This window comes from Psychromonas antarctica, assembly GCF_022267535.1.
GTDB classification, from domain to species: Bacteria; Pseudomonadota; Gammaproteobacteria; order Enterobacterales; family Psychromonadaceae; genus Psychromonas; species Psychromonas antarctica.
The window spans coordinates 1-57,671 of the sequence record NZ_JAHNZV010000013.1 but is presented as its reverse complement, the minus strand read 5'-3'; the positions used below and the strand labels follow the sequence as shown (position 1 = coordinate 57,671).

Sequence of the window (57,671 nt, the reverse complement as noted above, 5' to 3'; positions counted from 1 at the left end):
AGGTTAGACCCTTTATGCTTTTGATGATCGATAATTACGATTCTTTTACATATAACTTAGTGCAATATTTTGGCGAATTAAAACAGCAGGTTATCGTAAAAAGAAATGATCAAATTAGTTTACAAGAGATTGCTGATTTAAATCCTGATTATTTGGTGATCTCACCAGGTCCCTGTACGCCCAATGATGCGGGTATTTCGTTGGCGGCAATAGAGCGTTTTGCGGGGCAAATACCTTTGCTGGGAGTCTGTTTAGGTCATCAAAGTATCGCTCAAGTGTTTGGTGCGCAAGTCGTACGTGCAGATAAAGTGATGCATGGCAAAAATTCACTTATTGAGCATGATGGCAAAGGTGTTTTTAGCGGGCTACGTAATCCGTTGGATATTACGCGCTACCACAGTCTGGTGGTCGATCCCGACAGCTTACCTGATTGCTTTAACGTGTCGGCGACGGTCATTAACAGCAATGAGATAATGGCAATTCGCCATAACACTTTGATGCTGGAGGGAGTACAATTTCATCCTGAGAGTATTATGTCTGAGCAAGGTTTGAAATTGTTGAACAATTTTCTTGTGCAAGGTATTGGTTTCAAAAAATAAGTGCGTATATTAGTCACTTTAGTTTCTAGTCTATCTGCTTTTATTTAATAGGGTTAAAGGATTTTCTTATGTCAAACACACAAATCACTCGTGCACTTTTTGATCAAGTTATGGTGCCTAATTATGCGCCGTTAAATATGATCCCTGTGCGCGGTCAAGGATCACTTGTTTGGGATCAGGAAGATAATGAATATTTAGACTTAACCGGTGGGATAGCGGTTAATGCACTCGGCCATGCACACCCTGAATTAGTTGCAGCATTAACGGAGCAAGCAAAAAAATTATGGCATGTTAGTAATATTTATACTAACGAACCGGCCTTAATGTTAGCGCAAAAATTAGTCGACTATACCTTCGCGGAAAAGGTGTTTTTTGCTAATTCAGGCGCAGAGGCAAATGAAGCAGCATTAAAACTTGCACGTCGTTTTGCTTTTGATAATGCGTGTAAAGATAAAAGCGAAATTATAGCCTTTTACAAAGGCTTCCACGGGCGTACTTTTTTTACAGTTACGGCAGGTGGACAAGCGACTTACTCTGATGGCTTCGGACCCAAACCTGGCGACATTACTCACCTTGAATATAATGATTTAGAGGCGTTAACAAACGCGATATCAGAGAGAACGTGTGCGGTTATTTTAGAGCCATTGCAGGGCGAGGGCGGTATATTACCCATCGATAAAGTATTCGCACAAGGAGTGCGGGCTTTATGTGATAAATATAATGCGTTAATGATATTTGATGAAGTACAAACCGGAATGGGGCGTACTGGTGACTTATTTGCCTATATGGGATTAGGGGTGACGCCTGATGTGTTGACCTCTGCGAAGTCTCTCGGTGCCGGGTTCCCTATTGCCGCTATGCTAACACTTAGCAAGTTTGCCAACAGCCTAACACCGGGTACTCATGGCACGACATTTGGTGGCAACCCCCTGGCTTGTGCGGTTGCCAATAAAGCCTTTGAGCTTATTAATACGCCTGAGATGTTGCGGGGGGTCAAAGATAAAGAGGTTTTATTCCGTGATTTACTAGCTAAGATTAATGATGAGTTCGCTGTTTTTAAAGAAATACGTGGTGCTGGGCTGCTATTAGGCGCGGTCTTAAATGAGCAATATCAAGGTCGGGCTAAAGATTTCCTTTTAGCGAGTGTAGAGCAAGGTCTGTTGGTGTTGATCGCGGGTGCTAATGTTATCCGTTTTGCGCCAGCACTCAATATTAGTAACGAACAAATAAAGCAAGCAATGGTCAAATTTAGAGCGGCTGTGCAAGCGATAACACTAATGTCATAAAAATAATATAAAAACAACGAATTGTTACTCTATAGCCTCTATAATCGAGGCGTAAAGTTAGCACAGAATTTTAATCTATATCCAAGCCATCCGAATATCTATTTCTACCGGGCTTGGTATGAAACAGTATGTCGAATTGGGAGCTCAAAATGAGACGCGAACTAGCAATTGAATTTTCTCGAGTAACAGAAGCCGCTGCATTAGCAGGGTATAAATGGCTAGGAAGAGGTGATAAAAATATTGCCGATGGCGCAGCGGTAGAAGCGATGCGTTTGATTTTTAATCAGATTGATATTGATGGCGAGATCGTGATTGGTGAAGGTGAAATTGATGATGCACCAATGTTATATATTGGTGAGCATGTGGGCACGGGTAAAGGGGGCGCTGTCGATATCGCAGTTGATCCTATCGAAGGTACTCGTATGACCGCAATGGGCCAGTCCAATGCATTAGCGGTACTTGCTGTTGGTGAAAAAGGTAGTTTTTTACACGCACCTGATATGTATATGGAAAAGTTAATTGTTGGTCCAAATGCCAAAGATGCCATTAATTTAGAGCTTTCCTTGGAGCAGAATTTAAAAGCAATTGCGCTGGCGTTAGGTAAACCATTAAGGGAATTAACGGTTGCGACACTTGCGAAGCCGCGTCATGATCGCATCATTAAAGAGATGCAGGGCTTAGGCGTACGTGTTTTTGCGATTCCCGATGGTGATGTAGCGATCGCTGTACTTGCTTGTATGCCGGATAGCCAAGTGGATGTTCTTTACTGTATTGGTGGAGCACCAGAGGGCGTCATTTCAGCTGCGGTTGTGCGTGCATTAGATGGCAATATGCAGGCTAGATTAATCCCTCGCCCGATGGTTAAAGGGCCAACGGAAGAGAACATTCGCATTGGCGAAGAAGAGATTGCGCGCTGCAAAGAGGCTGGTATTGAGGTAAACAAAGTTTTAAAACTTGAAGATCTCGTTAAAAATGACAATATTATCTTTTCTGCAACGGGTATTACGAAGGGGGATTTACTCGAAGGTGTTTCGGTAAATGGTCGTTTAGCAACAACTGAGACGTTATTGGTGCGAGGAAAGTCACGTACAGTACGTCGTATTCGTTCTACTCATTATCTGGATCGTAAAGATCCAAAATTAAAAGAAATTATTTTTTAATCATTCATCACCACAAAAAAGGCGCTCTTTGAGCGCCTTTTTTGTCTGTTATTTTCACAACCTCTTTATCGACTTTTGGCTGCTATTTGCGTAACTTGACACTTGATACTTGATGATTAAGCGCCTTTTTTAGGATCAAGTTTGCTCTGTCTCGTGTCGGACGGATATTCTCTTCTAAATTAATGCCGTTAATTTCATCCCAAATTTTATCGGCTATGGCCATGGCTTCTTTTTTATCCATCTTCGAATAGCTATGAAAATAAGCCTTGGGGTCGGTAAATGCCCCTTCTCGAAACTTTAAAAAGCGCTGGATATACCATTGTTTTAATAGCGGGGTATCAGCATCAACGAAAATAGAAAAATCGACAAAATCGGAGACAAAAACACGATACGGGTGATCCGGATAGTTGGTTGCGGTTTGTAGTACATTCAGGCCTTCTAAAATAACGATATCGGGTTTTTCAACAGAAATCGATTGATCCGGCAATATATCGTAAGTCAGATGGGAGTAGATTGGCGCTGAAACATGTTCTTCGCCCGATTTTATGGCGGCAACGAAGTCTACTAAGGCTTTAATATCAAAGCTCTCTGGAAAGCCTTTTTTGTGCATCAGGTTGCGGGCAACCAGATCTTGATTGGATCGTAAAAAACCATCTGTTGTCACCAGAGCTACTTTCGGATGCTCAGACCAACGAGATAACAACGCTTGTAAAATACGCGCGGTAGTACTTTTACCTACCGCGACACTGCCTGCAATACCAATAATATAAGGCACATTGTCATTTTTACTATTTAAAAATTTATCACGCACAGTATGTCTATACTGCTGTGCTTTTACATATAAACTGAGTAAACGAGAGAGTGGTAGATAAATATCAATCACCTCATCAATAGATAGCGATTCGTTGATCCCCTGCAGCTGTTTTAGATTATCTTCAGAAAGAGTAAGCTCGACATCATCACGCAGTTTTGCCCATTGTGTTCGCTCAAAATGCATATAGGCGCTATGCATATTATGCTGATTTTGGGACTGTTTTATTTTCATCTTCATTCGTTTCTTGTTCGATATAAAGCGATTTAGCATGGCCTTGGGGGTTATCTGAATAAATATGATATTGGCCAGCAGGTTTAATTAATAGTTCAAAAAGCCTGATCAGTGCATCTTGGGATTGTTCGATATTTTTTAACCTGACTAAACGCGCGAAAGCCGCATCAAAATCACTATCAACCCAACAAGTGTAATCATACAGATCTAAATAGGCTTCCTGTAATAGGTAAACACCTTCAATAAGTATGATATCAATATCATTAAAATCATACTCAACGGTACGTGGATTCATTACATCATCAAGAGTGACCGATGTTTTAATGCTACCAAACAGTTTTAGCGGTAAAATGAGTTGCTCAAACATTTCATCAAAACGATAAGCGTTTAAGTAATACTCTTCTGGACTGCTCATCACATTAAAGCGCACGCTCTCTGATGCTTCCCAGTCATCTCCATGGATAACGGCAACGGAAACACCTTCAAGTATTAAGGCTGCCGCAACTTTTTCAGTCAATGCGCGTTTTCCACACCCCTCAATGCCACTAATTGCAATAATCAGTGCTTTTGATGACTCTTTTTGATTGTGCAGATCACGTAAAACAGATTTTATTTGCGCTGCATTATTAAATACGGTTTTCAACGATACTGCTCCTTTATTGATATATTGCCATTATGCCATGAAAAGAATGAGGCACAAAAAGGGTCACATCAGTGACCTTGAAACCGATTTTTAAATTCTAATGCTGATTTAATCTTTCTTTTGAGTTAGAAAATCAACCAAATCGATAAATTCTGCCGTGCTACTTATGGAGCCTGTATTGACTTTGTATTTCCCATTAACAATGATTGTTGGCACGCCACTGATACGAAATGTTTCTGTATTGCGTTTCATTTGCGATGCCAGTCCGTTGACGGGGAAGCTCTCTAAAGCACCTTTAGCTTCTTTCTCAGAAATTCCCGCTGTCTTGAATATCGCGAGGATGTCTTTTTCACTGGTAATTGCTTTACGTTGTTTTTGAATTTGGTCAAAGATAATATCCGTTACTTTATCTTCGACTTGCAGTAGTTGTGACGCTGCGAAGGCTTTGGTAATCTCGGGGCCCATCTCTCGACCTAAAAAGTCTACGTGGTTCTTTTTAATCTTCACATTTTTAGGTAAGTGATCTTTTAGGGTGTTCATTAGCGGTTCGAATTGCAAACAGTGTGGGCAGTAGAAAGAGAAAAACTCCATCACCTCGGGTGTTGCTGTTGCCGTTTGCTTAACGATTTCATAATGAGTGCCTTCTTTGTACTCAATCGCATTCGCGGTTAGTGGAAGTAGTATCAAAGCCGCGATCAGTGCAAAAAATTTGTTCATTGTATGTTCCCTTATTAAAATATTCGTTGTTTTGTTTATATATTGTTGTTTTTTATAATGAGCTTAATTAATAACTCGGTTGCAAAGAAAGCGGGGCTTCTTTGATTGCGCTTGTTTGCTGTTGCAGCGATTGTAACAACTCTTTCCAGTATTGGTCAGTTGTGAACCATGGAAAGTTCATTGGAAAAGCCGGATCTGCCCATCGCTTATTGATCCAGCCCACATAATTGATCATACGCATACTGCGCAATGATTCAATTAAGTGCAACTCTTTTAAATCGAAGTCGTATTCTTCTTGATAACCATCTAACAAGATTGATAACTGAAGCTGTTTTTCTACTCGCGAACCGCTTAGTAGCATCCATATATCTTGTATGGCAGGGCCCATTTTGCAATCATCAAAATCTACAAAGTAGGGGATATCTGCCTTAATTAAAATATTACTCGCATGACAATCTCCGTGTAGGCATATGATTTTACTCTTATCTTGGCTTAACTGCTTGTGTACTTGCTGTTCTAGTCGCGTTAATGTCGCAAACAAGGGATCTCGAATAAACTTAGGGATAAGTTTGCTTGTTTGTAATGTTTGGAACGGTGCCGATATCATAGTGGTGACATCGAGGCGCTCTCTTTCTTTAAATTTGCTCTGTGCGCCAACACGATGCATTTTACCCAAGGCACTGCCAATATCAAAGAGCTGATCAATATTATCAAGTTGCAGAGAACGTGCTGATAAACTGTGGAATAATGCAAAATAGTAGCCGTTAAAGCGGAATAAGGTCTGTTGATCGATTTCAATAGGGGCCGCAACATGACTTCCTTGTCGTTGTAATGCCAAGGTAAATTGGTGCTCTTCTTGCAGCTGTGCTGCACTCCAGCGCTGCGGGCGATAAAACTTTACCACGTAGCGAATCTTATTTTCATCTGTAAAGAGTGAAACTCGATTCTCATAAGAGTTGAGTGCAATTAGCCCACTTTCGGGATAAATTCCGATACTCGCGAGTGCGTCCAGTTGAACTTCGGGCGTCAGTGATAAATAGCTAAAATTGGCGTCTGTCATAATTGACCTTAAAAGAGAAGACACTAACGAGTAGTGTTATTGTGAGTGACTACTCACCTTTGTTTAAATTAGAGACCTAAGAAGAAAGGGCTCTGTTGTTTTATCTGCTCAAAATCACCCTCTTTTTTGGTTAATATAATAGTGATCATACGCTTTTTCTCTTTTATATTATAAGGGTCGACAGCAATCGCAATCGGTTGGGTTAATACCTCCCCTGATTTTACCACTATCTGCTCAGGCCCAATTAGCAGGGCATCTTGCAAGCCCATGATTGATAGCTGGTAAGTTTGTGTTTCAATGGTTTTGTTGAGAATTTTTAAGGTATATGTATTTTCAATTAATCCTTCGCTATTTTCACGGTACAAGGCAGTTCTATCTCGTACTATTTCCATCTCAGCGGTGCTTAAATTGACTATATTGACAACGAAGATGGTCATCATAATTAACAGTACCAGTCCATAGCCAATAATTTTAGGACGCAATAAGTTCGTTTCTTTACCTGCCAGCTTTTGCTCTGAGGTGTATGAGATGAGTCCGCGTGGATAGCCCATCTTATCCATCGTCTGGTCACAAGCATCCACACAAGCGCCACAATTAATACATTCGTACTGTAAGCCATCGCGAATATCTATACCAGTAGGGCAAACTTGTACACAAAGATCGCAATCTACACAGTCTCCTAACGCAATTTTTTTAGGATCGACCTTACGGCTTCTTGGTCCGCGCTGTTCTCCACGTTTGGCATCATAAGCAACACTGTAAGTGTGTTTATCAAACATCGCAGATTGAAAGCGTGAATAAGGGCACATATGGATACAAAAAATAGAGCGCATCCAGCCTGCATTTGCATAAGTGGAAAAGGTAAAAATGAAAATACACAGCAGGATAAAAGGACTGCTATTGAGAGTGAAAAAATCACTATATAACTGTTCAACGGGTACAAAATAAGAGCAAAAAACCAGTGCAGTCAATAGGGATACGAGTAACCAACCTGTATGCTTAGCCGTTTTTCGCCATATTTTATTAAAATTCCAAGGCATTTGATCTAAACGTTTGCGTTTATTAGCTGATCCTTCAAAACGCTCTTCAAACCAGATGAAAATAAATGTCCAAACAGTTTGTGGACAAGTGTAACCACACCATATTCGCCCTAGGTAGGTGGTGACAAAGAACAGTGCAAAGGCGGCAATAATAAAAATCCAAGCAAGTAATGTTAAGTCTTGCGGAAATAGTGTCATATTAAAGAGGTGAAACTGTTGTTTGGCGACATCAAACAATACCGCTTGCTTGCCATGCCAGCGGATAAGGGGCAGTGACACAAACAATAAAATCAAAATTGCGCCAGTATAACGCCGTAATTTTTGGAATAAACCATACGCTGCGCGCACATATATTCGCTTGCTAGGGTTAAAACGATCCGCACTGTCTTTATGTGTTGTTTTTAGCTCTTTGATATTAATGCGTTGATTCATCGTCAATTGCCTACAATAATTAACCTAAAGTATCAGAGATACTAACATAAACTAAAGATGTTAAATAAAAGTAATATCGTTAACAATAAGGCTATTTTCTGCTTGTGAGCTAGAGCAAACCTCGAGCTTTTAATAGAGCAGATTGAAAGTCATCTTCACAGTCTTTAGCGATACCTGGGATCATCTCTCCTTTTGCTGTTTGATCCATTTTGAGATGATAAATAATCACTTCATCACCGAGCTGTTGGATCGGCTTTTCAAATCCGCTTTCTTTAGAAAGTAAGGTTAATAGTTCCATTAAGCTTAATTCTTTATTTTTTAACCAATAAGGTTTTAGTAGTTCAAGTAGTTCATTGACGCGATGTGAGTCCATTGCTTATTCCTTTTTAGGTAAACCACTTAACAGTGGTGGGTTAATGTCTTTTTTACAATGCTAAATTATGACGTAATTCATTTAAAACTTGTTTTGCGCTGGGTTTGATTGCTCGCCAAATTGCAAAACTTTCTGCCGCTTGACCGACCAGCATTCCTAGCCCATCAATCACGAGTCTCGATCCCTGCTCTTTTGCCCAGCTGTTAAATGCGGTTGCTTGCGCGCTATACATCATATCGTAAACTGCTGTTTCTGGATGTATCAGATCAGGACTGATGGGGGGTATTTTACCGTCTAAACTGGCAGATGTTGAATTGATAATAAGATCGAAATGCCCAGATAATTGTTCAAATTTGCAGGCTGTTATTTCACCTACGGGTGTAAAAGTTGCGGCTAGTGTTTGCGCTTTAGAGTGTGTTCGGTTAGCTATCACTAACTGTTTCGGCATCTCTGCGAGTAACGGACCGCAGACTCCTCGGGCCGCGCCTCCTGCGCCCAATAGTAAAATACGAGCATTTTTAAGTGTGACATGGTTGTTTTTAAGATCTAAAACTAATCCCGCACCATCGGTATTATCACCAATAATAAGGCCGTCATCGGTCAACTTCAGCGTATTGACTGCACCCGCCAATGTGGCGCGTTCAGTAAGTTGTTGTGCATATTTAAAGGCTTGTTCCTTAAAGGGCACGGTAATATTACAACCTTTGCCTTGCCCTGCAAAAAAAACATCTAAGGTACCCTTAAAGTCATCAAGGGGGGCTTCTATCGCGTTATAAACCATCTGTTGCGCTGTTTGCGTGGCAAAAAGTGTATGAATAAAGGGTGACTTACTGTGTTTAATGGGATTGCCAAAAACAGCATAGTGATCCATAAAAGCTCCAAAATAAAAGGGGGGTGTACTTATTGCGCTAATTTAGCACTTATTAAGGTGCAGTGGAAATATATACACAAGCGACAGAAATCAGCGTAAACGTTTTCCAGATAGCGCGTCATAAATTTGAGACGGGGTAGGTGATCCGGAAACGGGCGCATCAACAATAGTCGTTAATAATGGCTGATTGGCGAACATATCTGCCACTTGGCGGCTATTTACGCAGGGAGCGAAGCCTGATAAATTTGCGCTTGTGGAGATGATTGGCTTAGCGAACGCTAAACATAACTGCTGAACAGTTGGGTGCGCTGTGACCCGCACTGCAACACTCGAAAAATCACCACTGATTAATGCAGAAAGATTCTTATTCGCAGGGACAACCCAAGTGACAGGGCCTGGCCATGTTTTCTGTATGGTGGCGAATTGGTTGTCATTTAAAGAAGAAAGATCCACATAATTGTCTAGCTGGTTTATATTAGCAGCAATCAAAATTAGCCCTTTATGAACGGGTCTTTTTTTTAACTTGAGAAGATTTACAATGGCGCGATCACAATCTGGATCGCAACCAAGACCAAAAACAGATTCTGTAGGGTAGGCAATAACGCCCTGCGTATTTAATGCGCTCAGGGCGTGCGAGAGATCTATGTTATTCATTTTTCAATGGTCGTCTACATCTTCGCTAATTTAATTTGCAATGCCGCATCTTTGGCTAATACCGCTTTGGCATTTTCAGCGCGATTATCAATAACACGCTGTGCCAATTTGTCATCTGCGACAGCCAGTATTTGCGCAGCAAGGTAAGCTGCATTTTTTGCACCAGCACTGCCGATAGCAACCGTTGCAACGGGCACGCCAGCAGGCATCATAACCGTTGAAAGTAGCGCATCATGACCTTGTAATGGGCCGCAATCAATTGGCACGCCAATAATAGGGCGAGTCGTTATTCCGGCAACGGCGCCCGCCAAATGTGCAGCAAGTCCAGCCGCACAGATGAACACTTTGCAGCCGCGCGCTTCAGCATCGGTGACATAAGCATGAGTCGCTGCTGGGGTGCGGTGTGCAGAGGTTACTTTTGCTTCAAAAGTAATATCAAAAGATTTGAGTACATCAATCGTACTTTGCATGACGGGAAGATCTGAATCTGATCCCATTAAAATAGCAACAAAAGGTTTAGACATAATAATAGTTTCCTTGCAGAGTTTATTTACTTTCGAGAGCGGATAATTATATAGGCTTACTGCGGTAACCACACCCTTTTTTAGGACATATTATGCGGAATGCACTGGCCGTTTTCCGCTCAACCATGATTGGCCAGTGGCAATCTGGGCAGAATTCATTAACAGGTTTGTCATTGACTGCATATTTACAGCTGGGGTAATTATCGCAGGCATAGAAAGTCTTCCCGTAGCGTGACTGGCGTTTAATTAATTGTCCTTTTTTACATAACGGGCAGGAGATACCAGATTGCTCTGGTGTTTTTTCTTTTTGTTGTGAAAGTTGTTGCGTATGCAAGCAATCAGGGTATCCACTGCAACCGATAAATAAACCGTAACGGCTCTGTTTTAAAACTAACTCTTTTTCGCATAAAGGGCAGCTGCTGCCAGCAAGTACTTTTTTTATCTCACTTTTTTCGTGTAAAGGACGTAAATAGTTACATTCTGGATAGTTTGTACAGCCCCAAAATGGTCCTTGTTTACCATTGCGAATATGCAGTACAGCGGCACATTCAGGACAGAGCTCATGTTGGTGGTGGTCAGTATTTAAAGCTTGCATACTTTTGCTCATATCAATGGATAAGCCCATCTTCGTAATCCATTAGCATCGACTCAAGCTGTAGGAACGCATCGCTACTACTCGGATCGTTAAACAGCACCATTAATATTAGCCATTTAAGATCATAAAGTTGCAATGTGTTGATATCCAAAGACATCGCACAATCAATGACTATCTCGCGAGTATGCGTATTTAATATGTCGGCTTCCTCTAAGTAGAAAATATAACCCTGACATTCAATTGATAATCGATATTGTTCGCTGCTACTATAGATACGCAGCGAGCTTGGTTTTGCTAATTGTGTTTTACTTTGTAAATTTTGCTGATGCAGGCTAGCGAGATTATCAAGCCAAGCGAGAGCGCCGGAAATCTCGTTTTTTTGAAACCCCTCCTCCAATAATTCATCGGTGATCTCCTGTGCGTCGAGCTCCATGGTTTGTTCAATTTGCATGTAACTTTCAAACAGATATATGATAACTTCAAACATATTTAGCCTTTCACTTTCAACGAGATAGGTGGTTACTTATCAGCCTGTTGAGTTTGCTAGTTTAATGTAACCTTGTGCTGTTACCGTAATAGTACCAGTTATCTCCAGTTCTATTAACTGATTTTGTAAGCTAAGCAGATCTAAACCGCTACGGCTAAGTAGCTGCTCAAGTGTGGTGAGGTGAAAGTCAATGTGTGCCAGTAGAGGATGTGCTGTTTTCTGATTGTTTTTTGGTTTAGTTATAAGCGGCTTAATAAGGGGGATATGGTTATATTCGTTACAAATGTCTTGTGCATTAACGATTAGTTTGGCCCCTTGCTGAATCAACTGGTGGCATCCGCAGGCTTCGGGATTATCAATTGAACCCGGCAGGGCAAAAACGTCTCTATTTTGTTCCATCGCATAACGAGCAGTGATCAGTGAGCCGCTGCGCTTTGACGCTTCAATCACCAGTACGCCTAAACTTAACCCTGAAATAATGCGATTACGGCGCGGGAAGTTACTGGGTAAAGCGGGGGTGGCGGGGCGGAATTCTGAAACCAGCAAACCATTTTCAATAATTTGTTGCGCAAGTTTGCTATGGCGTTTGGGGTAAATGTTATCCAATCCAGTTCCCAAAACAGCGACTGTTTTACCCTGTTTGTCGAGCGCGCCCTGATGTGCTAAACCATCGATACCGATAGCCAATCCACTGGTGATAGTAAAACCGGCTGCACTTAATGATCCGGCAAACTGATAGGCTTTTTCTTGCCCGTAAGGCGTGCATTGGCGGCTTCCCACTAATGCAATTTGTGGTTGCGATAAGAGCGCGCTATCGCCTTGCAAATAAAGCAATAAAGGAGGACTACTTATTTCTTTAAGTTGTTTGGGATAGAGGGGGCTGTCAAAGCAGATTATCTGTTTGTCGGAGCCTATTTTTAACCACTCTAAACTAGTTTCTATTTGTTGCGGATCGGGGTTGCGTAGTGCGCTAATTTGTTGTTCTTTTAAATTGTAAAGTTGTAATTGTTGTCTGGAAAGATGAAAAATTTGCGCTATGGAATGACGAGAAAGTAATTTGAAAATGGTGCTTTTGGATAGTACTGGAATGCTATCTAATTGCAGCCAATAGTTAAGATGCTGTTCATTATGTAAGATGTTATTTTCTTGTGTAAACAGATCGATTTTAATTATCCTTTATAAGATAACGGTTTTAACCACTTGCCGCGAGCAGCAAGTGGTTACTTATATTAGAACTCTAAACCTTGTATTTTATAGTGAGCGCCCATAACGTTAGTACTGCGCATCACCAGAGCGATACTCACTTTTTCGTAGACTTTGAAGACCATCAGTTCACCGACACGTTCAGCGGGAATCACTAAATCAGAATCACTAAGTTGTGCAAACTTATCGGCATCATCGTGATAGACAATATTATTTTTGTTTACTAACACCCCGGGGCCGGATTGTAATATGGAAAACATAGAGCCAATTTGAATTTTTTCTCGTTTCCCTTTATTGATAACAACCACATCCCACTTACCAATAGCTCTTGCGTTATTCAATGCGGCGAGAATTTGTCCTTGGGTGGAGGCTGGAACTGGCTGAGGTAGGAAAAATGCTGGCATGCTTTCATATTCAGGAATAGGTAAAATTAGATCTCCCTGACGGGCTTCTCTTGCGCTTTTTAAAAAGTCATGTGGAGTGATTTTACTTGTCGCAGTGACATTGGGGTTTTTAGAGACTTGTGAATTGCCAATAAAAGTAAGCTCGGTGCCTAGAAACTCAGCGGTTACAGGATCTCTATAGCGTTCTCCTAAACGGTAAACGCCGTATAATTTATTTTTGTCATATTTCCCCTGCCCATAAAAAACATCCCCCTCAAAGAAGCGCGGAGTCGCGATGGCATCACCTAATAAACGCGGAGCGTCAGCTAGCAATGCGGGATCAATAATATGGTCTTTGGATAAAAAAGCGGAGATTGCCGCAAGCGAAATGGCGGGTATTGCTTCACTTTTTTCGACTAAGCGTGGCGTTGGAGATAATTTCTTCAACTGCTTACGTGCTAATTTAGGCTCACCATCAACCCAGATAAGGGTTAAAACATCGCCAGGGTAGATAAGATGAGGGTTTGCAACTTGGCTATTTGCTTGCCATAAACGAGGCCATAACCAAGGCGTATTTAAAAAATGAGCTGAAATATCCCATAACGTATCACCTTTTACGACAGTATACGTTTCAGGATGATTTTCTTTTAGGGTGATCTGATCGGCAAAAGCACCGATCGAGAGGGCAACACCTAATAAGAAAGCGCTAATTAGTTTGAATTTCATAACAATCCCTGTCTTGTGAGTAATAAAACTGTTTTTTGTGTAAGGAAATGACTAGAATTAATATTCTTTAACGTTAACTATAGAACAAGATAATATCATGGCTTTACTAGAAGTATTACATTTTCCAGACCAACGACTCAGAACAGTTGCCAAAGCTGTCGCTCAGATCACACCTGAGATTAGAGATATAGCTGCAAATATGCTTGAAACTATGTATCAAGAAAATGGCGTTGGTCTTGCTGCAACACAAGTTAATATTCATCAGCGAATCGCTGTTATTGATGTCTCTGAAAGTCGAGATCAACCAATGGTGCTTATTAATCCTTTGATTATAGATAAATCAGGCGAAGAAGTGTCGGAAGAGGGATGTCTTTCTGTTCCTGAGATCAACGCTAATGTTAAACGCTCAGAATTTGTGACATTAGAGTACTTAGGCCTTGATGGTAACACTCGGGTAATAGAAGCCGATGGTTTACTGGCCGTCTGTATTCAACATGAACTGGATCATCTTAAAGGCAAATTATTTATTGATTATCTGTCGCCGTTTAAGCAAAAAAGAATCAAAACCAAACTTGAAAAACTGCAACATCAAAACGACAAGTTTGTATAATATTTGTTCGGCTTTAAAATCTTCACCTATCTCTAAGGCTACTTGTGGAAAAATTAAATATTGTTTTTGCTGGCACGCCAGATTTTGCAGCTCAACATCTTACTGTTTTGCTGGAATCTGAATTTAATGTGGTTGCTGTTTATACGCAGCCAGACAGGCCGGCAGGACGGGGAAGAAGATTAACAGCAAGTGCCGTTAAAGAGGTGGCTATTGCGCATAATATCCCGGTTTATCAACCTCAAAATTTTAAAGAAGCGACTGATGTCGATCAACTTGTCGCGTTAAATGCCGATCTGCTGATTGTGGTTGCCTACGGTTTGATTCTCCCCAAAGTCGTATTAGAGGCGCCGCGTTTAGGGTGTTTAAATGTACATGGCTCTTTATTACCTCGCTGGCGTGGCGCTGCGCCAATTCAGCGTGCTATTTGGGCTGGTGACAGTGAAACGGGGGTCACCATCATGCAAATGAATGAAGGGTTAGATACGGGAGATATGCTCAGTAAGGTGCGGTGTTCGATCAATAGTGATGAGACTAGTGAATCACTTTATGAAAAACTCGCACAACAGGCTCCATTGGCCTTAGTCGATACAATTAAAAAATTGCTTGAAGGTAAACTAAACACTGAGGTTCAAGATGAAAAATCAGCTAATTACGCTAAAAAGCTTAGTAAAACAGAGGCTTTGATCGACTGGTCCTGCGAGGGGGCTTTTATCGAGCGCTGTATTCGCGCCTTTAACCCTTGGCCAATAAGCTATTTTCTGTTATCAGGAGAGGCGGTAAAAGTGCATCAAGCAAGCTTACTTCCTATCATCAGTGAAAAAGATATCGGTACGATTATTAGTGCCGATAAAAAGGGCATTCAAGTTGTCACTGGGCAAGGAGTATTAAACCTTGAGGTGATCCAGCTTGCGGGTAAAAAAGCACTGCCTGTACAAGATATTTTAAACTCTCGCCGTGAATTGTTTGCGCTGGGTACTAACTTACAGCAGCAACAAGGGTCATCAGTATGAGTGTTAGAGCGTTAGCCGCTAAAGTATTAAATCAAGTCGTCGAACAGGGGCAATCGTTATCACAGGCATTGCCGCCAGCTCAGCAAGATCTCTCTCCTAAAGATAAAGCGTTACTACAGCTGTTTTGTTACGGGGTGCTGCGTACATTACCGCGCTTAGATTTTTTCTGCCGTTCATTGATGAAAAAACCGTTAACAGGCAAACAACGGGTAATGCACTTCCTTATTTTAGTGGGATTTTACCAGCTTCTTTATACTCGCATCCCTAGTCATGCAGCTGTCGGTGAAACGGTTAATGGTACTAAAGCACTGAAAAAGCCAGCCCTGAAAGGAATGGTTAATGGTGTACTGCGTAGCTTTTTACGTGAGCAAGAAAGTTTAATCGCGCAAGCAGATAAACAAGATGCACTGGTTTATTGCCACCCTAGCTGGTTAGTTAAGCGCCTACAAGCCGCTTATGGTACTGACCTTGCTGCCCAAATTATGAATGAAAATAATCAACAAGCGCCGATGTGGCTGCGTGTAAATGCACTTCATCATAATCGCGATCAGTATCAAGCATTATTAAGTGCTACTGAGCTGCCTAGCTTTGTTGCGCAAGATGCCGAAAATAGCAATGCCTTGCGCTTAGAAAAAGCCACTGATGTGTATAAGCTGCCCGGGTTTGAGCAAGGTTGGGTTTCCGTACAAGATGGTGCGGCGCAGTTAGCGGCTCATTATTTAGATACCCAAGCAGGCGAATTGATTTTAGATGCTTGCGCCGCCCCAGGGGGGAAAACCGTACACGCTTTAGAGTTACAGCCCGCAATAAAAGAGATGGTTGCAGTTGATGCGGATCAGAAGCGTTTAGTTCGCGTGCAGGAGAACTTAAATCGTCTGCAGTTATCGGCAACGGTTATTCATGGCGATGCATCTCAACCTGATAGCTGGTGGAGTGGTGAGCTATTTGATCGAATTCTTTGCGATGCTCCTTGTAGTGCGACTGGTGTGATTCGCCGTCATCCTGATATTCGCTGGTTGCGCCGAGACAGTGATATTGCAGAGCTAGTTGCGTTACAAAAACGTATATTGAATGCGTTATGGGATAAATTGAAACCTGGTGGCATTTTGCTTTATGCCACCTGCTCTGTTTTGCCTGATGAAAATGAGCTGCAGATAAAAAGCTTTTTACAAAATAGAAGTGATGCCTCATTAATAGCGCTTTCTAGTCAATATAATAGCCAAGCTCATGGGCGCCAGTTACTACCTAATGAAGATGGGATGGATGGCTTTTATTATGCTAAGTTACAAAAAGCATTGTAGAAAATGGTAAACAACTAAACCTGAACTGACTCAGGTTTTGACAGGCTTTTCTTTTACGCCAGTATCACAAACTGCGTTCAATTTTTTCGTAAATTAACAGATGGATAATCGAGTCGCATGAAAATTATTATTTTAGGTGCTGGGCAAGTAGGCGCGTCCTTGGCTGAAAATCTTGTTGGTGAAAATAACGATATTACTGTTGTCGATTCTTCCAATGAGCGTTTACAAGCGTTGCAAGACCGTTTTGATCTCCGAGTGGTACAGGGCAATGCTTCTAGCCCGAGAGTATTAAAAGATGCGGGGGCCGATGATACGGATATGCTTATCGCGGTCACTAACTCTGATGAAGTTAATATGGTTGCCTGTCAAATAGCTTTTACCCTGTTTAACGTTCCTAAAAAGATTGCGCGCATACGTTCACAAAGCATTGTCATGTACGAAAAAGAGCTATTTAATAGCGATGCTTTCCCCATTGATCATATTATTGCTCCTGAAAAATTGGTTAGTGATTATATAGCACGTTTGATCGAACATCCTGGCGCATTACAGGTCGCCAGTTTTGCAGAGGGTAAAGTCGGCTTGGTGGCGATTAAAGCTTATTACGGCGGAACGCTGGTGGGCAATGCCATTTCTGCTTTGAGGGTACATATGCCCAATATCGAAGTACGGGTTGCGGCGATTTTTAGGCGGGGCAAAGCGATAAGGCCACAAGGCACCACTATTATCGAAGCGGATGATGAGGTTTTTTTTATTACAGCGAGCCAGCATATCCGTGCGATTATGAGTGAGATGCAAAAACCAGAACAGCCCTACAAGCGGATTATGATCGTTGGTGGGGGGTATATTGGCGAAAGCTTAGCGAAACGTCTAGAAAAAGAAAATTCCGTTAAACTGATTGAAAAAAATTTAAAACGAGCAGAAGAACTATCTGAAAATCTTTCTAATACCATCGTTTTTTGTGGTAATTCATCGGATCAAGAGTTACTTGCAGAGGAGCATATTGAGCAAATTGATCTGTTTATTGCGGTAACCAATGACGATGAAGCTAATATTATGTCCGCTATGTTAGCGAAACGGATGGGAGCACGTAAGGCGATGGTGCTAATTCAGCGTAATGCCTATGTTGATCTGGTGCATGGGGGCGTTTTAGACATCGCCATCTCTCCACAACAAGCGACGCTTTCTGCACTATTGACGCATGTGCGTAAAGCCGATTTGAAAAATGTTTATTCATTGCGCGAAGGTGTTGCCGAAGCGATAGAGATCGTTGCGCGAGGTGATAGTATGACCTCTAAAGTAGTGGGTAAAGAGCTGGGGCAGCTCAAATTACCTAAAGGAACAAGTATTGGCGCTATTGTGCGTAATGAGGAAGTATTAATCGCACACGATAACACTGTAGTCGAAACAGACGATCACGTTATTTTGTTCCTAGTAAATAAAAAGTTTATTAGTGATATCGAAAAATTATTCCAACCTAGCCCCTTCTTTTTATAGCGCAGGGTCACTTTTATGGTCTACCGTCCACTCATTTTTATTACCGGTTTGGTACTGTCAAAAATGGCAGTCTTTATGTATTTCCCAATGGCCCTGGCGTTTTACAATGGCGGGTTAGGGGGGGTTGAATTTTTATCGGCAATTATTATTACTCATTTGGCTTCCTTCATTTTTATTTTTTTAGGCGGGGAGGAAAACCGTTCGCGCTTAGGTGTGCGCGAAATGTTTTTATTAACCACTGGGGTTTGGGTCTTAGCCAGTCTATTTGCCGCTTTACCCTTTGTACTCATTCAACATATCAGTTATAGCGATGCTTTTTTTGAAACAATGTCAGGCATTACCACGACGGGTAGTACGGTATTACATAATTTAGATACTATGCACCCAAGTATTTTATTATGGCGATCTATTCTGCAATGGTTAGGTGGTGTCGGCTTTATTGTCATGGGGGTAGCTATTTTACCTTTTTTAAACGTCGGTGGTATGCGTCTATTCCAAACAGAGTCTTCTGATTGGTCGGATAAAGCGGAATCAAAAACACGTAATGTAGCGATTGATATCTTACTTGTTTATCTTATTTTAACGTTATGTTGTTTTATCGGTTATCGTGCTTCTGGAATGAGTGGTTTTGATGCGTTAAATCATGCTATGACGACTATCTCAACAGGTGGTTATTCAACATCGGATGGCTCAATGGGCCATTTTTCTGTCGGTGCGCATTGGAATGCCATTATCTTTATGTTTCTCGGGGGCTTACCTTTTTTACTCTTTATTCGAGCCTTTAATCACCGTAACTTTTTGTATCTTATTAATGATGCGCAGGTTATCGGTTTTATTAAGGTGATTGTTGTATGCACTGCAAGTTTAACAGCTTATCTGACTTTAACGGGTCAGTTTTCCTTTTCTGATGCAATCAGATTAAGCCTATTCAATGTTGTTTCTGTGTTGACAACCACTGGATTTGGCCTAGATGATTTTATCACTTGGGGAGATTTCAGTGTCATGGTTTTCTTTGGTTTACTATTTTTTGGGGCTTGCTCGGGTTCAACTGCGGGGGGGATGAAAATATTCCGTTTCCAAATTGCGATGAGTTTATTAAAGCGTCAACTGATGTTGCTGATGCACCCACATGGAATCTTCCCACAAAAATACAATAACCGCACCGTGAGTGATGAAATTTTACGCTCCCTAATCGCTTTTGTTCTGGCTTATCTTGCCACTATTATTGTCGCCACGCTGTTATTGACGCTGTTCGGGGCGACCTCTATGGTTGCTTTGACTGCCGCTATCACTGCGGTGTCTAACGTCGGTCCTGGGCTTGCTCCATCAATTGGCCCATCGGGTAACTTTGCTGATTTCCCTGATATTTCAAAATGGATATTATCTGTTTGTATGTTGATGGGGCGCTTAGAAATACTCACCGTGGTGGTGTTATTTACCCGTCATTTTTGGCGTCGCTAGGTTCATAAAGTAGGTTTGCCTGTGCCACTAATGTATCAGGTAATGACTTTTTGATCGGCGCGCCCATCTCTTTTAAGTTCTCGGCTTGGGAAATGATATTCCCTTGTCCTTGGCTTAACTGTTTGAGTGCATGATCATAACTGCTTTGTGCCTTCCCTAGCTGAGCGCCCAGATCGAGCAGGTTTTGAGTAAAAAGACGTAGTTTGTCATATAATTTCCCGGCCTGCTTGGCAATTAAACGACCATTTTTTTCTTGCTGTTCAAAGCGCCACAGATTTTCAATGGTGCGCAATGCAATCATCAAGTTAGTCGGGCTGGCAAGTAATATGTTGTTATCAAGTGCCAGCTTCACAAGCCCTCTATCGTGCTCAATCGCGGCAATAAAGGCGGGCTCAACGGCCACAAATAAGAGTATGTAATCGAGGCTATTGGTACCGATTAACTTTTGATAATCTTTTTTGCCTAACCCTTTAATATGCTGACGAACCGAAAGAATATGGGCCTGCAAGGCTTCCTGTTGCGTTTGTGTTGAATCTGCATTAAAAAAACGTTCATAAGCCACTAATGACACTTTTGAATCAATAATAATATTTTTATTTTTTGGCAAATTAACAATGACATCAGGTTGTAAGCGGTCACCATTGTCATTTTTAAAGCTGCTTTGTGTGTGGTACTCATGGCCTTCGCGCAGTCCTGATGACTCTAATATCCGCTGTAAAATAACCTCTCCCCAGTTGCCTTGTTGTTTATTATCGCCTTTTAATGCATTGGTCAAGTTACTGGTCTCTTGTTGCATTAATTCATTCAGTTTTGCTAGTTTAGAGACTTCATTTTGTAGGTTGTAACGCTCTTTACTTTCACTTAAATAAAAGTGGCTGACCTGTTGTTTGAACCCTTCCAGCTGCACTTTTAATGGGCTAAGGAGCTGATTCAGGCTGTCTTGATTGAGAGCCTTAAACTGCGCTGATTTATCATTAAAAATACGTTGTGATAATAATTCAAACTGATCACCTAGTTTTTCTTCGCTTAATTGCTGATCACGTAAACGCTGTTCGCCGCTCTGCAAGCGCACCTCTGATTCACGTATTCTTGTTGTAAGTTTATTCACTTGCAGTTGTAACGAATCGATACGTAGCTGTTTTTCTTGTAGTTGCTCTTCTTTATCGAGGTTAAGCTCCATCTGAAAATGCAAAGCTTGCTCGCTTAATTCAAGTTTTAAATTAAGGGCGCTGCGGATCTGCTGAAAATGGATATAGAGGTAAAGGGAGAGCAGGGTAAGTAGAACAATGGCTGCTAACAGACTGTATAAGGTGGCTTCATTTGATAGAGAGATCATTAGTACTCTGATTTTTAAAGTGAAACACAATCGTTTTATTACAACGATTCCAAAATAAACGACTGAAAACGCACAAATAAGAAAAGCCGTCCGCAGCCTAACTCTAAACAGTTAGGCTAGATAAGTGAATAGCTAATTATTAGTACGTTATAATCGAAAGAGATTTTTATTAATTACCTAGGGGAAAAAGTGAGATTGTAGCGGTGTAGAAAGCTATTAAATTGTTTGCGCTGGTTATTTCTTGCAAACACCAGCGTTTTTATCGGGAACGGTGGTGTTTGCAAAGCTGATGTATCTTTATTGCCGCATTCTGTTTCTCTTAAAATAGCTCATATTCATTACCTCTTTTACTCTCTGCGTTTTTGTCGTCCTGTTGATTTATACGATTTTCTTCGTGAGTGGTTCGCTGTTCTACGTATTCTGTGGGTACTGAGCCGCGCTTAAAGTATTCAAAGCGTGTTGTATAATCTGTCTTTTTGCTTAACAAACCCGTTGCAAGATCGATGCGAGCGGTTGAAATTGAGAGCGGTTTTTCAGGAGACATTAGCGGATCCGATAGGGTACTGTTTTGCATAAACTCAATCCATGCAGGTAGTGCGGTGACCGCACCAAACTCTCCCCCATAAGATTGTGATTTGTCGAGATTATTATTATAGTCAGAGTGTCCCAAATCACGACCAAAGTCATCAAAACCAACCCAAGATGTAGCGACAGTGTTGCCAACATAGCCAGAGAACCATGCATCTTTTGAGTCATTTGTTGTCCCTGTTTTTCCACCGATATCTTGGCGTTTAATCGCTCGCATGGCACGCCAGCCGGTACCATTCCAACCTGTTTTATGCTGCCAACTACCACCACCAAAAATGGCACTATTAAGCAGCTCTCTTGTTAAGAATGCTGTTTCTTCACTAATCGCAGATGCTGCGACTTGATCCTTACTAATGGGGGCTACTGAGCAAATACCAGTAACGCCCTGCGCATTTGCTTGCTGTTCAATAAGTTCGTCGGAAGCCTGCTGTTGTTCATATAGTGCGTTGCAATAAGAGCAGACAATTTTAGGTGCTGCTTGATAAAGTACCGTCCCATAGGCATCTTCAATGCGCTCGATAATGTAAGGTTCTATTTTAAAACCACCGTTCGCTATAATCGCATATCCGGTTACAAGCTCTAATGGGGTCAGTGATGCTGAGCCAAGGGCAAGGGAGTAGTTGTGGGGTAAATCCTCTTTATCAAAGCCAAACTTTTGCAGTTGATTGATTACTTTTGTTATACCGAGATCTTGCACTAAACGCACCGAAATGACATTTTTGGATTGCCCGAGAGCGCGTCTCAGACGAATTGGCCCCGCATATCTTTCCGGCGAGTTTTTGGGACGCCAAGCTTTGCTGCCACTCCATTGGTTAATGGGGGCGTCATTGACTAAAGTTGCAAGTGTGTAACCATTATCAAGCGCGGCGGAGTAAATAAAAGGTTTGATATTTGAGCCAACTTGACGTTTTGCTTGAATTGCCCGGTTAAATTTACTCTGTACAAAACTAAACCCGCCAACCAGCGATGTGATTGCACCATCTTGTGGGTTGAGAGAGACAAAGGCCGCGGTTGCATCTGGATATTGCGAAAGTTCTAATGCTTGCTCTATCTGACGTACCCAAATCTGTTCACCAACAGCAACGATATCCGATGCTGTACTGGGTTCATTGCCTTGTACCGAGTCACTTTTAAAAGCACGTGCCCACTTTAAGCCATCCCAATTGATTTCCTGTACTTCACTACCACTAGACTGGTTTATAATTTTAATCGAATTTTCATTAACCTCGATTACAACTGCGGGGGATAAATCGCCAAAACTAGGCTGTTTTTGTAATCGACTTACAATTTCATCAATAGACCAGCTCTTCTCCGGCGCGGCCCATAATTTTTTTATAGCTCCTCGATAGCCATGGCGTTTATCATACTCATGTAAATTATTAGTGATAGCCTTATTAGCCGCATCTTGGGCTGACTTATTAATGGTTGTATAAACGTTAAAACCATCATTATAGCTTCGCTCTTCGCCGTAAAGTTCAATCAGCTTGCTGCGCGCCATTTCCGCGACATAATGCGCAGACAAAGTGATTTCAGCACCATGGTATTTAGCCGTTATTGGGCTATTGATTGCCTGTTCATATTCAGCTTGGGTTATGTATAACTCATCAAGCATGCGCATTAAGACGGTATTACGGCGATTTTTAGCATTTTCTGGTGAAGATATTGGGTTTAAGTTAGAAGGTGCTTTAGGCAGGCCCGCTAGGACGGCCATTTCAGCGAGAGTTAATTCAGAGACAGTTTTTCCATAATAAACTTGAGCCGCTGCACCCACTCCATAGGAACGGTGTCCTAAAGATATTTTATTCAAATAAAGCATTAAAATCTCATCTTTAGTTAAAATGTGCTCAATTTGAATAGCGATAAAAATCTCTTTTATTTTACGAATAAATGTTTTTTCGCGGGTTAAAAAAAAGTTGCGAGCCACTTGTTGGGTGATGGTACTTGCACCTTGTTTTGCTGAACCCGTTGAGGCATAAACTAGGGCTGCACGAAGAATTCCGATCGGATCTATACCAAAATGTTGATAATAACGGCTATCTTCGGTCGCAATGAAAGCATTGATTAATTGTTTAGGCACCTCGTTGATGGTCAAGGGAATGCGACGTTTTTCACCAAACTGAGAGATCAATTCGCCATCAATACTGAATACTTTCATGGGGACTTGAAGTTTAATATCTTTAATTGATGCGACATCGGGTAGATCCGCTTTAACGTGATAATAAATAGCAATTGTTGTGCCTATTCCCACTATGCTAAAGATAATAAAAACCCAAAAAAAGCGTTTTATCCATTTGATCATTTTATATATACCTCAAATATTGCTTGTAACGAGTTGACCCAAGTTGATTTTTCTTAGACCTAGCGCACAGTATATAGTGATATCTTGGGAGATAAAGAGGAATACGTTCTTATCTTATTGGAAGTTACTGACTTTCGTCTTATTATAAGTGACTCGAAGTTGATAGCTGTATTGCGAAATTTACTTAGACAAGGGCGGTATGTTTGAAAATATGAAAAAAAACAATTCAAATGCGTTAATCGGTATAGATTTCGGTTCAAATTCGATCAAAGCGATTGCTATTTCCAAAGACAAAGGGACTTTTCAAATTGACGCTGTTGCCGAAGCTGGTATTGCAAAAGGTTTGATTGTTGAGAATCATTTTGAAGATATTACCAAGCTAACTCAAGTCATTAGTCAATTACGTAAAAATTTCCCTTCTTCATACAAAAATGTCGCAATTGCAGTGACTGGCGCGGATGTGATAACCAAAGTTATTGCAATGAATGCCGATTTAAATGAATTAGAGCTAGAAGCTCAAGTAGAGCTTGAAGCCGAAAGTAGTATCCCTTTCCCACTTGATGAAATATTTTTAGATTTTGAAGTGCTTTCTGAAAATGCCAATAACAAAGAATTAAACGATATATTGGTCAGCGCTGCCCGTAAAGAGACCGTGCTGTCACAAGTTGACTGTGTTGAGGCTGCAAATTTAACCGTCAAAGTTGTTGATGTCGCTAGCCATGCATTAGCAAGGGCTTGTGAACTTTTATTTGAACGTGATGATTATGATAAAGGGATTGCGGTTGTTGATATTGGCGCGTCGCAAATGAGACTTAATATTTTACATAAAGGTAATGTTATTTTTTCCCGTTCTAAAAATCACGGTGGTGCTATCTGTACCCAGATGATGGCTGATCGTTATGGCTTTAGTTTCAATGAAGCCGAAAAAATAAAAACAGAACGAAATTGGCCTGTCGATTGTGATATTGATGTTATTGCCCCCTTTATTAATATGACGGTCAATCATTTGCGTTTTGATTTGCGCATGTTTACTAACGCTCCTCATAACATCCCAGTTGAAAAAGTTATTCTCACGGGAGGGGGGCAATTAATGCCAGAGTTGGTCTCGCGATTGGCCGAAGAGCTGGCGCTTAATGTTGAAATAGCGAATCCGTTTATTGGTTTTGAGTATAAAAACGAATCAGATAAAGTTTTGCTTCGTGAAGTTGGTGTGAAATATATGACCGCATTAGGATTAGCATTAAGAGGGAGTCAGTAATGTCTAATATTAATTTATTGCCATGGCGTGATGACTATAAAAAGAAAAAGAAAACGCAGTTCTTTGTGACGTTGCTGTTGACTGCCTGTGTTGTCCTCGGACTCTCATATGCTGGCAAAATGTACGTTGATATTTTGACTGCTGCTCAAGAGCAGCGTAATGAATATCTACAAACTCAAACGCTTGTTTTAGATCGCCGAATCGCTGAAATTAGCCAAATCAAAAAAGAGAAAGCAGAGCTGCAAAAGCGGATTCGAGTGATCCAACAATTAGAAGAAAAACGTAACTATGCAACGCACTTATTTAATGATTTAGTTGATGTGGTCCCTGCCGGTATTTATTTAAATAATATCGGATTTTCTAATGAAAAGGTCGATGTAATTGGGATGAGCGAGTCAAATAATCGCTTGGCTAAAATGGTTAGAAATATTGATAGTTCAGGTTGGCTAGGTGACGCAAATGTTAGTTCTATTGTCGCAGGTCCCGTCAAACCTATTAAGTTGAGTAAATTTATAATGACTTTTAGCGTTATCCCTGAAATTAAAGGGGACAAGCAATGAATATAAATGAATTGGATTTTGAAACAGTCGGTAGTTGGCCCGCGCTTTATCGCGCTGTCTTTATAGCTGTTGTTTGCGTTATTCTTAGCGGCCTCTTTTTCTATTATGTCACCACCCCGCAATTAGAAAAATTGGATACTGTGAGGGCGCAGGAGATCTCTCTTAAAAACACCTTTAAGGTCAAAGCCGCTTTATCTGCAAATTTAGAAGTTTATCGTGCTCAAATGACTGAAATTAACACTATTTTCGAGGGCTTGCTAAATAAATTGCCAAGCAAAAAAGAGGTGGCTAGTTTACTTGATGATATTAGTTTCATTGGTGCCAATAATGGGTTGCAGTTTAGAAGTATTAACTGGGGGGTAGTTAAAGATCGGGAGTTGTCAGTTGAAGTTCCCATTAGCCTCCAAGTTGTTGGACGCTATCAGCAGATTGGTAAGTTTGCTGCTGATATAGCAGCTTTACCGCGAATTGTGGTTTTGGATGATATTAAATTATCCAAAGGAAAAGGTGACTTATTAACCTTAAATGTTATCGCTAAGACATACCGTTATAAGGAGGAAAAATGAGATCTTTAATTCTGCTACTTATAACTTTACCTTTGTTTTCTTGCGGGGATGCCAATGTCGATGATTTAAATGATTTTGTTGCTAAAGCAAAGGTTCAAATTTATCCCGTTAACGATAATGTTCCTGACTTAAAGAAAATTGATGCCATGATTTTCACCCAAGAAGAAGGACGTAATCCATTTTCAGAACCGAAAATGGAAGTTGCGGCTCCGGTGCGAAATGCACCTAAAAGTTGTCCTCAGCCTGATTTTGAGCGTAAAAAGCAACCTTTAGAGATGTATTCACTTGATAATCTGATCATGCGAGGTACATTACGTATAGATAATATATTATGGGCGCTGGTGCAAATAACGGGTGGAGAGCTGCACAAGGTCAAGTTAGGCTATTACCTAGGATTAAATCACGGTAAAGTGTTGAAAATCACCAAAGAGAAAGTTGAATTACTCGAATTGGTTTCAGATAAAGATGGTTGTTGGCAAGAGCGTATCACTCAGATTACGCTGCAGTCTGATTGATATTAAAGCAGGGATGAAAGTAAGCTTATGAAAAGTATAAAATTAATGCACGTGACGAAAATTCTCTCTCTAGTAGGAGTGTTGTTTTCTTCTTCAATGGTATTTGCTGAATCACAACTGACTAAACTCAATGTCAATCCGCTGATTGATGGCAAGTTCGAGTTACAGTTTGAATTTAATGAAGCGATTAGTGGTTATGCGGACAAGCTTAACTACCGGCCCAATGAACTCGTTATTGATATTGATGATGCGAGTTCAGTGCTCAAGCTTAACCCCATTGAGATTGGTAAAAATGGAGTGGAAAGCGTTGCAGCTAAAAGAACAGCTGATGGACTGCGTTTAATTATTTCACTCGATATGCTGATGCCTTATCGAGTCGTCAGTGAAGGCCAACAGTTATTTGTTCGTTTTGGAGAGGTGACCACTGAATTACAGCCCATGAGTGCTATAGATATGGCTCTGGCCTCTGCTGTGACGCAGAATAGTAGTAGTCAGGCGGCTGTTGTTGCAAAAAACAGCGCAACAAAAGCGCCCGTATCAGCAGCGCCCAAAGCAACCCCCAAAGGCTATGTAAATAATATAAAATCAATTGATTTTAAGCGTGGCTCTGAAGGACAAGGCAAACTACTTGTGTACCTTGATAATTCCAGTGTCGCTGTAGATATCCGTCGTAGAGATCAACAATTAATTGCCGAGTTCCAAAGCACTTATATTCCTGATGAATTATTATATATTATGGATGTTGTTGATTTTGCTACCGCTGTAGAAAAGATAGAAACCTTTAAAGAAGATGGCAAAACACGTTTTGTTTTTACTATTAAAAATGAGTACAACTACCGTTACGACCAGTTAGATACTTTGTTTATGATTGAGGTGGCAGAAAAACCAAAAGATGAGAAAGAGAGTGTTTATCAAGGCAAGGCGATTTCGCTTAACTTTCAAGACATCCCCGTGCGTACCGTATTACAGTTAATTGCTGATTTTAACGGCTTTAATTTGGTCATTACTGATTCGGTAAGTGGTAATATCACACTACGTTTAGATGATGTTCCATGGGAGCAAGCGCTCGATATCATATTAAGGGTAAAAGGCCTTGGTAAACGGATGGATGGTAATGTGTTAATGATTGCACCTGCAGCCGAATTAGCCTCAAAAGAACGTGAACAGTTAGAAACAGACAAAGAAGTGGCCGATTTGGCGCCTCTTTATGCGGAATTTATCCAAATCAATTACGCCAAAGCGGCTGACATTGCTAGCCTACTCTCGAGCGGCAATACCAGCTTACTGTCTGCGCGTGGCACAGTCAGTACGGATACTCGCACTAACACTTTGTTATTAAAAGATACTGCAAGCGTTATTGACGCAGTAAAAGAGATGATTGAAGTGTTAGATGTTCCAGTGCGCCAAGTAGTCATTGAAGCGCGTATGGTAACTGTTAGTGATTCTGTTGGTGAAGAGTTGGGAATAAAATGGGGCGTGACGGCAACCGGCGGTGATAGTGCGGTGTCTGGTTCATTGGCGGGTGCTGAAGCTGCCAATGGTGGTTCGACAGGTAGTGTCGCAGATCGTTTAAATGTGAACCTTCCAGTGACGGGAGCCGCGGGCACAATTGCTTTTCAAGTGGCTAAACTAGCTGATGGTCAGATATTAGATTTAGAGCTTTCTGCTTTAGAGAAAGAAAATAAAGCTGAAATTATCGCTAGTCCCCGTATCACCACCGCCAATCAACAAACGGCTTACATTGAGCAAGGTGCAGAGATCCCTTATGTTGAATCAGCATCCTCTGGCGCAACCTCTGTTAGCTTTAAAAAAGCGGTATTAAGTTTAAGAGTGACACCGCAAATCACTCCCGATAATAAAGTTATCTTAGACCTTGTTATCACTCAAGATTCAAAAGGCGACATTATACCAACAGGAACAGGAACCGCTGTGTCAATTGATACACAAGAGATAGGCACACAGGTACTGGTTGAAAATGGTGAAACGCTTGTCTTGGGTGGTATATACCAGCAGCGAATTACCAATTCAGTAAGTAAAGTACCAATATTGGGTGATATTCCTTACCTAGGTTATTTCTTTAGAACCACCATTGAAGAGAATGCCAAGTCCGAGTTACTGATCTTTGTAACACCACGGATTGTCATGGAAACTAAATATTAATTAGACCCTCTTTATAAAATGTTGTCAAAGTAGAGAATAAGCCTGAAATTAATATTCAGGCTTATTTGTTTTATAGGCTTGCAATAAGTTATTAACAATTGCGATAATACGTAATACTTCTTTTTTATAAAGGGGCTTCCCTGTAATCAATCACTTGAGTAATAATTCAACATGGCAGAGCAACGCAATATTTTCTTAATTGGCCCAATGGGCGCTGGTAAAAGCACAATCGGCCGTCATTTGGCACAAATGTTACATCTTAATTTTCATGATTCAGACGCTGAGATAGAGAAAAAAACCGGCGCAGATATCGCATGGGTTTTTGATGTGGAAGGCGAACAAGGCTTTCGCAATCGAGAGCAAGAGATGATCGATGAGTTAACCCAAAAACATGGCATTGTATTAGCGACAGGGGGCGGTGCCGTTATTCGCCCCGAAAACAGAGCTTATCTGTCTGCTAGAGGTATTGTGGTTTACTTAAAAACCAGTGTTAACAAGCAGCTGGCGCGTACCTTAAAAGATAAACGCCGACCATTATTGCAAAGCGATGACCCACGCTCTGTGCTGGAAGCGTTGGCTGAAGAACGCAATGTGTTATACAGCGAGGTGGCAGATTACACTATTGAAACAGACGAGCAGAGCGCTAAAGTTGTAGCCAGTCAGATCATCGCGCTATTGGATTTTTAATGGATAAGCTAATTGTCGATTTAGGTGAAAGAAGTTACCCAATTTCAATTGGAGAAAATTTACTTAAAAAAACGTCTCTTTTTTGCAGCGCAATAACGGGCAAAAAAGTGATGATTGTCACCAATGATGTGGTTGCGCCCCTTTATCTACAGATCTGCCAAGAAACTTTAAAAGCATTTCAGCTTGATGTGCTTATTTTACCTGATGGTGAAAAACATAAAAATTTATCGACCTTTGAAACGATTTTAAGCGCATTGCTTGCAAAAAAACATGGTCGTGATACCACGATTGTGGCGCTTGGTGGTGGGGTTATTGGTGATATGGCCGGATTTGCTGCCGCGTGTTTTCAGCGAGGTATCGCTTTTATCCAGGTACCGACGACGGTTTTATCGCAAGTGGACTCTTCTGTTGGCGGTAAAACAGCGGTCAACCATCCCCTTGGGAAAAATATGATTGGTGCATTTTACCAGCCTCAAGCTGTTATTATTGATATTAACTGTCTTAAAACTTTACCGGCCCGTGAATTTGCTGCGGGAATGGCCGAGGTGATTAAATATGGGATCATTTACGATCATTCTTTTTTCACTTGGTTAGAAGATAATATTGCAGATATTAAAGCGTTACACCCTGATGCGATCACTTATATGATTAAACGCTGTTGTGAAATTAAAGCACAGGTGGTGTCGTTAGATGAAAAAGAAAAAGGTATTCGAGCATTACTAAACCTTGGACATACATTCGGCCATGCGATAGAAGCCGAACAAGGTTATGGTAATTGGCTGCATGGAGAAGCCGTTGCTGTGGGAATGATTTTAGCAGCCGAAACTGCATTAATTCTAGGCTTAATTGATACGGCACAAGTTGACAAGATTCGTTCGTTAATTAAGCAGTTTAATTTGCCATTACGCTCTCCTGACAATATGAAATATAGACACTATGCGGAGCATATGCTGCTTGATAAAAAAGTACTCAATGGGAAATTACGTTTGGTGCTGCCAACATCTATCGGCACTAGTGAGTTATTTGACGATGTAAGCGAAGCAGTGCTGCGTCGCGTTATTGAACAGTAAGGCTAATGGTCGAACGTCGATTAATCTCTCTCCCGTCGCAATTGCAGTTGATTGATCGACTGCAGCATCTTATTTATTTATCCTCTTCTCTAATTTTTATTTCGGGTGAAACGGGCTCAGGTAAAAGCACCTTGGTCGAGCAGCTATCAAACTGTCTCCCTAGCAATATTCAGGAAGTGTTTATTCAGCTCAATGAGCAGCTTTCAAACTCGCAGATAAGACAGAAAATTATCCAGCAGCTGTATAAACAACCTCTATTTAACGTAGAGGATAGCTTGCTGACCTCAATGTTATTATTGCAGGAAAAGCACAGTCGGGAAGCGCATTGTGTGATTATTTTAGATAATGCACATTTTATGAAAGCAGATTTGCTCGTCGAATTAGCAGATGTTATTACCCATAAAGCGCAACTGGGAGAAAGTGAGATTAATCTTATATTGCTGGCTGATGATGATAATAAACAGCAAATGATCTCCCTTATAAAACAGACTGCGCAAAAGACAACTTATTTAGAATTTAAAATAGAGCAACTTGCACTCGATGAATCTAAGAGTTTGCTTAGCCATATTTTCACACAGATAGGTTATCAGCCAGAAGTGCAGCATCAAGATGCGCTACTAAAACAGTTAACTGCTTGTGCCGGCATTCCGCAAAAAGTAATTCAATTGGCAGAGCAAATTAGTGAAGGACAGATTGAAAGCAAAGAACCTTCTTGGCTGAAACAGCGTTTTCCGGCGATTTTATTAATGCTTGCTTTAATAATCGTTGCTGCAGGACTTGTCTATTACCTCTACCCTAAATATGCTAATTCATTAAAGCCAATTACTGATATTGAAGCAGTTGAGGATGATGCATCGTTACCAAGTACACCTAATGAGATGCCGCTAGTCGCGGGTAATGATGCCGATACAGCAGACGAAACACCTGCGACCCTAGAGAAGTTGGCGGGAAATTGGTCAAAACAGTCAGAAATTAACGATAACCCACTAGCTGTCGGGATCAGTGATAAAAGCGTTGAGCGGATCATTATTTCTGAACCGCAACTATTAAACTTAGCCGAAGATAAAAAAAGCTTGGTGTATAACGACCCTATTAAAGAAGCTGTTAACAAAGATAGCAGCAGGGTAATGTTAGAAGTACATGATCCTGCCATGGACACAGCACAAAACGATGCCTTAGATAGCGGACTTGTTGCTAAAATTATTAAAGCGAAGAATGTAGAAAGTGCTCTACAACAACCAGAAGAGAATAATAACCCTCCTGATGCAGAAGGACTTATTGCCGAGAATAAGCCTGCTGACAGCGCTTTAAAACTTAAGCAAAGTAAAGCGATAAAAGATGAAAAAAGTGGGCTCGTGGCAAAAGATAATCCAGTCTTCACTGAGCGCGCGCAGTTATTAGCGATTGCACCGTCACACTACACATTACAACTCGCCGCATTAAGTGCGGAGGATTCATTGATTAAATTTATTGCTAAGCATAATTTGCCACGAAAAGATGTTTATATTTATCAAACGACACACAAAGAGAGAACTCTGTATGTGATTATTTTTGGTGAGTATAAAAGCCGACAGTTAGCTAAAATGGCGGCTAAATCATTGCCAGGTTCTTTGAAAAACATGAACATTTGGATTAAAAAGTACCAGCTTGTGCACCAGGATTTACAATTAAACAATGAATAAAAAGAATAGAGCATTTCTGAAGTGGGCGGGTGGTAAATTTTCACTAACAGAGCAAATTAACCAGCGTTTACCGAAAGGGAGACGCTTAATTGAGCCTTTTGTCGGTGCGGCCTCCGTATTTTTAAATAGTGATTTTGATGAGTATCTACTTAATGATATTAACCCTGATCTGATTGAAATGTATAAAATCATCAAACGTAAACCGAAACAGTTTATTATTGATGCAAAATATTATTTTCAAGATAAATTTAATGATGAAACGACCTATTATGAGCTTCGCGCTGAATTCAATGCGAGTGATGATTTTTACAAACGGTCGTTATTATTTCTTTATATGAATCGTCATGGTTATAACGGGCTATGCCGTTACAATCAAAGTGGTGGTTTTAATGTTCCTTTTGGGCGTTATAAAAAGCCCTATTTCCCAGAAAAAGAACTGCTGTTTTTTGCTGAAAAGGCGAAAAAAGCGACCTTCACTTGCAAATCCTATCAAAAGCTCTTCCAGCATTTGCGTGACGATGATGTTATCTACTGTGATCCACCTTATGTGCCCCTGAGTAAAAGTGCATCATTTACTTGCTATGCAAGCTGTGGTTTTACATTAGAGGATCAAGCTAATCTTGCACAGTTAGCAAGGGAATCAAAATGCTGCGTATTGTTGAGTAATCATGATACCCCCGTTACTCAAGCGTTATACCATGATGCGCAGTGTGATCAAGTGTTGGTTTCACGTACAATTAGTAGCAAGTCCTCTACTCGCCTACCTGCTGCTGAGATATTTGCACTCTTTTCTGCTGGGTAAATTTGTATAGCTCGCCGACAAGCTTAAAATAAAAAATAGTCTGTTGGCTTTTGCTTCGGTAGAATACCCCCTTTAATTCAGACACTGGAAGCAAACCATGACCGACTACTTAATTGCCCCCTCAATCCTTTCTGCTGATTTTGCTCGTTTAGGCGAAGATGTAGAAAAAGTACTAAGAGATGGTGCCGATGTGGTCCATTTTGACGTGATGGATAATCACTATGTACCTAATTTAACGATTGGGCCTATGGTTTGTAAAGCGCTGCGAGAATACGGTATTAGTGCACCCATTGATGTGCATCTAATGGTTAAACCCGTTGATACTATGATTGTTGAATTTGCTAAAGCTGGCGCTTCTATTATCACCTTTCATCCAGAAGCCTCTGACCATGTTGATCGTAGTTTACAACTGATTAAAGATCATGGCTGTAAAGCGGGGTTGGTTTTAAATCCGGCCACTTCACTAGACGTTTTAGCTCATGTGATGGATAAATTAGATGTTATCCTGCTGATGTCAGTTAATCCCGGTTTTGGCGGCCAATCTTTTATTCCCCATACACTGGAAAAGTTACGTCAAGTCAAAACGCTGATCAAAGCAAGTGGACGCGATATTCGCCTGCAAGTCGATGGTGGGGTTAAGGTTGATAATATTAAAGAGATTGCAGAAGCGGGTGCGGATATGTTTGTTGCTGGCTCCGCTATTTTTAGCCAACCAGATTATAAAGCTGTTATTGATCAGATGCGCAGTCAACTAGCAAGCGTTTAGGACTCTCTGATGGCGAGTATAAACAATATTAAACTGATCTGCTTTGATCTTGACGGTACGCTGGTTGATAGCGTTCCGGATCTACGCCTTGCGCTAAATGCAATGCTTGATCAATTTCAGCTACCGCATTGTCAAGATCGAGAAATAAAAAAGTGGGTCGGTAATGGTCTGCCTAAGTTGGTTGAGCGAGCCCTTAAATATGTAGGTAAAACCGATGTCGATCAGCCCTTTTTTGTTGCCGCGCTAAACCTATTTGAACAACACTATCAGCATTATTTAAATAGCGCCTCTTGCTTATATGAGGGGGTTGCTGAAACGCTGCAAGTATTAAAAGAACGTGGCTACAAAATTGCACTAATTACCAATAAAGCAGAACAGTTTCTAGCCGATTTATTAGCTGGCTTTGAGATAGCGGATCATTTCGATCTACTGCTTGGTGGTGATACCCTTGCCAAAAACAAACCCGACCCTATGCAGGTCGACTATGCCTGTAAACACTTTGCGGTAAGTAAAACGAAAACAGTGATGGTGGGAGATTCACTTAACGATATTCTGGCCGGGCAAAATGCCAATGTGCGCACCATTGCGGTAACTTATGGTTATAACTATGGTAAATCGGTTGCGACGCTTAATCCAGATTTTATTATTAATCAATTTAATGAATTATTAGAGCTGCTGTAGATGCAGCGTAAGGACAGTAGAATGACTAAACCTGTAGTATTAAGCGGATGCCAACCCTCAGGATCATTAACCATAGGTAATTATATGGGGGCGCTACGTCAATGGGTTGAGATGCAACAAACTCATGATTGCCTGTACTGCTTAGTCGACTTGCATGCTATTACGGTACGTCAAGATCCTAAAGCGCTACGTCATGCTATTTACGACGGCTTAGCGATGTATCAAGCGGTGGGCATTGATCCGAATAAAAGCACTATGTTTATCCAGTCTCAAGTACCTGAACATGCTGAGCTTTCATGGATTTTGAACTGTTATACGCAAATGGGCGAATTAAATCGCATGACGCAGTTTAAAGACAAATCGCAAAAGAACACCTCCAATATTAATGTGGGTTTATTTAGTTACCCGGTGTTGATGGCTGCGGATATTCTGCTTTACAATCCAAATCGCGTACCTGTTGGCAGCGATCAGAAGCAGCATCTTGAATTGGCGCGTGATATCGCAACACGTTTTAATAATGCTTATGGCGATACATTTGTGGTGCCTGATCCGTATATTCCTGAGCATGGCGCACGCATTATGAGCTTGCAGGAGCCGACTAAAAAGATGTCTAAATCCGATGATAATGGTAAAAATTTCATCGGCTTATTAGAAGACCCTAAAGTGATTTTAAAGAAAATAAAAAGTGCAGAGACAGATTCGGATGAACAAGCCCGTATTTACTTTGATGCAGAAAATAAGCCGGGCGTATCAAACTTGCTCAGTTTACTTTCCTGTTCAACAGGTAAATCAATTCCAACACTGACCCTCGAATATGAGGATAAAATGTATGGTCATCTGAAAAAAGATACCGCCGATGCGGTAGTGAGCTTATTAGAGCCGATTCAAGCACGTTTTAAGGCATTACGCCAAGATGAAAGTTCATTGTTAGCGGTTGCACGTATCGGTGCTGAAAAAGCACGTGAACGCGCCGCTGTTACCTTAGCGGATGTTTACGAGAAAATAGGTTTTCTGCCAAAATAGTTGTTATATACCATGATAATTCCAGGTGCTGATTTGGTACCGAGAAGTATCATGGTATGAATATTATTTAGCGAGACTGTTATTCTGATGCTGTTTAATGGGGATGTTCTTGAAAATCTCATCGGGCATCAAGTCACTGCTCTAGTTTCGCTTACCGACAGAGTCTCGACGGACAATTGTCGGCGTAAAATGCATTGCTTCAGGTTCAATGGATTCTCCACTGGCCAGTTTTAATGCAAGTATTGCCGCTTTTTCGGCCATCATTTCTATTGGGTAACGTACCGTCGTTAAACGCGGGTATAGATAGCGTGCAATTAGAACATCATCGAAACCTATGATTGAAAGTTTCTCCGGAACTTGAATGCCATTCTCGTGGGCAACTGATAACACACCTGCCGCCATGTGGTCGTTGTAAGCTACTACGCCTGTCATCTCAATAGATTTTGTCAGCAAGTTGGTCATCGCCATCTCGCCACCTTCGCTGTCCGGAGTGCCTGATTCGATATAGTCTTTTGACAATTTTATCCCGTTGTCTTGCAGTGCTGCAAGATAACCCAACCTACGTTCATCGGTATCTTCAATGGGGTGATTTGACGCGATACAGGCTATTTTTGTGTGACCGTGGCGAATCAGATATTCCGTCGCTAGATAGGCTCCTTTATAGTTATCCAGAGAAATGCATCGGTCTGCCAGTTTTTCAATATGGCGGTTGATCAGTACCAGCCCTTTTATTTCATTAGCATAGCTGATTAATTCATCATCGCTTAGCGCCTTAGAGTGGATAATAAGCGCCTCGCAGCGGTTATTAATCAATAGTTCGATTGCTTCTAACTCTTGCTGGTGGTCATGATAGCCGTTACCTATCAAGGTATGTTTACCATTTTGTTGAGCAACAGTATCAACTGTTTTGATCAAGGTGCCAAAGAAGGGATCTGAGACGTCACCGACCAGCACGCCGATCGTATTAGTATTTTGACTCACTAATGCTTTTGCGGCTGCATTCGGGCGATAAGCGAGCTTGTTCATTGCATTAGTCACTGCATCAATAGCTGATTTACTGGCTTTAGGCGATTTATTGATAACGCGTGATACAGTAGCAATAGAGACACAAGCCTCTTTTGCAACGTCCTTGATTGTTGACATGACTTACCTCATTAAAATAACTTAATTTGTTTACTGCGTTTGTTTACGATACCTATTATTAGCGTACGTTAAATCGACATCTATGTGTTTTTTTGTAAATGCTACTTTCTCTCTTTATGACTCATTAAATCGTCATTTTTGTAATCGCTTTCATTTATTATATGAATATATAATAAATACTTTGTTTCAACCATTTTTATCGCATCTTTAGGGTTTTTTACAAGCTCTTTAGACATTATTTCTATTTTCTACGGCAATGAAATTAGCTCGTGCTATTCTGGTCAAGATGTAACATTTACAATTTTGTTCCCTAATATCTGAAAGGTAAAATAATGTCGAAGGTAACACAAGGACTAAGCTTTTTGCACATAATGGAATTTGCTAGCTAGGTCTTGATCTTTATTGGAATAATCACCTCATGCGAGTGCGGGCATGCCATCACATCACATCAATTCTAGTGAATTGCCGATATTTATTAAGAAAATCATTTACCATTGCACTGTGAGTAAAGGAAGACGCTAAAATTTATAATAAGAATTTTTAGAAGTTAATATAAGCATTCGTTAATCCTAAGTGAACAAAATTGCAGAGTATATTAAATCTGCTTTTATGAATTTAGGTGCTCGTTCATTCTGGATGGTTTTAATGGCTTTAATGGCTTTTGGTGACATCACTCGATCATAAATATTATTGGTGGTCGATCCCCCCGCAGATAAATATTCTTCAACATTCGCCAGCTTTAAAACACAACACAGCCCACATGTAATCGTTTACATTGGTGATCGTGCTCACATTCCGTGTGTGTTTTTCTGGTTATTTAAATTACAAGAGCGCATATTCTGCCGTGGTAACGTTTACATTAAAGGGCTCGCTGTAAGTTGTTTTATATATTTATCCGGCTATTACATCACTTTGTTAACTAAGTTGTTGTAAATGCTTATATTCCGAAAGGTTAGATTTATTTGGTCGATTTAGACGAGAGATTAGTGACTGACCTTAAACAGATTTAATTAAATATTTTTTATACAAAGGGGACAACCATGGGTGCAATTGATATTGCAGTAGCAGTAATTTTCATGCTCAGCGTGATCGGCGTTGGGATGATTAAAAGTCGGGGTGAGAAAACGCACAGTGAACACGGTGCAACAGACTATTTCCTAGCTGGTCGAGGTCTTAGCTGGTGGCTTATTGGTTTCTCTCTTATTGCCGCAAATATTTCTGCAGAGCAATTTGTCGGAATGTCGGGGCAAGGGGCAGGACTTGAAGGTTTATCTGTTGCTAGCTGGGAATGGATTGCAGCGATCACGCTTGTCGTCGTGGCCTTTTTCCTTCTGCCATACTTCCTGCGTACTGGCATTTCAACAATTCCTGAATTTTTAGAAGTTCGTTATAACCACTGGGCTCGCCTTGTGATGACGCTTTCTATGACACTTATTCTTATTGGTGTGAGTCTTATTGGCGTTATCTACGCTGGTGCGATTACCATGACGAGGTTATTCCTTGAGTTCGGTTATGATGTCTCTTTACCTTTAGCATGTTGGATCCTAGGAGGTACCGCTGCTATCTATGTTGCCTTTGGTGGTCTTAAAGCGTGTGCCTGGGCTGACCTTCTTCAGGGATCTGCTTTGATTCTTGGTGGTGGTGTTATTACTTACTTTGCATTCGTTGCGCTTGGTGCAACGGATATTGCGACATTGGTAGACTCAACGGGTGCAGCTGCAACAACAGGGGCTGCTGCCGCTCTCGATGCCGGAGTGGGCGCTGTCGATAAGTTCTCGATGTTGAATAGTGCGGCAATGCATATGGATACTCCCGCGATGCCATGGCCGGTACTCGTTCTTGGTATCTGGATCCCCAATTTCTACTACTGGGGCCTTAACCAATATATATCACAACGTGTGCTTGGGTCTGCTTCTCTTGCTGATGGTCAGAAAGGTTTGGTTTTAGCTGCGGGTCTTAAACTTGTCATTCCGTTTATCATCGTTATTCCTGGGATTATTGCATTTAACCTTTTCTCAACTGAAATGGAAGAAAGTGCCAACATTGATGCCGGTGGGAATGTATTTGCCAGCTATGAACAAGCGGCGGTTAATGTCGATACGAATGTCATTTTTATGCTGGATTCAAAGTATGCCGTTGCACACCCTGAAAAAGCACAAGAGATTAATACATACAACAGTACTGTTGTTGATCGTCTTGGAGAAGAGGCCGTTGTAAGTGAGGCGATCAACCCGTACAAATACGACTCAGCAATGGGACTTTTAATTACTAAGCTTATACCTAAAGATGTCGGTATCCTTGGTTTCGTGATTGCGGCATTGATGGGCGCTATTATCTCATCTCTTGCAGCTATTCTGAATGCCGCTTCAACACTATTTACGATGGATGTATACCAACGCTACATTCGCCCAGAAGCGAAGCAGTATGAGTTCGTCACATTTGGTCGTATCTGTATCGGTGTCTTCGTTGTTATTGGTTGTGTTATTGCGCCAATGCTGGCTGACTTTAAGAGTATCTTTGGCTTTATTCAGTCATTCCAAGGATATGTATCAACAGGTATTCTTGCGGTATTTATCTATGGACTGATTAACCGGACTTCTGGTAAATGGGCGGGTGTTATCGGTATTTTAGCCAACGCCGTTATTTATGGTTACCTGCAGGCTGCATATGCAGATGTACACTTTCTGTACAGTATGTCTTACTGTCTGATTGCAGTACTTGCTATCCTTACTGTATACGGCATGATATTTAAAGATGAAAGAGTCGAGTTTACATCAATAACGACACTTGATATGACGCCGTCTACGGCCGCTCGTAATTGGGGTATCGGAATCTGTATTCTGACTGTTGTCCTGTATATTATATTCTGGTAAAAGTTAATCGCAGGCTTTTAAAGCCAGTGTTTTAACGGATTTAAAATAAGCGTCTTCACATAGAAGGCGCTTTTTTATAAGTAAGATTGGCTGTAATAAAAGACAAAAAAGTGTGTTAACGGAATTTTCGCTTGATAATAAAAAAAACAGGGGTCGTGCGACTGCTAATCATTTTAAAAGCACTAATAAATTATCTGCAACGGCTTAATAGAGAAGAGGGTCGACAACTTAGATAAAAGAATAAGCCTGTAATGCAAACTACTGACTTATTTCATACAAGCGTTCAAATGTTACTTTTCTGTCTCGATAAATGTGCGCCATCTGCGCCAGTAAAAGCTCAGCCGCTGCGATTGAGTCTATCAGCGCATTATGAGCAGTATATTGTGGAAGATTATAACGTTTTCTGACTGAGGAGAGGCGATTATCCTGACTGAATTGTGCCCCAATTTTCAGCAAATGCCACTTTTCTATTATCAACGTATCAATCCAGATCAAAGGAAGTTCCGGGAGACCTAGGCTGTTCTGTGCATAAAAATCAATAAAGCGCTTCTCAATTGTTTTACCGTGAACCACCAATATTTTATTTTTAGAATGATGCAATAGAGTATTGATTGCCTCCTCTAGAGTGACTCCGTGACTGACCATTTGTGGGACGATATGATTGATAACTGCGGTTTCGTGATTAATCTGCTTACCGTTATTAATGTAGAGGTGCTTCTGTGACGCAACGTCTATCTGCATATTGGAAATCTCTACCCAACCAATACTAATAATATCGTTAGTCTCTACGTCAAAACCAGTGGTTTCAAAGTCAACCACCAGAAAAGGCAGCACCTGAAAAAGCGTATTTTTATCAGGCAAGGGCTGCATCAAATTATCTTTAAGCACCGTTGCTAAGTTGTATTGTAAGCACTGTGCCCGTTGCTCTTCTAGTCCCTGAAGCAGATTCTTTTTTTTAAAGAAGCGTAGCATTAACCAAATCTCATTTTAGTAAACTGTTGCCAGTCATCAATTAGACGGAAAACATCCTTGATATGCTTACGCTCGAAACTACCAAAATAGTTAGGATCTATCTGACCACTCGGCGTTGCACCTTTATTCATCATGTCAACTTGATAGGAAAATCGGAAGCTTTTAAGGAAGTTATAGGCACTGAGAATATTACTTAATGTTGCATCGTTAATAAGACCCATTTTATTGACGTCGATTAATCTTTCCGTCGTGTTACAGGCATCAGATTTCGCTGAGAGCGCGTAAATTCGCGCCAAATCTACAATTATATTAATACCGTAACGCTTAATATTAAGTGTTTTTTCATTATTTTCGTTTTTGGTTAACACTAGATTGTGGAACACCCCTAACGGGGTACGATTTTCTGCTGCATCTCTGATTAACTTGGCAAGGAAAGAACGATGTGAGGTCATCTCTTTAAATTCATTTATCAGTATGGTCCGATATTCGTCATTACCGTAAATAACGCGGGTATCAAGGAAAACGCTGAGATTTAAGAGGCGTTCAGATTCTGGATTTTTAATCCAATTTTTATAGTATTCTCGCCATACAGATAGAGGCTGACACCACTTTGCTGTGGCGGCCATAAATTTACCAGGGCAGAGCTCATATCCACAGAGATCCATCCCTTTGGTGACAATCATGGCCAGATGCTGAAAATAAACTTTGTCTTTTACCGTTGCCTTATCAGACATAATAATACCACTATCCTGATCCGAGAGGATATTAGCTTCTTTGCGGGCATGAGAGCCGGCAACAATCCAAGAAAAGTCACAGGGTACGCTGCCAAGTCTCTCTATAGCAATATTGATCAGGCGCTGATTAACTGTGTCCATAATGGTAGTCAGGATGGTACTTATCAGGTCTGCAGGCACCTTATCATTGGCCAACGCCTGAAAGATACTATCCCGTTCAGGCATATAGCTAGCCAGTTTAGTTTCGTTACTTGATTTTTTTATCTTATCTATCAGATAAATCGCCTGTATGCGCTGATTTTGAAAAAGTTGGTGCACAGAGAGTAAACCGATTACATGACCGTCCTCTATGATAGGGAGGTTTTTAATATTATTTTCCATCATGCGTATCGCTGCATCAAAAACTGTTTCATGAGGAGCAATTGTTATCGGCAATGGGCTCATGATATCACTGATAGGTGATTCAGTACTTTTGCCTTCAGCAATGACGCGATCGATAAGATCAGTGTCCGTTACGATACCGACGAGCTCATTATTATCTTTAACAATCGCGCAGGAGGTGTTTTTCGTACGCATCATATGGGCAACAGTGCGAATGGAGTCTTCGATGTTAACTTCGCTATGCTGATCGCTTGAGACTTGTTTAACCGTATTAAAGAAAGAGCTGCTATTGATATCTTTCCATATTGATTCGACCGCTGAATGAATTCGGCCCTCAGGTTTTGCGGTAAAGTGCTGTGCATATTCAGGATATTTAGACTGAATGTGGTAGATGGTTTTCGCCGGAATCAAGTATAGTAGGGTGTTATCAATTGCTTTTATTTGGTAACGCGTTTCTGATTCTGAAAACAGGCTGAAACCAAATACATCATCTTCTTCTAGACGACCTCTAAGTGTCCCATCTGACAATCTTTGCTCTACCGCGCCAGTTCTCACAATAAATAAGTATTTGTCTTCCTCTGTTTGTGGGGGAGGCACGACCTCGCCTTGCGCAAGGTAGATTATTTTAATTGTTGAAGTCACTCTGTTCAACAATATCTCTGGCAAACGACTAAAAGGATCTATGTTTGCTATAAATAGTTCGATATTTGGAATCAGTGTTTCAGACATATTAGAAAACCAATAGAGATAAGATCAATGAATATCTTTATAGCATATAATGGAATCGTTTACAGCTTCATCGGGTGAAAATAGATAACAAAAGCAAGCGGCTGTAAAGTAGATGAATAAAAGGATATTGATAATGCCATTGTCTGTTGAATCGCTATTTAACTGCGCGCCTCCCCTTTTAGTTACGTGTAATTGTAAACGTTTACACTTGTGTGAGGGGGATCACGGACTTGTGGCTTCTTTGATTGTTAAAATCAGGCTCACAGTAACCATTAGGAGTCATTGCAATGAAGGTCTTAGTTACAGGTGGTATGGGATATATCGGCAGCCTGACGTGTATAGAAATGATAGCAGCAGGTATTGAACCCATTATTATTGATAACTTAAGCAATAGTAAATTAGCGGTATTAGATCGTATTGAAAAGTTAACTCAGACTAGACCCGCTCTTTATCAAGGAGATGTTCGCGATCAGGCGCTGCTTGATGACATTTTTAAGGAGCAAGAAATTAGCTCAGTGATCCATTTTGCTGGCTCTAAAGCGGTCGGTGAATCAGTGCAAAAGCCATTAGAATATTATGATAACAATGTCAATGGCTCCTTAGTATTGGTCCGTGCTATGCGTAATGCTGGGGTGAAAAGTCTGGTTTTTAGCTCATCAGCAACAGTGTACGGCGATCCTCAAATCGTACCTATTACTGAAAACTCTCCGACGGGCGCCACAACCAATCCCTATGGGCGCAGTAAATATATGGTGGAGCAGTGCTTAGCAGATCTATTGGTCGCCGAGCCTGACTGGAGTATTACGCTGTTGCGTTACTTTAATCCTGTTGGTGCTCATCCGTCCGGCACTATGGGCGAGGACCCGCAGGGGATCCCTAATAATTTAATGCCTTTTATTGCACAAGTTGCGGTGGGACGTCGAGAATCACTTTCTGTCTTTGGCAATGATTATGATACGCCCGACGGTACTGGCGTGCGCGATTATATCCATGTGCTCGATTTAGCGCAGGGGCATATTGCTGCTCTTAATGCTGTCGGGAAAAAAGCGGGCTTGCATATTTATAATTTAGGCACCGGCAAAGGTAGTAGCGTGCTGGAGATGGTCAATGCCTTTGCAACCGCTTCTGCTCGTCCGATCCCCTACCTTATTTGCCCGCGCCGTGCGGGAGATATTGCGCAGTGCTGGGCGAGTACAGAGAAAGCAGAAAAGGAGCTGGGTTGGAAGGCAAATCGTACGCTTATGGAGATGACTGCAGATACTTGGCGCTGGCAGTCAACTAATCCGCATGGTTATCCGGACTCACAATAGCCAGCGGATCAAGCTATCACTTAAAAAGTAGAGATGCCCATTATAAAAGGGCTTATTGAAAGAAGAGAATATTATGTCTGAAATAACATTTAACCCGATTGATCATCCGCACCGCCGTTATAACCCGTTAACGGGACAATGGATTTTGGTTTCGCCGCATCGCGCAAAGCGTCCGTGGAGTGGTCAGGATGAAAAACCGGCAACCGAAACACTAGAAAATTATGATTCTGAGTGTTTTTTATGCCCCACTAATACTCGGATTTCTGGTGATAAAAATCCAAGTTATCAGGGCACTTATGTTTTTAGCAATGACTTCGCGGCATTGATGCCAGACTCTCCCGATGCGCCCGTTTCTGATAATCCGCTATTTAAAACACAAGGTGTGCGTGGGTTAAGCCGGGTTATCTGTTTTTCACCGGATCATAGTAAAACATTACCTGAGCTGCCGCTTACTAAGATCCGATCTGTGGTAGATACTTGGAATGAGCAGATTGAGGGATTGGGTAAAGATTATTTGTGGGTGCAAGCTTTTGAAAATAAAGGCGCGACTATGGGGTGCTCACAGCCACATCCGCATGGTCAAGTATGGGCGAATAGCTTTTTACCCAATGAAATTGAGCGTAAAGAGCAGTTGCTTAAAGCTTATCAAGAAAAGCATGGGTCCAACCTACTGCTTGACTATGTGCAGGCTGAGCTTCAAGACGGTCAGCGTACTGTGGTAGAAACAGAGCACTGGCTTGCTGTCGTGCCTTATTGGGCTGCATGGCCATTTGAAACCTTGCTCTTACCTAAAACCCATATTCGTCGCATGAGTGAGCTAAGTGGCGAGCAGCGTGATGACTTAGCGTTAGCCATTAAAAAACTCACTAGCCGTTACGATAACTTATTTAACTGCTCTTTCCCCTACTCGATGGGTTGGCATTACGCGCCGTTTTTTGAAGCGGGCACGGATATCGATCATTGGCAATTACACGCCCTTTTTTATCCACCTCTGCTGCGCTCTGCTAGCGTTCGTAAATTTATGGTCGGTTATGAGATGTTGGCAGAAAGCCAGCGCGATTTAACCGCGGAGCAAGCGGCACAAAAGCTACGGGATGTTAGCGATATTCACTATAAAGATGCACGTTAGCCCTTGCTTATTTGATCACAGACTAAGAGACAAAAATAATGAACACTTTAATTAATAACGTAACAAATGTATTTAACTCGCTATTTGGCTACTCAGCAACACATCTAATTCAAGCCCCTGGGCGGGTAAATTTAATTGGTGAGCATACGGATTATAATGACGGTTTTGTGCTGCCGTGCGCGATCAACTATCAAACAATGGTGGCAGCCGCGAAGCGTACTGATTCTATAGTACGTGTTATTTCGGTTGATTATGATAATCAGGAAAATCAATTTGATTTAACCGAGAATATTGAATTCCAAGATGATTGTATGTGGTCTAACTATATCCGTGGGGTTGTAAAGTGTTTACTTGGGCGTGGTTACCATTTTCAAGGCGCAGATATTGTGGTCAGCGGTAATGTGCCACAAGGTGCAGGCCTAAGTTCCTCGGCAGCATTAGAAGTGGTAATCGGACAAACGTTTAAAGAGCTTTATGCGTTGGATATCAGCCAAGTAGATATCGCGCTCAACGGTCAACAAGCGGAAAACGAGTTTGTTGGTTGCAACTGCGGCATTATGGATCAGTTAATCTCTGCTTGTGGAGAGCAACACCATGCGCTATTGCTTGATTGCCGCTCACTGCAGACACAGTCGGTTTCTATGCCTAAGGATATGACAGTAATGATTATTAACTCCAATAAAAAACGCGGGCTGGTGGACAGTGAATATAATACCCGTCGTTTGCAGTGTGAAGTAGCCGCATCCGTCTTTGGCGTTAAGGCCCTGCGCGATGTCACAATGGATCAGTTTAATGCTCGTATGAATGAATTAGATACCGTTGTGGCTAAGCGAGCGCGTCATGTAATCAGTGAAAATGATCGTACCGAAAAAGCCGCAATAGCTTTATCCAAAGGTGATATGCAGTTGATGGGGCAGCTGATGGAAGCATCGCATAATTCAATGCGTGATGATTTTGAAATCACGGTACCAGAAGTAGATCTGATAGTTGATATTGTTAAAGCTGAAATTGGTCGCTTAGGTGGCGTGCGTATGACCGGGGGCGGATTTGGTGGTTGCGTCGTTGCATTGGTGCCACCTAGTTTAGTTGAGCAAGTTACCGCCGCGTTAATCAGTCAATATCAGGTAAGGACGGGATTAAAAGAATCTATCTATGTTTGCCAAGCCCAAGCTGGGGCTGGTTTAGTTGAATAAGCGCCTAGTGAGCCGAACAGCGGGGGGATGTCTATGTCTTTAACTGCCGTGCAGCAGAGATTGCAGAAAAGCATGCTAACTGAGCCCGCACTGGATGGTCAGCCTGCAAAGCTGTTTGTATTAAAAAATAAGCAGGGGATGTGTGTTACTTTGATGGATATCGGCGCAACTTGGTTAAGTTGCGAAATCCCTGTTGCTACGCAGATGCGTGAAATGTTGCTCGGGGTCAGTAGTATGGCGGATCATCTGCGTCAGCGTGTTTATTTTGGAGCGACCGTAGGGCGTTTTGCCAACCGCATTGCTCGGGGACAGTTTGCGATCGATGGTAAAGTATACCAAGTACAGACAAATCAAGGGGGGAATACGCTGCATGGAGGCCCGCAAGGTTTTGATCAGCGTCGTTGGAATGCCATTCAGCATGACCAAAACTCAGTTAGCTTTAGCTTATCTTCGCCCGATGGTGATCAAGGTTTTCCGGGGAATTTACAGGTCAGAATTAATTATCAATTAAGTGAAGATAATACGCTAACCTTGAATTATCAGGCAATTACCGATAAGGCATGCCCTGTGAATCTCACTAACCATGCTTACTTTAACCTAATGGGCAGTGATGCACCATCTTGCCTAGACAGCCAGTTAATGATTCAAGCGGATCACTACTTAGCGACTGATAAGAACGGCATTCCAAAGGGGGATTTTTGCACAGTACAGGGGAGCAGTTTTGATTTTACAGAGTTAAAAACGATTGGCCGCGATCTTATGAGCGAGCCGGATCAACATTTAGCCGCAGGTTATGATCACAGTTTTCTTATCAAAAAATCAGCACAAAATGGCTGCGATATTGTCGCAAAGAGTATCTCTGCAGATGGCAAAGTTGTGCTTAACGTTAGAACAACTAAACCTGCGCTGCAGCTGTATAGCGGTAATTATTTGGCGGGTGCGCCTAGGCGCAATGGGGGTGAGTATCAAAACTATGCGGGCTTTGCCTTGGAAACACAATTTTTACCTGATGCGCCTAACCATCCGGAATGGGATCAGCCGAGCCCTATTTTAGCGGCGGGTGAGCAATATCATTATCAAACCTCTTATCAGTTTGAAATTCAGGATTAAGCTGATAATAAAACTAAGCCGAAAAATTGGATAAAATTTCGGCTTGTTTGCTATCAGAGAGGCGGCTACTTAGAGCGCCTTGCCTACCCTAGACCGTTTCCTGCATCTTTTTTATTAATCAGTTCAATTAGATAGCCATCAGGATCTTTAACAAAAGCGATCACTGTGGTGCCGCCTTTTACTGGCCCCGGTTGACGCGTAATTTGTCCCCCTTGCTGCTTTATTTTAGCGCAGGTCGCATAAATATCATCTGTTTCAATGGCAATATGTCCGTAACCATTACCCAGATCATATTCACTGTTACCCCAGTTATAGGTGAGCTCAAGAACCGTTGAATTTAACTCATCCGCATAACCTAGAAAAGCTAAAGTATACTTATATTCGGCATTTTCAGACTGGCGCAGTAATTTCATCTGTAGAATCTGAGTATAAAAACCGATCGATTTTTGTAAGTCACCAACACGTAACATGGTATGTAATAAGCGCATATTAACTCCCTGATTTTATTTTATAAAAATAGAGTCTATCCGATCATCTAGCATTTTCACAGCTTGTCTGTGGGATAAAAAATACTCAGAGTTGATTTGCTTAAGTCGTGTATCGCTTAACTAATTAATCCCTGCGGTTAAGAACTTAACAGTAGCGGCTATCTCTTCGTCACTGCAATCTGCACAGGTTCCTCTGGCGGGCATTGCATTAAAGCCTTCTGTGGCATGTTTTACGAGCGTTTCCATACCTTGATCAACACGTGGTTTCCATGCCAGTGCATCCCCTTTGAGTGGCGCACCCGCAGCCCCTGTTGCATGACATGCAACACAATAAGTATTGTAAACCTTTTCGCCGCTGCGTGGACCGCTAGCTACAATGACATCCGCTGTTTGACTTGCTGTTGCAATATCGCCATGCAAATAAACATTACCCACCGGAGCGATGCGCTGCGCAATCGCTTGCTTTGAAAGGTCTTCTGCGAAGCTTGCCGTGCTGACCAAACTGATTGCTAAGATGATTACTAGGGTGACAGGTTTAATCAGGTACACAGCAGACTCCAAATAATTGTTATGTTGTGAAAATGTTAATTATAACGGGCTTGTTTGTAACTACCAATCCCTTTATCTGGATTATTGTTTCCAGTTCACCATTTTTTTCTCTTTTCCCATTAATAAGCGTTTTATATTACTTATATGGCGAAGAATTATTAATATCGATAACATGATCACTGGCTGAGTATATTCAGGTTTTAGCTGCTCCACAAAAAAAGGGGCGGCGATTGCCGTGATAATAGCGGCTAATGAAGCATAACCACTGACCGCTATGGTCAGCAACCAGGTTAAAACAAGTAACCCGGTCATATCCATGCCTAGTGGTAATAGCGTACCTAGACCGGTTGCAACCCCTTTACCGCCTTTAAATTGAAAATAGGGAGGGAAAATATGTCCCAGACAAGTGGCAATGCCAATAAAACCAATCACTAGCGGGTGATAATTAAAAAAATAGGCGAGGTAAACGGGCAAAGTGCCCTTGAGAATGTCAAAAATAAGCACTGCACTGGCGGCTTGTGCGTGGTGTAAGCGTAACATATTCGTTGCGCCCGGATTCTGAGAACCCTGTAAACGGGGATCCGGCCAACCTTTGAAACGACACAGCAAGATCGCACCGTTAAGGGCGCCAAATAGATAAGCACAAAGAACAAATAATAGGATCAGGATAATCATTTGTATTTATTTTTTTTCGATCGGGTAAAATATATCATTTTTACAGTCCATTGATATTAATTGCTATTGAGATAGTACGTGGATTTTTGTGTTAGTGATAGCGTTTTAAAGGTCTTCAGAATGGATATTGTTTTTATTAAACAGTTACAAGTTATTAGCACCATTGGCGTGTATAACTGGGAAAAGTCAGTGCAGCAAAAGCTCTATTTCGATTTAGAGATGGCGTTTGATAACCGACCTGCGGCGGCAAGTGATGATATTAATTTAGCGCTGAATTATTTTAGTGTCTCTGAAAGGGTTAATCAGTTTGCCCAAAATAATCACTTCGAGCTGCTTGAAACCATGGCCGAACAGGTCGCCGCATTAATTATGGTGGAATTTTCCGTGCCTTGGATACGACTTACCCTGCACAAGCCCGGAGCCCTACCTAAAGCACAAAGTTTAGGTGTTCAGATTGAGCGCGGTATTCGCTAGTGGCTAATGTTTATATTGGTGTCGGCTCAAGTATTAATAAACGGGAAAATATCCAGTTAGGCTTAGGCGCATTAGAGTTAGTCTTTGGTGAACTCACTCTCTCCCCTATTTATGAGAGTGAAGCGGTCGGCTTTTCGGGATGCAATTTTTATAATTTAGTGGTGGGGATAACCACCCAATTACCGGTCAAATCACTGATTTGTGAACTAAAGGCGATTGAAGTTAAACTGGGGCGTGCAAAAAACGCGCTTAAATTCGCTCCCCGAACCTTGGATTTAGACCTGCTTTTATATGATCGGCTTATTGACCTATCGATTGATCTACCTCGTGCAGAAATCACTAAAAATGCATTTGTGTTAAAACCTTTAGCTGAACTAGCCCCCTTATTAGAACACCCTGTTTTGGGGCAAACATACCAACATTTGTGGGCTAATTATCCCCAAGATAAACAAAAATTATGGCAAGTTAATGCTGGCCTTTAAACATAAAGAGAACAAACATGTCCTTACTTGAGATTGTTGTATTAGCTTTGATTCAGGGGTTAACTGAATTTTTACCTATTTCTAGCTCTGCGCATTTAATTTTACCTTCACAGCTATTAGGCTGGCAAGATCAGGGCTTAGCCTTTGATCTTATTCTTAATATCGGCACACTCGCTGCGGTACTGATCTACTTCCGTGTTGAAGTTGTTAATATGTCAGTGGCTTGGGTTGGCTCTCTGAGAGGTCAAGGAAAAACCCAAGATAGCCGCCTTGCTTGGTGGATTATTTGGTCGACTATTCCGGCGGCTGTAGTTGGTTTTTTTGGCAAATCATTAGTGGAAACTTATCTGCGTAGTGGTTACGTCATTGCGGTAACCACGGTTATTTTTGGGCTGCTGCTTTGGTGGGCGGATGCGCAAGCGAAGCAGATCAAGACAGAATACCAAACAGGGCTTAAAGGTGCGATTTTGATCGGCTTTGCTCAGGTGCTCGCCCTGATTCCAGGAACATCGCGCTCAGGAATCACAATTACTGCGGGGCTCATGTTAGGGTTAACGCGCAGTGGCGCGGCGCGTTTCTCTTTTCTTATGTCGATCCCCATTATCGGGATGGCTTCAAGCTACGATCTGCTGAAACTTATTTTATCCGACGAGTACGTTGACTGGAGCGCGTTATACCTTGGCGCAGGTATCTCCTTTGCCAGCGCATTATTATGTATTCACGGTTTCCTGTTGTTGCTCAATAAAGTCGGCATGATGCCATTTGTTATCTATCGACTGTTGCTGGGTGGCGCACTATTTTATATTTTGGCAATGAATTAGTCTTTGCTAAGCACCGTGCGGGGGACTATTTCCCCCGCTTGTTGAATTTCTTCTTGGTACTGCTTTACAACTAAAATACGCGCTGCTAATAAAGCTTCTTTAATCTGCGCACCTTGATAGCCCTGACTGATAATCTCCTGCACATTGACCTTGTCGGCCAGCTGAAACGCCTGCCAAATATAATCTGCACTGGGATACTCTTTCTCTTCAAACCCCGTTCTACCTTTTGAATCGGCGACACAGCATTGTAGCATCTGAAAAAAGCGTTGCGGTTTACGCCAAGCATCATTCTTATCCATTAATTTAATTAAAGTAGATGCTTTGAGCTCAAGGGCATTGTGAATCACTGTATGGTGTTCACTGACCAAAAGAGCCAAGTCACGGCATTCATTGGGGATTTTTAGACGTAAACATAATGCTTTAATTGTTTCTAAACCAAGAAAACCATGCCCTTTATGGCTTGGCCAATTTTCTTTGGGTGTTAACGCTTTACCGAGATCATGTACTAAACAGGCAAAGCGGAAAGCCAACGAATCTGATAGTTTGACCGCCTGCTCGACGACCATTAACGTATGGATACCGGTATCAATTTCAGGATGCCATTTTTTTGGGCCGGGGATGCCAAATAAACGCTCAATTTCAGGAAACAGAACCGCTAGAGCGCCACATTCACGCAGTACTTGGAAATAGATTTGTGGGCTATCACTTTGTAGTGCTTTTGCCGTTTCTTGCCAGATACGCTCAGCCGTTAGGTGGTTAAGTTCTCCACTGGCGGTTAATTCGTGCATCAAGGCCAATGTTTCCGGGGCTATTTGAAAGCCGAGGTGGTGAAAACGTGCGGCGAAACGTGCAACACGCAGTACGCGTAGGGGATCTTCGCTAAATGCGGGTGAGATATGGCGTAATATTTTGTTTTTTAAATCCACTAAACCACGATAGGGATCAATAAAGTCACCGTGCTCAGAGAAGGCTATCGCATTGATGGTTAAATCGCGGCGCAACAGATCATCTTCTAAAGTAACATCTTCTCCGGCGTAGCAGGTAAATCCAGTATAACCGGATCCCTGCTTGCGTTCAGTGCGGGCAAGTGCATATTCTTCACCTGTTGCCGGGTGTAAAAAAACAGGGAACTCTTTACCAACTTGTCGATAACCTAATTGTAAAAGTTGTTTAGGGTTGCTACCTACCACCACATAATCGCGATCTGTGATGTTAAGTTGCAATAATTGATCTCGAACTGCGCCCCCAACTAAAAATACTTGCATTGTTTCCCCTCTTTATCACTAATTTAGTTATTATAAGCAATTAATACCATCATCTCTATTTGTTTGGAACTTCTTATGTATCAAGATTTCTTTTCCCTAAAAGAGGCACCCTTTTCAATTTCGCCGGATCCCGACTTTTTGTTTTTAAGTGAGCGTCATAAAGAGGCGTTGGCACATCTCACTTATGGTCTGCAGGGCAATGGTGGTTTTGTATTGCTAACCGGAGAAGTTGGCACTGGGAAGACAACGGTGTGTCGGGCATTATTGCAAGATTTGCCTGCCAGTATTGATATCGCCTTTATTTTAAATCCCGCGTTAACTGAGATTGAATTACTGGCGACAATTTGCGATGAATTTAAAATCGCATATCGTAAACAAGATCTCAGTTTAAAATTATTATTTGATGCATTAACCACCTGGATGATGAGTAATCTGTTATCGGGGAGAGGTGCGATTGTCTTAATTGATGAAGCGCAGCATTTAAGCTTTTCAGTTTTAGAACAATTACGTTTATTAACCAATATTGAGTCGAATAATAAAAAACCGTTACAGGTTATTTTGATTGGCCAGACGGAATTGCAGCAAAAGCTAAAGCAGACTGAGTTACGCCAACTCGCGCAGCGGATCACCGCCCGTTATCATCTGTTGCCGCTTACTCAACAAGAAAGTGAATATTATATCCAGCACCGTTTGCATGTCGCTGGCGTCAAATTCCCTATTTTTGACGCCAGTGCTTTGCGGCAAATATTTAAAAAAAGTCAAGGCATCCCGCGTTTAATTAATCTCTTAAGTGATCGCAGTTTATTAGCCGCCTACACGCAGAACGCGCTTAAAGTTAACGCGAAAATGGTAAAAAATGCAGCTCAGGAGATGGCGTTAGAGGAGACTCACTCCAACTTTAGTACTTTTTTCAAAGGCACTTGGCGGCTGCTTCTTTTGCTTCTTTTAATACTTATTAGCGCTTTCCAAGCGCCTAAAATATTGGCGCAATTTAGTGTGAAAGAAGCACCAATAACAGAACTCAAAACAATACAGGAAACGAACAAACAGGAGGGCAGTGAGCAACTTGATTGGTTTGATGCTTATCCGCAATTAGATTTGAGTAAAGTAGAGTTCTCGCACGCACTAAAAACTCTGTATGCCATTTGGGGCTACCAGGTGGATTTGCAAAGTGCAAACTGTGAACAAGGCTCCGCTGTATCGTTATTATGTTTCTCTGAAAGTAGTAATATTGATAAATTAAAGCAATTAAACTATCCCGCTGTAATTAAATTAATAAATGGTGAAAAACAACTTTATGTGGTTATTTATAAAGCTTCTGAGAACTATCAATTACTCATCGAAGATCAAAGTATCGAGGTTTCCGAAGCGTGGTTAAAACACTATTGGAATGGGGGACTCACCTTACTGTGGAAAACTCCATTTGCTTTGCAGAGAACATTACAGTTTGGTCAAAAAAGTGAGGAGATAAGGTGGCTGGTCAATCAGCTCAATACGCTACAAGGTCTACCGGCAGAAAATAAAGATCGCTTTGATCTGCCGCTCTTACAGCAGGTCACCCTCTTTCAGCGTGAGCAGGGGTTGCAGGACGATGGCATCGTTGGCACCAGAACCCTGATGCCATTAATGCAATTAATTAATCCCATGTTACCGCGATTAACAGATGGGGAAGAGTAATGTCTACTATTTTACGTGCACTGCAAAAACAGAAATTGGGACAATGCAATACGGTCTCTGGTTTTGTTGAAAAAGCACCCAGTTTAAAATGGAAAGTGGCTTTATTTGCTTTCTTGGGGGTCATTATCAGTTTGCTGCTGATTCTTATTTATCTATTACTTAAGCCTGTAGATGAAAGTGCAGTGCTAGCTGTCGCTATCGTGGCTGAGCAGGGGGGAAATAAAGCTTCTGTAACAGAACAAGATAAACGCATAAAAAAAATGACCTTCGACTTGCAGCCACTGCCGATACTTCCTGCAGACGATATCGATTTACCTACGGAAACAGTGGTGCAAGTGACACCCGTTATTAGCGCCTCAAAAGTCCCGATTAACAAAAAAGCATTACCACTTTTATCTGTTTCGGGAAATAAACCTGAAGCGCAAGCATTATCACAACAGCTTATTGATGATCTTGATTATAGTGATACGTCAGCCGATCTGCAGCAACGGTTTGAGCAGGCGTTATTAATGAGTAAAGATGATGCTAAAGAGGTCGTTGAGCCTGCTCCTAAAGAATTGAATGACGGCAGTGATGTGCATCAGATGGCCAGTGAATTTCAGGATAAAGTACCGACCATCAGTTATGACGCGCATATGTATTCGTCAGATGCGAAAGAGCGCTGGATAAAGATTAATGGCGAGGCGTTGCAAGAGGGGCAGTTTGACAGCTCGGGTAAAATTCAAGTCGTTGAAATTCAACTTAACCGCACTATTTTCCGTTTAGGCAGGCAAAGTTTCAGTTTGGCGTCATTAACTGATTGGAAAGGGTATTAAATCGCTAATCTGAGGATTATAAAAAACGCACCCAAGGTGCGTTTTTTAGTGATTAGCGGAACTTATAACCTACCAATTATCTTTACGTTTTTTTCGACGTGGTAAAAAAGGAAGCAGCAAGCCAAGCAGTACGCCAAAGAAGAGAACGCTTCCGCCATTAAGTAGCCACTCCATTTTTATGCGGTCACCTTCAGTATCTTGTTGTAGCTCTAGATCTCGATTTTTTGCTTTAAGATCGTCAATAGTGGCGACCAAGTGTTCTTTTTCTGTTATCAATTGTATTTTTTGTTGCTCTATGTTGTCGCTTTGTTGGGCTATATTGGCAAGTTTTGCTTGCGCAGCCTGTAACTGCTCTTTAATTTCAGGTAGCAAGGTTTTTGCCGGTAATGCTTCTTGTAATTGACTGTTTTTTACCCAGCCAGTTTTACCTTCTTGCGTCTCTACCTGCATAAATTTAGCCTTGCTATCATATTTTAAGCTACTGACAGTTTCACCGACTTTAAGAGTGCCGATTATACGGTATTCTAAGCTTGGGCCCGAGTGCAGATAAATAAAGAGATCATCACTTACATAACGAGTGGCTGCAGATAGGTTCATACAAAGTGTCAGCGCGAGTGTAGCGAGAATAGTTTTAAGTGTTTTCAAAGGTGCAGATCCTGTTAACTATAATGGATGAAGATACATTCTAAAAGTAATTGTCACTAAGGAGAAGCACTACATGTAAAAAAGAGAGCAGATGCTCTCTTTAATTTTATTTACCGCGATTTTAGTTAACCTCAGTTCTGGATAATGGAAGCGAAATTAGATTAAATATCAAAAAGTTAAAAAACATATTATACAGTGCTGTTAGTTTTGCGTAGTTCAAGGCGAATCATCGCAGCAATAACTGGTTATTGCTAGATGATTTAACGCAGAAATACGCGTAAATAACGGTACTGTATCGTTTAGCTTATCCAGAATTGAGGTTAGTTAGCTAAAAACTGCTTTTAACATAAAGAAGAAGATAATAGATAATCCTGCGCCGATGGGCAGGGTCACAACCCAAGAGATAACGATATTACGTACAACGCTTAGGTTTAGCGCGGCGATCCCTCTTGCCATTCCTACGCCCAATACCGCACCCACAAGTGTTTGTGTCGTTGAAATAGGTAACCCCGTTCCTGATGCAATAACAACCGTTGAAGCAGCTGCAAGTTCAGCAGCAAAACCGCGGCTTGGGGTTAGGTGAGTAATGCCTTGGCCAATTGTTGCCATCACGCGTCTGCCAAAAATAGCTAAACCAAGTACGATACCGACGCCACCTAATGGCAAAATCCACCAAGCTAGAGCTGCTTTTTTCGCTATTTCACCATTGTGCTCGACAATACTCACAACCGCAGCTAGTGGACCTATTGCGTTGGCCACATCGTTTGAACCATGTGCAAAAGCCATCGCACAAGCGGTTACAATCATTAACACCGCAAATATTTTTTCAACATTGGCGAAATGCATGTCTTTGTCAGCGTTCGGGTCGATCTTGATACGATTAATGTAAAATTTACCAACAAGCGCAATAGTAATACCGATAACCGTTGCCATTATCAATGCATCACTTGAGCTGAAATTTAAGCCTATATGTGATAAACCTTTCTTAATGGTGACCAGTGAAAGTATAAAGCCAGCAAGAAACATATAAAAGGGAACAAAACGCTTTGCATTGGCGATCGGATCGTGGGTATTAAAGATTAATTTTTGCGAACTCATGAAGATAAAGTAAGCAATAATACCGGAGATCAGAGGTGTGATAATCCAGCTGCCCACTATACCGATAACACCACTCCAGACGACGCTGTCCATACCCACACCGACAGCAGAAAAGCCGACGATAGCGCCGACAATTGAGTGCGTTGTTGATACTGGCCAACCAAAGTAGGAAGCAATAATTAGCCACATTCCCGCCGCTAATAGTGCAGCGGTCATACCGAAAACTAATAATTCGGGTTGATTGACATAAAAGCTCGCATCAATAATGCCTTTTCGGATGGTGGATGTGACTTCCCCACCGGCTAAATAAGCCCCCGCAAATTCAAAGATCATTGCAATAATAATGGCTTGTTTGATGGTCAGTGCTTTTGAGCCCACGGACGTACCCATTGCATTGGCTACGTCGTTTGCACCAATACCCCAGGCCATAAGAAAGCCCACTGCAGCGGCAAAGATAACTATAATACTGCCATAAGAAGATAAAATATCCATAATGATTCCTTTAAGTGTTACTACCTAACGAGAATAAGCTCAAGTTGCGTACCTATTAATTCAGAGTGATCGGCAAGATGCCCTACCCACTCGATGATTTGGTAAAGGAACATAATATCAACTGGGTTGTGATGCTGCTCTACTGCCAAAAGGTCACGGCGAAGTTTTCTTTGTAACGTATCTGTATCTTCTTCAATTAATGCGAGTTCGGCGATCATTTTTGTGACCACGTCGACCTCTCGCCCTCTAAAACCTGTCTCTAACAATTCATCAAGCTCATCAATTGCTTTTTTTGCTTGTTGAATGGCATCGAGGCAACGTTGCAGATAAGTCATAAAATTATTAGCTATCTCATCGGGCAGGCGTAATTTACGACCTAAGATTCGCCCGGAAATATCTTTTGCTGCATTTGCTATTTTATCTTGACGATTTATAAGCTCGATAAAATCACCACGTGAAATAGGCATAAATAGCCCTTTGGGTAATGTTAATCGCAATTCACGCTTTAAATCATCAGCTTCTTTTTCAAATTTGGATATTGTTTTTCTTACTGTTTCAGCTTCGCTCCAATTCTGTTCATGGCAAGCCTTAAAAAAGGGAATAAGTAACTCACAGCAGGCTGCTACTTTATCCATATGCAACTGAATGGGTTGAATTGGCGACTTAGCGAAGACCCCAAAGATTGAATTAATTGGCATTATTTATCCTATTGTTTTGGTTTGATAACAATCTAAATTTTGTTTTAGTTTGATAACAGTCTAAATTGTCAACTTGAACAGCAATATTTGCCGCATGTTATCTTTCTTTTGCACACATTTGAACCTGAATTTAGTATAATTTACTAATTATTGCGATTTTAGGATCGTAGCATCCTCGTTTAATAGGGTTATTCGGAAAAATTATGGAAACTGAAATAGAAATAAAGTTTATTTTTAGTGCTCAATTTGAA

General features: G+C 41.4%; 55 protein-coding genes. 30 read left to right on the top strand and 25 right to left on the bottom strand.

Annotated features, from left to right (window positions below; all coding sequences use genetic code 11):
• The first annotated feature begins 14 nt into the window (after positions 1-14).
• The 3 genes from KSO91_RS05620 (at position 15) to glpX (ending at position 3,045) form a co-directional block, all read left to right on the top strand.
• Positions 15-599, top strand: coding sequence for an anthranilate synthase component II (locus KSO91_RS05620; protein WP_238741971.1), 585 nt, complete (start codon positions 15-17; stop codon positions 597-599).
• A 68-nt stretch (positions 600-667) separates the two neighbouring features.
• Entirely contained in the window at positions 668-1,885 is a 1,218-nt protein-coding gene (locus KSO91_RS05615; RefSeq protein WP_238741970.1) for an aspartate aminotransferase family protein, read from the top strand.
• A gap of 149 nt (positions 1,886-2,034) precedes the next feature.
• A complete protein-coding gene (gene glpX, locus KSO91_RS05610) occupies positions 2,035-3,045 on the top strand; it encodes a class II fructose-bisphosphatase (protein ID WP_238741969.1) in 1,011 nt (336 codons plus the stop codon).
• 82 nt (positions 3,046-3,127) lie between these two features.
• Here glpX and coaA read toward each other — a convergent pair whose 3' ends face one another.
• From coaA to KSO91_RS05545, 13 genes are all read right to left on the bottom strand, one after another.
• Positions 3,128-4,090 carry a type I pantothenate kinase gene (coaA, locus tag KSO91_RS05605; protein WP_420830937.1) on the bottom strand — a complete coding sequence of 321 codons (963 nt, stop codon included), beginning with the start codon at positions 4,088-4,090 and terminating at the stop codon, positions 3,128-3,130.
• Positions 4,059-4,733 carry a uridine kinase family protein gene (locus KSO91_RS05600; protein WP_238741967.1) on the bottom strand — a complete coding sequence of 225 codons (675 nt, stop codon included), beginning with the start codon at positions 4,731-4,733 and terminating at the stop codon, positions 4,059-4,061. Before KSO91_RS05600 ends, coaA begins: the two co-directional genes overlap by 32 nt.
• A gap of 108 nt (positions 4,734-4,841) precedes the next feature.
• Positions 4,842-5,450, bottom strand: a complete 609-nt coding sequence (locus KSO91_RS05595) for a thiol:disulfide interchange protein DsbA/DsbL (protein ID WP_238741966.1) — start codon at positions 5,448-5,450, stop codon at positions 4,842-4,844.
• 67 nt (positions 5,451-5,517) lie between these two features.
• Positions 5,518-6,510: a serine/threonine protein kinase gene (locus KSO91_RS05590; protein WP_238741965.1), complete on the bottom strand. Its 993-nt coding sequence runs from the start codon at positions 6,508-6,510 to the stop codon at positions 5,518-5,520.
• Positions 6,511-6,578: 68 nt separating this feature from the next.
• Complete coding sequence (ccoG, locus tag KSO91_RS05585) at positions 6,579-7,982, bottom strand: cytochrome c oxidase accessory protein CcoG (protein ID WP_238741964.1); 1,404 nt, start codon at positions 7,980-7,982, stop codon at positions 6,579-6,581.
• Between the two features lie 109 nt (positions 7,983-8,091).
• Positions 8,092-8,355 (bottom strand): DUF1040 family protein, encoded by a 264-nt coding sequence (locus tag KSO91_RS05580; RefSeq protein ID WP_238741963.1) that lies wholly within the window; start codon positions 8,353-8,355, stop codon positions 8,092-8,094.
• A 52-nt stretch (positions 8,356-8,407) separates the two neighbouring features.
• On the bottom strand, positions 8,408-9,226 hold the full coding sequence (gene aroE, locus KSO91_RS05575; protein ID WP_238741962.1) for a shikimate dehydrogenase: 819 nt from the start codon (positions 9,224-9,226) through the stop codon (positions 8,408-8,410).
• Between the two features lie 90 nt (positions 9,227-9,316).
• The gene (gene tsaC, locus KSO91_RS05570) at positions 9,317-9,880 is read right to left on the bottom strand and encodes an L-threonylcarbamoyladenylate synthase type 1 TsaC (protein WP_238741961.1); all 564 of its coding nucleotides are present in this window, start codon (positions 9,878-9,880) and stop codon (positions 9,317-9,319) included.
• Between the two features lie 14 nt (positions 9,881-9,894).
• On the bottom strand, positions 9,895-10,404 hold the full coding sequence (purE, locus tag KSO91_RS05565) for a 5-(carboxyamino)imidazole ribonucleotide mutase (RefSeq protein ID WP_238741960.1): 510 nt from the start codon (positions 10,402-10,404) through the stop codon (positions 9,895-9,897).
• A 46-nt stretch (positions 10,405-10,450) separates the two neighbouring features.
• Entirely contained in the window at positions 10,451-11,029 is a 579-nt protein-coding gene (locus KSO91_RS05560) for a DNA topoisomerase family protein (protein WP_420830936.1), read from the bottom strand.
• Positions 11,013-11,486: a Smg family protein gene (locus tag KSO91_RS05555; RefSeq protein WP_238741959.1), complete on the bottom strand. Its 474-nt coding sequence runs from the start codon at positions 11,484-11,486 to the stop codon at positions 11,013-11,015. Before KSO91_RS05555 ends, KSO91_RS05560 begins: the two co-directional genes overlap by 17 nt.
• A 39-nt stretch (positions 11,487-11,525) precedes the next feature.
• Positions 11,526-12,590 (bottom strand): DNA-processing protein DprA, encoded by a 1,065-nt coding sequence (gene dprA / locus KSO91_RS05550; protein ID WP_275113915.1) that lies wholly within the window; start codon positions 12,588-12,590, stop codon positions 11,526-11,528.
• Between the two features lie 125 nt (positions 12,591-12,715).
• Entirely contained in the window at positions 12,716-13,798 is a 1,083-nt protein-coding gene (locus tag KSO91_RS05545) for a LysM peptidoglycan-binding domain-containing protein (protein ID WP_238741958.1), read from the bottom strand.
• A 97-nt stretch (positions 13,799-13,895) separates the two neighbouring features.
• Here KSO91_RS05545 and def point away from each other — a divergent pair, with 97 nt between their 5' ends.
• From def to KSO91_RS05520, 5 genes are all read left to right on the top strand, one after another.
• Positions 13,896-14,408, top strand: coding sequence for a peptide deformylase (gene def, locus KSO91_RS05540; RefSeq protein ID WP_238741957.1), 513 nt, complete (start codon positions 13,896-13,898; stop codon positions 14,406-14,408).
• A gap of 44 nt (positions 14,409-14,452) precedes the next feature.
• Complete coding sequence (gene fmt / locus KSO91_RS05535; RefSeq protein WP_238741956.1) at positions 14,453-15,418, top strand: methionyl-tRNA formyltransferase; 966 nt, start codon at positions 14,453-14,455, stop codon at positions 15,416-15,418.
• Positions 15,415-16,719 carry a 16S rRNA (cytosine(967)-C(5))-methyltransferase RsmB gene (gene rsmB / locus KSO91_RS05530; RefSeq protein WP_238741955.1) on the top strand — a complete coding sequence of 435 codons (1,305 nt, stop codon included), beginning with the start codon at positions 15,415-15,417 and terminating at the stop codon, positions 16,717-16,719. The genes fmt and rsmB overlap by 4 nt, the downstream gene beginning before the upstream one ends.
• A gap of 117 nt (positions 16,720-16,836) precedes the next feature.
• Positions 16,837-18,213, top strand: a complete 1,377-nt coding sequence (gene trkA / locus KSO91_RS05525; RefSeq protein WP_238741954.1) for a Trk system potassium transporter TrkA — start codon at positions 16,837-16,839, stop codon at positions 18,211-18,213.
• Positions 18,214-18,228: 15 nt separating this feature from the next.
• On the top strand, positions 18,229-19,674 hold the full coding sequence (locus KSO91_RS05520) for a TrkH family potassium uptake protein (protein ID WP_238741953.1): 1,446 nt from the start codon (positions 18,229-18,231) through the stop codon (positions 19,672-19,674).
• Here KSO91_RS05520 and rmuC read toward each other — a convergent pair.
• Together rmuC and KSO91_RS05510 are read right to left on the bottom strand one after the other, a co-directional pair.
• Positions 19,649-21,010 carry a DNA recombination protein RmuC gene (rmuC, locus tag KSO91_RS05515; protein ID WP_238741952.1) on the bottom strand — a complete coding sequence of 454 codons (1,362 nt, stop codon included), beginning with the start codon at positions 21,008-21,010 and terminating at the stop codon, positions 19,649-19,651. The genes KSO91_RS05520 and rmuC overlap by 26 nt on opposite strands.
• 319 nt (positions 21,011-21,329) lie before the next feature.
• A complete protein-coding gene (locus KSO91_RS05510; protein ID WP_238741951.1) occupies positions 21,330-23,897 on the bottom strand; it encodes a penicillin-binding protein 1A in 2,568 nt (855 codons plus the stop codon).
• 199 nt (positions 23,898-24,096) lie between these two features.
• On the opposite strand from KSO91_RS05510, the gene KSO91_RS05505 reads away from it, so the two are divergent.
• The 12 genes from KSO91_RS05505 (at position 24,097) to trpS (ending at position 35,667) form a co-directional block, all read left to right on the top strand.
• Positions 24,097-25,155, top strand: coding sequence for a pilus assembly protein PilM (locus KSO91_RS05505; RefSeq protein WP_238741950.1), 1,059 nt, complete (start codon positions 24,097-24,099; stop codon positions 25,153-25,155).
• A complete protein-coding gene (locus tag KSO91_RS05500; RefSeq protein WP_238741949.1) occupies positions 25,155-25,715 on the top strand; it encodes a PilN domain-containing protein in 561 nt (186 codons plus the stop codon). The genes KSO91_RS05505 and KSO91_RS05500 overlap by 1 nt, the downstream gene beginning before the upstream one ends.
• Entirely contained in the window at positions 25,712-26,281 is a 570-nt protein-coding gene (locus KSO91_RS05495) for a type IV pilus inner membrane component PilO (RefSeq protein ID WP_238741948.1), read from the top strand. Before KSO91_RS05500 ends, KSO91_RS05495 begins: the two co-directional genes overlap by 4 nt.
• Positions 26,278-26,796, top strand: a complete 519-nt coding sequence (locus tag KSO91_RS05490) for a pilus assembly protein PilP (protein WP_238741947.1) — start codon at positions 26,278-26,280, stop codon at positions 26,794-26,796. Before KSO91_RS05495 ends, KSO91_RS05490 begins: the two co-directional genes overlap by 4 nt.
• Positions 26,797-26,823: 27 nt before the next feature.
• Positions 26,824-28,956 (top strand): type IV pilus secretin PilQ, encoded by a 2,133-nt coding sequence (locus tag KSO91_RS05485; RefSeq protein ID WP_238741946.1) that lies wholly within the window; start codon positions 26,824-26,826, stop codon positions 28,954-28,956.
• Between the two features lie 171 nt (positions 28,957-29,127).
• Positions 29,128-29,643: a shikimate kinase AroK gene (gene aroK, locus KSO91_RS05480; RefSeq protein ID WP_238741945.1), complete on the top strand. Its 516-nt coding sequence runs from the start codon at positions 29,128-29,130 to the stop codon at positions 29,641-29,643.
• The gene (gene aroB, locus KSO91_RS05475) at positions 29,643-30,713 is read left to right on the top strand and encodes a 3-dehydroquinate synthase (RefSeq protein ID WP_238741944.1); all 1,071 of its coding nucleotides are present in this window, start codon (positions 29,643-29,645) and stop codon (positions 30,711-30,713) included. Before aroK ends, aroB begins: the two co-directional genes overlap by 1 nt.
• Positions 30,714-30,718: 5 nt before the next feature.
• Positions 30,719-32,395 carry an AAA family ATPase gene (locus KSO91_RS05470; RefSeq protein ID WP_238741943.1) on the top strand — a complete coding sequence of 559 codons (1,677 nt, stop codon included), beginning with the start codon at positions 30,719-30,721 and terminating at the stop codon, positions 32,393-32,395.
• Complete coding sequence (locus KSO91_RS05465) at positions 32,388-33,197, top strand: Dam family site-specific DNA-(adenine-N6)-methyltransferase (protein WP_238741942.1); 810 nt, start codon at positions 32,388-32,390, stop codon at positions 33,195-33,197. Before KSO91_RS05470 ends, KSO91_RS05465 begins: the two co-directional genes overlap by 8 nt.
• Positions 33,198-33,294: 97 nt before the next feature.
• Positions 33,295-33,963 (top strand): ribulose-phosphate 3-epimerase, encoded by a 669-nt coding sequence (rpe, locus tag KSO91_RS05460; RefSeq protein ID WP_238741941.1) that lies wholly within the window; start codon positions 33,295-33,297, stop codon positions 33,961-33,963.
• A 9-nt stretch (positions 33,964-33,972) separates the two neighbouring features.
• Positions 33,973-34,644, top strand: a complete 672-nt coding sequence (locus KSO91_RS05455; RefSeq protein ID WP_238741940.1) for a phosphoglycolate phosphatase — start codon at positions 33,973-33,975, stop codon at positions 34,642-34,644.
• A gap of 21 nt (positions 34,645-34,665) precedes the next feature.
• Complete coding sequence (trpS, locus tag KSO91_RS05450) at positions 34,666-35,667, top strand: tryptophan--tRNA ligase (protein ID WP_238741939.1); 1,002 nt, start codon at positions 34,666-34,668, stop codon at positions 35,665-35,667.
• 141 nt (positions 35,668-35,808) lie between these two features.
• On the opposite strand, the gene KSO91_RS05445 is transcribed toward trpS, so the two are convergent.
• On the bottom strand, positions 35,809-36,810 hold the full coding sequence (locus tag KSO91_RS05445; protein ID WP_238741938.1) for a substrate-binding domain-containing protein: 1,002 nt from the start codon (positions 36,808-36,810) through the stop codon (positions 35,809-35,811).
• A gap of 1,040 nt (positions 36,811-37,850) precedes the next feature.
• On the opposite strand from KSO91_RS05445, the gene KSO91_RS05440 reads away from it, so the two are divergent.
• The gene (locus KSO91_RS05440; protein WP_238741937.1) at positions 37,851-39,683 is read left to right on the top strand and encodes a sodium:solute symporter family transporter; all 1,833 of its coding nucleotides are present in this window, start codon (positions 37,851-37,853) and stop codon (positions 39,681-39,683) included.
• A gap of 258 nt (positions 39,684-39,941) precedes the next feature.
• Here KSO91_RS05440 and KSO91_RS05435 read toward each other — a convergent pair whose 3' ends face one another.
• Both KSO91_RS05435 and KSO91_RS05430 read right to left on the bottom strand, forming a co-directional pair.
• Positions 39,942-40,655, bottom strand: coding sequence for a 3'-5' exonuclease (locus KSO91_RS05435; protein ID WP_238741936.1), 714 nt, complete (start codon positions 40,653-40,655; stop codon positions 39,942-39,944).
• A complete protein-coding gene (locus KSO91_RS05430) occupies positions 40,655-42,499 on the bottom strand; it encodes a DUF294 nucleotidyltransferase-like domain-containing protein (protein WP_238741935.1) in 1,845 nt (614 codons plus the stop codon). The genes KSO91_RS05435 and KSO91_RS05430 overlap by 1 nt, the downstream gene beginning before the upstream one ends.
• A 287-nt stretch (positions 42,500-42,786) precedes the next feature.
• Between KSO91_RS05430 and galE the strand changes: the two genes are divergently transcribed.
• The 4 genes from galE (at position 42,787) to galM (ending at position 47,241) form a co-directional block, all read left to right on the top strand.
• Entirely contained in the window at positions 42,787-43,809 is a 1,023-nt protein-coding gene (galE, locus tag KSO91_RS05425) for a UDP-glucose 4-epimerase GalE (protein WP_238741934.1), read from the top strand.
• 73 nt (positions 43,810-43,882) lie between these two features.
• Positions 43,883-44,938, top strand: coding sequence for a UDP-glucose--hexose-1-phosphate uridylyltransferase (locus KSO91_RS05420; protein WP_238741933.1), 1,056 nt, complete (start codon positions 43,883-43,885; stop codon positions 44,936-44,938).
• Between the two features lie 38 nt (positions 44,939-44,976).
• Entirely contained in the window at positions 44,977-46,131 is a 1,155-nt protein-coding gene (gene galK, locus KSO91_RS05415; RefSeq protein ID WP_238741932.1) for a galactokinase, read from the top strand.
• Between the two features lie 33 nt (positions 46,132-46,164).
• Positions 46,165-47,241 (top strand): galactose-1-epimerase, encoded by a 1,077-nt coding sequence (gene galM / locus KSO91_RS05410; protein WP_238741931.1) that lies wholly within the window; start codon positions 46,165-46,167, stop codon positions 47,239-47,241.
• An 83-nt stretch (positions 47,242-47,324) separates the two neighbouring features.
• Here the strand turns inward: galM and gloA are convergent, their stop codons facing one another.
• From gloA to plsY, 3 genes are all read right to left on the bottom strand, one after another.
• Positions 47,325-47,729, bottom strand: coding sequence for a lactoylglutathione lyase (gloA, locus tag KSO91_RS05405; RefSeq protein WP_238741930.1), 405 nt, complete (start codon positions 47,727-47,729; stop codon positions 47,325-47,327).
• Between the two features lie 120 nt (positions 47,730-47,849).
• The gene (locus tag KSO91_RS05400) at positions 47,850-48,278 is read right to left on the bottom strand and encodes a c-type cytochrome (RefSeq protein WP_238741929.1); all 429 of its coding nucleotides are present in this window, start codon (positions 48,276-48,278) and stop codon (positions 47,850-47,852) included.
• Positions 48,279-48,359: 81 nt separating this feature from the next.
• Positions 48,360-48,953, bottom strand: coding sequence for a glycerol-3-phosphate 1-O-acyltransferase PlsY (gene plsY, locus KSO91_RS05395; protein WP_238741928.1), 594 nt, complete (start codon positions 48,951-48,953; stop codon positions 48,360-48,362).
• 120 nt (positions 48,954-49,073) lie between these two features.
• Here plsY and folB point away from each other — a divergent pair, with 120 nt between their 5' ends.
• Genes folB through KSO91_RS05380 form a run of 3 tightly spaced genes read left to right on the top strand, consistent with a single transcriptional unit; the run spans position 49,074 to position 50,730 of the window.
• A complete protein-coding gene (gene folB, locus KSO91_RS05390; protein ID WP_238741927.1) occupies positions 49,074-49,427 on the top strand; it encodes a dihydroneopterin aldolase in 354 nt (117 codons plus the stop codon).
• Positions 49,427-49,909: a 2-amino-4-hydroxy-6-hydroxymethyldihydropteridine diphosphokinase gene (folK, locus tag KSO91_RS05385; RefSeq protein WP_238741926.1), complete on the top strand. Its 483-nt coding sequence runs from the start codon at positions 49,427-49,429 to the stop codon at positions 49,907-49,909. Before folB ends, folK begins: the two co-directional genes overlap by 1 nt.
• 17 nt (positions 49,910-49,926) lie before the next feature.
• A complete protein-coding gene (locus KSO91_RS05380) occupies positions 49,927-50,730 on the top strand; it encodes an undecaprenyl-diphosphate phosphatase (protein ID WP_238741925.1) in 804 nt (267 codons plus the stop codon).
• Here KSO91_RS05380 and KSO91_RS05375 read toward each other — a convergent pair.
• Positions 50,727-51,995 (bottom strand): multifunctional CCA addition/repair protein, encoded by a 1,269-nt coding sequence (locus KSO91_RS05375; protein WP_238741924.1) that lies wholly within the window; start codon positions 51,993-51,995, stop codon positions 50,727-50,729. The two genes, KSO91_RS05380 and KSO91_RS05375, sit on opposite strands and share 4 nt — an antisense overlap.
• Before the next feature lie 75 nt (positions 51,996-52,070).
• On the opposite strand from KSO91_RS05375, the gene KSO91_RS05370 reads away from it, so the two are divergent.
• Both KSO91_RS05370 and KSO91_RS05365 read left to right on the top strand, forming a co-directional pair.
• Positions 52,071-53,672: an AAA family ATPase gene (locus KSO91_RS05370; protein WP_238741923.1), complete on the top strand. Its 1,602-nt coding sequence runs from the start codon at positions 52,071-52,073 to the stop codon at positions 53,670-53,672.
• Entirely contained in the window at positions 53,672-54,487 is an 816-nt protein-coding gene (locus tag KSO91_RS05365; RefSeq protein ID WP_238741922.1) for a general secretion pathway protein GspB, read from the top strand. Before KSO91_RS05370 ends, KSO91_RS05365 begins: the two co-directional genes overlap by 1 nt.
• Positions 54,488-54,556: 69 nt before the next feature.
• Here KSO91_RS05365 and KSO91_RS05360 read toward each other — a convergent pair whose 3' ends face one another.
• The 3 genes from KSO91_RS05360 to KSO91_RS05350 all read right to left on the bottom strand — a co-directional run bounded on the left by KSO91_RS05360 (position 54,557) and on the right by KSO91_RS05350 (position 57,420).
• Positions 54,557-55,132, bottom strand: a complete 576-nt coding sequence (locus KSO91_RS05360; RefSeq protein WP_238741921.1) for a TIGR04211 family SH3 domain-containing protein — start codon at positions 55,130-55,132, stop codon at positions 54,557-54,559.
• Between the two features lie 324 nt (positions 55,133-55,456).
• Positions 55,457-56,722, bottom strand: a complete 1,266-nt coding sequence (locus KSO91_RS05355) for an inorganic phosphate transporter (protein ID WP_238741920.1) — start codon at positions 56,720-56,722, stop codon at positions 55,457-55,459.
• Positions 56,723-56,742: 20 nt separating this feature from the next.
• Positions 56,743-57,420, bottom strand: coding sequence for a TIGR00153 family protein (locus KSO91_RS05350; protein ID WP_238741919.1), 678 nt, complete (start codon positions 57,418-57,420; stop codon positions 56,743-56,745).
• Positions 57,421-57,671 lie beyond the last annotated feature (251 nt).

Bases quoted from the DNA above. Each gene is read 5' to 3' on its own strand.
- KSO91_RS05620 (WP_238741971.1), top strand. From the start codon at position 15: ATGCTTTTGATGATCGATAATTACGATTCTTTTACATATAACTTAGTG.
- KSO91_RS05615 (WP_238741970.1), top strand. From the start codon at position 668: ATGTCAAACACACAAATCACTCGTGCACTTTTTGATCAAGTTATGGTG.
- glpX (WP_238741969.1), top strand. From the start codon at position 2,035: ATGAGACGCGAACTAGCAATTGAATTTTCTCGAGTAACAGAAGCCGCT.
- coaA (WP_420830937.1), bottom strand. From the start codon at position 4,090: ATGAAAATAAAACAGTCCCAAAATCAGCATAATATGCATAGCGCCTAT.
- KSO91_RS05595 (WP_238741966.1), bottom strand. From the start codon at position 5,450: ATGAACAAATTTTTTGCACTGATCGCGGCTTTGATACTACTTCCACTA.
- KSO91_RS05590 (WP_238741965.1), bottom strand. From the start codon at position 6,510: ATGACAGACGCCAATTTTAGCTATTTATCACTGACGCCCGAAGTTCAA.
- ccoG (WP_238741964.1), bottom strand. From the start codon at position 7,982: ATGAATCAACGCATTAATATCAAAGAGCTAAAAACAACACATAAAGAC.
- KSO91_RS05580 (WP_238741963.1), bottom strand. From the start codon at position 8,355: ATGGACTCACATCGCGTCAATGAACTACTTGAACTACTAAAACCTTAT.
- aroE (WP_238741962.1), bottom strand. From the start codon at position 9,226: ATGGATCACTATGCTGTTTTTGGCAATCCCATTAAACACAGTAAGTCA.
- tsaC (WP_238741961.1), bottom strand. From the start codon at position 9,880: ATGAATAACATAGATCTCTCGCACGCCCTGAGCGCATTAAATACGCAG.
- purE (WP_238741960.1), bottom strand. From the start codon at position 10,404: ATGTCTAAACCTTTTGTTGCTATTTTAATGGGATCAGATTCAGATCTT.
- KSO91_RS05560 (WP_420830936.1), bottom strand. From the start codon at position 11,029: ATGGGCTTATCCATTGATATGAGCAAAAGTATGCAAGCTTTAAATACT.
- KSO91_RS05555 (WP_238741959.1), bottom strand. From the start codon at position 11,486: ATGTTTGAAGTTATCATATATCTGTTTGAAAGTTACATGCAAATTGAA.
- KSO91_RS05545 (WP_238741958.1), bottom strand. From the start codon at position 13,798: ATGAAATTCAAACTAATTAGCGCTTTCTTATTAGGTGTTGCCCTCTCG.
- def (WP_238741957.1), top strand. From the start codon at position 13,896: ATGGCTTTACTAGAAGTATTACATTTTCCAGACCAACGACTCAGAACA.
- rsmB (WP_238741955.1), top strand. From the start codon at position 15,415: ATGAGTGTTAGAGCGTTAGCCGCTAAAGTATTAAATCAAGTCGTCGAA.
- trkA (WP_238741954.1), top strand. From the start codon at position 16,837: ATGAAAATTATTATTTTAGGTGCTGGGCAAGTAGGCGCGTCCTTGGCT.
- KSO91_RS05520 (WP_238741953.1), top strand. From the start codon at position 18,229: ATGGTCTACCGTCCACTCATTTTTATTACCGGTTTGGTACTGTCAAAA.
- rmuC (WP_238741952.1), bottom strand. From the start codon at position 21,010: ATGATCTCTCTATCAAATGAAGCCACCTTATACAGTCTGTTAGCAGCC.
- KSO91_RS05510 (WP_238741951.1), bottom strand. From the start codon at position 23,897: ATGATCAAATGGATAAAACGCTTTTTTTGGGTTTTTATTATCTTTAGC.
- KSO91_RS05505 (WP_238741950.1), top strand. From the start codon at position 24,097: ATGTTTGAAAATATGAAAAAAAACAATTCAAATGCGTTAATCGGTATA.
- KSO91_RS05500 (WP_238741949.1), top strand. From the start codon at position 25,155: ATGTCTAATATTAATTTATTGCCATGGCGTGATGACTATAAAAAGAAA.
- KSO91_RS05495 (WP_238741948.1), top strand. From the start codon at position 25,712: ATGAATATAAATGAATTGGATTTTGAAACAGTCGGTAGTTGGCCCGCG.
- KSO91_RS05490 (WP_238741947.1), top strand. From the start codon at position 26,278: ATGAGATCTTTAATTCTGCTACTTATAACTTTACCTTTGTTTTCTTGC.
- KSO91_RS05485 (WP_238741946.1), top strand. From the start codon at position 26,824: ATGAAAAGTATAAAATTAATGCACGTGACGAAAATTCTCTCTCTAGTA.
- aroK (WP_238741945.1), top strand. From the start codon at position 29,128: ATGGCAGAGCAACGCAATATTTTCTTAATTGGCCCAATGGGCGCTGGT.
- aroB (WP_238741944.1), top strand. From the start codon at position 29,643: ATGGATAAGCTAATTGTCGATTTAGGTGAAAGAAGTTACCCAATTTCA.
- KSO91_RS05470 (WP_238741943.1), top strand. From the start codon at position 30,719: ATGGTCGAACGTCGATTAATCTCTCTCCCGTCGCAATTGCAGTTGATT.
- KSO91_RS05465 (WP_238741942.1), top strand. From the start codon at position 32,388: ATGAATAAAAAGAATAGAGCATTTCTGAAGTGGGCGGGTGGTAAATTT.
- rpe (WP_238741941.1), top strand. From the start codon at position 33,295: ATGACCGACTACTTAATTGCCCCCTCAATCCTTTCTGCTGATTTTGCT.
- KSO91_RS05455 (WP_238741940.1), top strand. From the start codon at position 33,973: ATGGCGAGTATAAACAATATTAAACTGATCTGCTTTGATCTTGACGGT.
- trpS (WP_238741939.1), top strand. From the start codon at position 34,666: ATGACTAAACCTGTAGTATTAAGCGGATGCCAACCCTCAGGATCATTA.
- KSO91_RS05445 (WP_238741938.1), bottom strand. From the start codon at position 36,810: ATGTCAACAATCAAGGACGTTGCAAAAGAGGCTTGTGTCTCTATTGCT.
- KSO91_RS05440 (WP_238741937.1), top strand. From the start codon at position 37,851: ATGGGTGCAATTGATATTGCAGTAGCAGTAATTTTCATGCTCAGCGTG.
- KSO91_RS05435 (WP_238741936.1), bottom strand. From the start codon at position 40,655: ATGCTACGCTTCTTTAAAAAAAAGAATCTGCTTCAGGGACTAGAAGAG.
- KSO91_RS05430 (WP_238741935.1), bottom strand. From the start codon at position 42,499: ATGTCTGAAACACTGATTCCAAATATCGAACTATTTATAGCAAACATA.
- galE (WP_238741934.1), top strand. From the start codon at position 42,787: ATGAAGGTCTTAGTTACAGGTGGTATGGGATATATCGGCAGCCTGACG.
- KSO91_RS05420 (WP_238741933.1), top strand. From the start codon at position 43,883: ATGTCTGAAATAACATTTAACCCGATTGATCATCCGCACCGCCGTTAT.
- galK (WP_238741932.1), top strand. From the start codon at position 44,977: ATGAACACTTTAATTAATAACGTAACAAATGTATTTAACTCGCTATTT.
- galM (WP_238741931.1), top strand. From the start codon at position 46,165: ATGTCTTTAACTGCCGTGCAGCAGAGATTGCAGAAAAGCATGCTAACT.
- gloA (WP_238741930.1), bottom strand. From the start codon at position 47,729: ATGCGCTTATTACATACCATGTTACGTGTTGGTGACTTACAAAAATCG.
- plsY (WP_238741928.1), bottom strand. From the start codon at position 48,953: ATGATTATCCTGATCCTATTATTTGTTCTTTGTGCTTATCTATTTGGC.
- folB (WP_238741927.1), top strand. From the start codon at position 49,074: ATGGATATTGTTTTTATTAAACAGTTACAAGTTATTAGCACCATTGGC.
- KSO91_RS05380 (WP_238741925.1), top strand. From the start codon at position 49,927: ATGTCCTTACTTGAGATTGTTGTATTAGCTTTGATTCAGGGGTTAACT.
- KSO91_RS05375 (WP_238741924.1), bottom strand. From the start codon at position 51,995: ATGCAAGTATTTTTAGTTGGGGGCGCAGTTCGAGATCAATTATTGCAA.
- KSO91_RS05370 (WP_238741923.1), top strand. From the start codon at position 52,071: ATGTATCAAGATTTCTTTTCCCTAAAAGAGGCACCCTTTTCAATTTCG.
- KSO91_RS05365 (WP_238741922.1), top strand. From the start codon at position 53,672: ATGTCTACTATTTTACGTGCACTGCAAAAACAGAAATTGGGACAATGC.
- KSO91_RS05355 (WP_238741920.1), bottom strand. From the start codon at position 56,722: ATGGATATTTTATCTTCTTATGGCAGTATTATAGTTATCTTTGCCGCT.
- KSO91_RS05350 (WP_238741919.1), bottom strand. From the start codon at position 57,420: ATGCCAATTAATTCAATCTTTGGGGTCTTCGCTAAGTCGCCAATTCAA.